This is a genomic window from Mycolicibacterium baixiangningiae, from assembly GCF_016313185.1.
GTDB classification, from domain to species: Bacteria; Actinomycetota; Actinomycetes; order Mycobacteriales; family Mycobacteriaceae; genus Mycobacterium; species Mycobacterium baixiangningiae.
Map to the genome: position 1 here is coordinate 744,729 of NZ_CP066218.1, position 56,749 is coordinate 801,477.

At 67.9% G+C, this 56,749-nt stretch carries 58 protein-coding genes (2 of these 58 only partly in view); 36 read left to right on the plus strand and 22 right to left on the minus strand.

The window, feature by feature from the left end; genetic code table 11:
- Positions 1–530, plus strand: the end of a protein-coding gene (locus tag I7X18_RS03490) for an FAD-dependent oxidoreductase (RefSeq protein ID WP_193044537.1). Its footprint begins 853 nt before the window's first position; only the last 530 of its 1,383 coding nucleotides appear in the window; its start codon lies off the left edge, out of view; it ends in the stop codon at positions 528–530.
- Here the strand turns inward: I7X18_RS03490 and I7X18_RS03495 are convergent.
- Complete coding sequence (locus I7X18_RS03495) at positions 511–1,611, minus strand: helix-turn-helix transcriptional regulator (protein WP_193044536.1); 1,101 nt, start codon at positions 1,609–1,611, stop codon at positions 511–513. The genes I7X18_RS03490 and I7X18_RS03495 overlap by 20 nt on opposite strands.
- A gap of 133 nt (positions 1,612–1,744) precedes the next feature.
- A complete protein-coding gene (locus tag I7X18_RS03500; RefSeq protein WP_193044535.1) occupies positions 1,745–3,427 on the minus strand; it encodes a DEAD/DEAH box helicase in 1,683 nt (560 codons plus the stop codon).
- 218 nt (positions 3,428–3,645) lie between these two features.
- On the opposite strand from I7X18_RS03500, the gene I7X18_RS03505 reads away from it, so the two are divergent.
- Entirely contained in the window at positions 3,646–6,183 is a 2,538-nt protein-coding gene (locus I7X18_RS03505; RefSeq protein ID WP_193044534.1) for an excinuclease ABC subunit UvrA, read from the plus strand.
- 3 nt (positions 6,184–6,186) lie between these two features.
- On the opposite strand, the gene I7X18_RS03510 is transcribed toward I7X18_RS03505, so the two are convergent.
- Both I7X18_RS03510 and I7X18_RS03515 read right to left on the minus strand, forming a co-directional pair.
- Positions 6,187–6,684, minus strand: a complete 498-nt coding sequence (locus I7X18_RS03510; protein WP_193044533.1) for a cupin domain-containing protein — start codon at positions 6,682–6,684, stop codon at positions 6,187–6,189.
- Between the two features lie 11 nt (positions 6,685–6,695).
- Positions 6,696–7,592, minus strand: a complete 897-nt coding sequence (locus tag I7X18_RS03515) for an SDR family NAD(P)-dependent oxidoreductase (RefSeq protein WP_193044532.1) — start codon at positions 7,590–7,592, stop codon at positions 6,696–6,698.
- Between the two features lie 14 nt (positions 7,593–7,606).
- Here I7X18_RS03515 and I7X18_RS03520 point away from each other — a divergent pair, with 14 nt between their 5' ends.
- The 9 genes from I7X18_RS03520 to I7X18_RS03560 all read left to right on the plus strand — a co-directional run bounded on the left by I7X18_RS03520 (position 7,607) and on the right by I7X18_RS03560 (position 16,523).
- Positions 7,607–8,089 carry a TetR/AcrR family transcriptional regulator gene (locus tag I7X18_RS03520; RefSeq protein WP_193044531.1) on the plus strand — a complete coding sequence of 161 codons (483 nt, stop codon included), beginning with the start codon at positions 7,607–7,609 and terminating at the stop codon, positions 8,087–8,089.
- Positions 8,090–8,279: 190 nt separating this feature from the next.
- Positions 8,280–9,905 carry a chaperonin GroEL gene (groL, locus tag I7X18_RS03525; RefSeq protein WP_193044530.1) on the plus strand — a complete coding sequence of 542 codons (1,626 nt, stop codon included), beginning with the start codon at positions 8,280–8,282 and terminating at the stop codon, positions 9,903–9,905.
- Positions 9,906–10,169: 264 nt separating this feature from the next.
- Positions 10,170–10,991, plus strand: coding sequence for a hypothetical protein (locus I7X18_RS03530; RefSeq protein ID WP_404822734.1), 822 nt, complete (start codon positions 10,170–10,172; stop codon positions 10,989–10,991).
- A 197-nt stretch (positions 10,992–11,188) separates the two neighbouring features.
- Positions 11,189–11,578: a VOC family protein gene (locus I7X18_RS03535; protein WP_193044529.1), complete on the plus strand. Its 390-nt coding sequence runs from the start codon at positions 11,189–11,191 to the stop codon at positions 11,576–11,578.
- Between the two features lie 23 nt (positions 11,579–11,601).
- A complete protein-coding gene (locus I7X18_RS03540) occupies positions 11,602–12,120 on the plus strand; it encodes a mycothiol transferase (protein ID WP_193044528.1) in 519 nt (172 codons plus the stop codon).
- Between the two features lie 37 nt (positions 12,121–12,157).
- Complete coding sequence (locus I7X18_RS03545) at positions 12,158–12,658, plus strand: phosphatase PAP2 family protein (RefSeq protein WP_232375402.1); 501 nt, start codon at positions 12,158–12,160, stop codon at positions 12,656–12,658.
- Positions 12,659–12,711: 53 nt separating this feature from the next.
- Positions 12,712–14,220, plus strand: coding sequence for an aldehyde dehydrogenase family protein (locus I7X18_RS03550; protein ID WP_193044526.1), 1,509 nt, complete (start codon positions 12,712–12,714; stop codon positions 14,218–14,220).
- Positions 14,221–14,236: 16 nt separating this feature from the next.
- Positions 14,237–15,106 (plus strand): hypothetical protein, encoded by an 870-nt coding sequence (locus tag I7X18_RS03555; RefSeq protein WP_193044525.1) that lies wholly within the window; start codon positions 14,237–14,239, stop codon positions 15,104–15,106.
- 64 nt (positions 15,107–15,170) lie between these two features.
- The gene (locus tag I7X18_RS03560; protein WP_193044524.1) at positions 15,171–16,523 is read left to right on the plus strand and encodes a cytochrome P450; all 1,353 of its coding nucleotides are present in this window, start codon (positions 15,171–15,173) and stop codon (positions 16,521–16,523) included.
- On the opposite strand, the gene I7X18_RS29805 is transcribed toward I7X18_RS03560, so the two are convergent.
- The 6 genes from I7X18_RS29805 to I7X18_RS03585 all read right to left on the minus strand — a co-directional run bounded on the left by I7X18_RS29805 (position 16,487) and on the right by I7X18_RS03585 (position 23,734).
- Positions 16,487–16,621, minus strand: a complete 135-nt coding sequence (locus I7X18_RS29805; RefSeq protein WP_269751291.1) for a hypothetical protein — start codon at positions 16,619–16,621, stop codon at positions 16,487–16,489. The genes I7X18_RS03560 and I7X18_RS29805 overlap by 37 nt on opposite strands.
- Before the next feature lie 623 nt (positions 16,622–17,244).
- Positions 17,245–17,934 (minus strand): hypothetical protein, encoded by a 690-nt coding sequence (locus I7X18_RS03565; RefSeq protein WP_198730521.1) that lies wholly within the window; start codon positions 17,932–17,934, stop codon positions 17,245–17,247.
- Positions 17,935–18,333: 399 nt separating this feature from the next.
- Complete coding sequence (locus tag I7X18_RS30050) at positions 18,334–18,723, minus strand: DUF2563 family protein (protein WP_408632902.1); 390 nt, start codon at positions 18,721–18,723, stop codon at positions 18,334–18,336.
- A 386-nt stretch (positions 18,724–19,109) separates the two neighbouring features.
- On the minus strand, positions 19,110–19,706 hold the full coding sequence (locus tag I7X18_RS03575) for a sensor domain-containing protein (RefSeq protein WP_193044520.1): 597 nt from the start codon (positions 19,704–19,706) through the stop codon (positions 19,110–19,112).
- 175 nt (positions 19,707–19,881) lie between these two features.
- Positions 19,882–21,882 carry a prolyl oligopeptidase family serine peptidase gene (locus I7X18_RS03580; protein ID WP_193044519.1) on the minus strand — a complete coding sequence of 667 codons (2,001 nt, stop codon included), beginning with the start codon at positions 21,880–21,882 and terminating at the stop codon, positions 19,882–19,884.
- 22 nt (positions 21,883–21,904) lie between these two features.
- Positions 21,905–23,734, minus strand: coding sequence for an NAD(P)/FAD-dependent oxidoreductase (locus I7X18_RS03585; protein ID WP_193044518.1), 1,830 nt, complete (start codon positions 23,732–23,734; stop codon positions 21,905–21,907).
- 167 nt (positions 23,735–23,901) lie between these two features.
- Between I7X18_RS03585 and I7X18_RS03590 the strand changes: the two genes are divergently transcribed.
- From I7X18_RS03590 to I7X18_RS03620, 7 genes are read left to right on the plus strand one after another with little or no spacing between them, the layout of a single operon-like run.
- Entirely contained in the window at positions 23,902–25,221 is a 1,320-nt protein-coding gene (locus tag I7X18_RS03590) for a GAF domain-containing protein (protein WP_193044517.1), read from the plus strand.
- A complete protein-coding gene (gene adh / locus I7X18_RS03595; RefSeq protein WP_193044516.1) occupies positions 25,218–26,741 on the plus strand; it encodes an aldehyde dehydrogenase in 1,524 nt (507 codons plus the stop codon). The genes I7X18_RS03590 and adh overlap by 4 nt, the downstream gene beginning before the upstream one ends.
- On the plus strand, positions 26,741–27,295 hold the full coding sequence (locus I7X18_RS03600; RefSeq protein ID WP_226862940.1) for a DUF779 domain-containing protein: 555 nt from the start codon (positions 26,741–26,743) through the stop codon (positions 27,293–27,295). The genes adh and I7X18_RS03600 overlap by 1 nt, the downstream gene beginning before the upstream one ends.
- A 28-nt stretch (positions 27,296–27,323) precedes the next feature.
- A complete protein-coding gene (locus I7X18_RS03605) occupies positions 27,324–27,602 on the plus strand; it encodes a putative holin (protein WP_193044515.1) in 279 nt (92 codons plus the stop codon).
- A complete protein-coding gene (locus I7X18_RS03610) occupies positions 27,595–28,194 on the plus strand; it encodes a hypothetical protein (protein ID WP_232375403.1) in 600 nt (199 codons plus the stop codon). Before I7X18_RS03605 ends, I7X18_RS03610 begins: the two co-directional genes overlap by 8 nt.
- Before the next feature lie 31 nt (positions 28,195–28,225).
- Positions 28,226–29,626 (plus strand): dihydrolipoyl dehydrogenase, encoded by a 1,401-nt coding sequence (gene lpdA, locus I7X18_RS03615; protein WP_193044514.1) that lies wholly within the window; start codon positions 28,226–28,228, stop codon positions 29,624–29,626.
- A complete protein-coding gene (locus I7X18_RS03620) occupies positions 29,623–29,892 on the plus strand; it encodes a hypothetical protein (protein WP_193044513.1) in 270 nt (89 codons plus the stop codon). Before lpdA ends, I7X18_RS03620 begins: the two co-directional genes overlap by 4 nt.
- 3 nt (positions 29,893–29,895) lie before the next feature.
- On the opposite strand, the gene I7X18_RS03625 is transcribed toward I7X18_RS03620, so the two are convergent.
- Both I7X18_RS03625 and ramB read right to left on the minus strand, forming a co-directional pair.
- Entirely contained in the window at positions 29,896–30,432 is a 537-nt protein-coding gene (locus tag I7X18_RS03625; protein WP_193044512.1) for a carboxymuconolactone decarboxylase family protein, read from the minus strand.
- On the minus strand, positions 30,429–31,856 hold the full coding sequence (gene ramB, locus I7X18_RS03630; RefSeq protein ID WP_193044511.1) for an acetate metabolism transcriptional regulator RamB: 1,428 nt from the start codon (positions 31,854–31,856) through the stop codon (positions 30,429–30,431). The genes I7X18_RS03625 and ramB overlap by 4 nt, the downstream gene beginning before the upstream one ends.
- A 132-nt stretch (positions 31,857–31,988) precedes the next feature.
- Between ramB and I7X18_RS03635 the strand changes: the two genes are divergently transcribed.
- From I7X18_RS03635 to I7X18_RS03645, 3 genes are all read left to right on the plus strand, one after another.
- A complete protein-coding gene (locus I7X18_RS03635) occupies positions 31,989–32,795 on the plus strand; it encodes an acyl-[acyl-carrier-protein] thioesterase (RefSeq protein WP_193044994.1) in 807 nt (268 codons plus the stop codon).
- Positions 32,796–33,060: 265 nt separating this feature from the next.
- A complete protein-coding gene (gene aceA, locus I7X18_RS03640; protein WP_193044510.1) occupies positions 33,061–34,347 on the plus strand; it encodes an isocitrate lyase in 1,287 nt (428 codons plus the stop codon).
- A 91-nt stretch (positions 34,348–34,438) separates the two neighbouring features.
- Entirely contained in the window at positions 34,439–35,299 is an 861-nt protein-coding gene (locus I7X18_RS03645; protein ID WP_193044509.1) for a 3-hydroxybutyryl-CoA dehydrogenase, read from the plus strand.
- Positions 35,300–35,348: 49 nt separating this feature from the next.
- Here I7X18_RS03645 and I7X18_RS03650 read toward each other — a convergent pair whose 3' ends face one another.
- The 3 genes from I7X18_RS03650 to I7X18_RS03660 form a co-directional block, all read right to left on the minus strand.
- Complete coding sequence (locus tag I7X18_RS03650; RefSeq protein WP_232375404.1) at positions 35,349–36,203, minus strand: endonuclease domain-containing protein; 855 nt, start codon at positions 36,201–36,203, stop codon at positions 35,349–35,351.
- Positions 36,204–36,345: 142 nt separating this feature from the next.
- Positions 36,346–37,206: a polyphosphate kinase 2 family protein gene (locus I7X18_RS03655; protein ID WP_193044507.1), complete on the minus strand. Its 861-nt coding sequence runs from the start codon at positions 37,204–37,206 to the stop codon at positions 36,346–36,348.
- Positions 37,207–37,222: 16 nt separating this feature from the next.
- Positions 37,223–37,915: a TetR/AcrR family transcriptional regulator gene (locus I7X18_RS03660; protein WP_193044506.1), complete on the minus strand. Its 693-nt coding sequence runs from the start codon at positions 37,913–37,915 to the stop codon at positions 37,223–37,225.
- Positions 37,916–38,007: 92 nt separating this feature from the next.
- Between I7X18_RS03660 and I7X18_RS03665 the strand changes: the two genes are divergently transcribed.
- From I7X18_RS03665 to deoC, 6 genes are all read left to right on the plus strand, one after another.
- On the plus strand, positions 38,008–39,342 hold the full coding sequence (locus I7X18_RS03665) for a DUF445 domain-containing protein (protein WP_193044505.1): 1,335 nt from the start codon (positions 38,008–38,010) through the stop codon (positions 39,340–39,342).
- Between the two features lie 92 nt (positions 39,343–39,434).
- Positions 39,435–39,920, plus strand: coding sequence for a helix-turn-helix domain-containing protein (locus I7X18_RS03670; RefSeq protein ID WP_193044504.1), 486 nt, complete (start codon positions 39,435–39,437; stop codon positions 39,918–39,920).
- Positions 39,913–40,542, plus strand: coding sequence for a heparin-binding hemagglutinin (locus tag I7X18_RS03675; protein WP_193044503.1), 630 nt, complete (start codon positions 39,913–39,915; stop codon positions 40,540–40,542). Before I7X18_RS03670 ends, I7X18_RS03675 begins: the two co-directional genes overlap by 8 nt.
- Positions 40,543–40,584: 42 nt before the next feature.
- Complete coding sequence (locus I7X18_RS03680) at positions 40,585–40,869, plus strand: DUF2516 family protein (RefSeq protein WP_193044502.1); 285 nt, start codon at positions 40,585–40,587, stop codon at positions 40,867–40,869.
- 4 nt (positions 40,870–40,873) lie between these two features.
- Entirely contained in the window at positions 40,874–41,314 is a 441-nt protein-coding gene (locus I7X18_RS03685) for a DUF2599 domain-containing protein (RefSeq protein WP_193044501.1), read from the plus strand.
- A complete protein-coding gene (gene deoC, locus I7X18_RS03690) occupies positions 41,314–41,994 on the plus strand; it encodes a deoxyribose-phosphate aldolase (RefSeq protein WP_193044500.1) in 681 nt (226 codons plus the stop codon). The genes I7X18_RS03685 and deoC overlap by 1 nt, the downstream gene beginning before the upstream one ends.
- Positions 41,995–41,997: 3 nt before the next feature.
- Here deoC and I7X18_RS03695 read toward each other — a convergent pair whose 3' ends face one another.
- Complete coding sequence (locus tag I7X18_RS03695) at positions 41,998–42,870, minus strand: LmeA family phospholipid-binding protein (protein WP_193044499.1); 873 nt, start codon at positions 42,868–42,870, stop codon at positions 41,998–42,000.
- Positions 42,867–43,682, minus strand: a complete 816-nt coding sequence (locus I7X18_RS03700) for a carbon-nitrogen hydrolase family protein (protein WP_193044993.1) — start codon at positions 43,680–43,682, stop codon at positions 42,867–42,869. Before I7X18_RS03700 ends, I7X18_RS03695 begins: the two co-directional genes overlap by 4 nt.
- Positions 43,683–43,809: 127 nt before the next feature.
- Here I7X18_RS03700 and I7X18_RS03705 point away from each other — a divergent pair, with 127 nt between their 5' ends.
- A complete protein-coding gene (locus I7X18_RS03705; RefSeq protein WP_193044498.1) occupies positions 43,810–45,321 on the plus strand; it encodes a high affinity choline transporter 1 in 1,512 nt (503 codons plus the stop codon).
- Here I7X18_RS03705 and I7X18_RS03710 read toward each other — a convergent pair.
- From I7X18_RS03710 to I7X18_RS03720, 3 genes are read right to left on the minus strand one after another with little or no spacing between them, the layout of a single operon-like run.
- Positions 45,313–46,110 (minus strand): class I SAM-dependent methyltransferase, encoded by a 798-nt coding sequence (locus I7X18_RS03710; RefSeq protein ID WP_193044497.1) that lies wholly within the window; start codon positions 46,108–46,110, stop codon positions 45,313–45,315. The two genes, I7X18_RS03705 and I7X18_RS03710, sit on opposite strands and share 9 nt — an antisense overlap.
- Before the next feature lie 5 nt (positions 46,111–46,115).
- Positions 46,116–46,631, minus strand: coding sequence for a DUF2505 domain-containing protein (locus I7X18_RS03715; protein ID WP_226862937.1), 516 nt, complete (start codon positions 46,629–46,631; stop codon positions 46,116–46,118).
- 23 nt (positions 46,632–46,654) lie between these two features.
- Positions 46,655–47,164 (minus strand): DUF2505 domain-containing protein, encoded by a 510-nt coding sequence (locus I7X18_RS03720; RefSeq protein ID WP_193044496.1) that lies wholly within the window; start codon positions 47,162–47,164, stop codon positions 46,655–46,657.
- Between the two features lie 92 nt (positions 47,165–47,256).
- Between I7X18_RS03720 and I7X18_RS03725 the strand changes: the two genes are divergently transcribed.
- Both I7X18_RS03725 and I7X18_RS03730 read left to right on the plus strand, forming a co-directional pair.
- On the plus strand, positions 47,257–48,282 hold the full coding sequence (locus I7X18_RS03725) for a UDP-N-acetylmuramate dehydrogenase (RefSeq protein WP_232375478.1): 1,026 nt from the start codon (positions 47,257–47,259) through the stop codon (positions 48,280–48,282).
- A 15-nt stretch (positions 48,283–48,297) separates the two neighbouring features.
- Positions 48,298–49,590 (plus strand): L,D-transpeptidase, encoded by a 1,293-nt coding sequence (locus tag I7X18_RS03730; protein WP_269751292.1) that lies wholly within the window; start codon positions 48,298–48,300, stop codon positions 49,588–49,590.
- A gap of 27 nt (positions 49,591–49,617) precedes the next feature.
- Here I7X18_RS03730 and I7X18_RS03735 read toward each other — a convergent pair whose 3' ends face one another.
- On the minus strand, positions 49,618–50,373 hold the full coding sequence (locus tag I7X18_RS03735; RefSeq protein ID WP_193044494.1) for an SDR family oxidoreductase: 756 nt from the start codon (positions 50,371–50,373) through the stop codon (positions 49,618–49,620).
- 183 nt (positions 50,374–50,556) lie between these two features.
- Between I7X18_RS03735 and I7X18_RS03740 the strand changes: the two genes are divergently transcribed.
- The 6 genes from I7X18_RS03740 (at position 50,557) to regX (ending at position 56,553) form a co-directional block, all read left to right on the plus strand.
- Complete coding sequence (locus tag I7X18_RS03740) at positions 50,557–51,870, plus strand: ROK family protein (protein WP_193044493.1); 1,314 nt, start codon at positions 50,557–50,559, stop codon at positions 51,868–51,870.
- Between the two features lie 49 nt (positions 51,871–51,919).
- Positions 51,920–53,239: a D-inositol-3-phosphate glycosyltransferase gene (mshA, locus tag I7X18_RS03745; protein ID WP_193044492.1), complete on the plus strand. Its 1,320-nt coding sequence runs from the start codon at positions 51,920–51,922 to the stop codon at positions 53,237–53,239.
- The gene (locus I7X18_RS03750; RefSeq protein WP_193044491.1) at positions 53,236–53,766 is read left to right on the plus strand and encodes a type III secretion system chaperone family protein; all 531 of its coding nucleotides are present in this window, start codon (positions 53,236–53,238) and stop codon (positions 53,764–53,766) included. Before mshA ends, I7X18_RS03750 begins: the two co-directional genes overlap by 4 nt.
- Before the next feature lie 42 nt (positions 53,767–53,808).
- Positions 53,809–54,555 carry a phosphoglyceromutase gene (locus I7X18_RS03755; protein ID WP_193044490.1) on the plus strand — a complete coding sequence of 249 codons (747 nt, stop codon included), beginning with the start codon at positions 53,809–53,811 and terminating at the stop codon, positions 54,553–54,555.
- A gap of 117 nt (positions 54,556–54,672) precedes the next feature.
- Positions 54,673–55,851, plus strand: a complete 1,179-nt coding sequence (locus tag I7X18_RS03760; protein WP_198730522.1) for a sensor histidine kinase — start codon at positions 54,673–54,675, stop codon at positions 55,849–55,851.
- 15 nt (positions 55,852–55,866) lie between these two features.
- Positions 55,867–56,553, plus strand: coding sequence for a two-component sensory transduction protein RegX (gene regX, locus I7X18_RS03765; protein WP_193044489.1), 687 nt, complete (start codon positions 55,867–55,869; stop codon positions 56,551–56,553).
- Here regX and I7X18_RS03770 read toward each other — a convergent pair.
- Positions 56,516–56,749 carry the end of an HNH endonuclease signature motif containing protein gene (locus tag I7X18_RS03770; RefSeq protein ID WP_193044488.1) on the minus strand. 1,167 nt of this gene lie beyond the right edge of the window, so only the last 234 of its 1,401 coding nucleotides appear in the window; its start codon lies off the right edge, out of view — the gene reads right to left on this strand; its stop codon occupies positions 56,516–56,518. The genes regX and I7X18_RS03770 overlap by 38 nt on opposite strands.

Consider the following 56,749-nt stretch of genomic DNA (forward strand, 5'->3'; position numbering starts at 1 on the left):
CCGCAGAACCGCTGGCCGGTGTCAGCGTGCACCAGTATCCGAGCAACCGCTGGCGGCGCTACGACAAGATGAGGCGCCTGCCGGAGGGTTTCATCGTCCTCGGGGACGCGCTCTGTAGCTTCAACCCCGTCTACGGGCAGGGTATGACGGTCGCCGCGATCGAGGCGACGATCCTGCGGGACTGCTTGCGTGGCGGCGACGCCGACTTGCCGCGTCGCTTCCACCGCGCCGCCGCCAGACCCGTCCGGGTGGCGTGGCAGACCGCGGTCGGATCCGACCTCGCGCTGCCGGAAGTGCACGGCCGGCCGTCACCGTCGATGCGGTTGACCAACGCCTACACCGAACACGTGCTGCGGGCCGCCGAGGTCGATCCCCTTGTCGTCCAGGAGTTCCTGCGCGTGGTGGGGATGGTCGCGCCTCCCGCGAGCCTGCTGCACCCGGCGTTCATGATGCGGGTGGCGCGGGCAGGGCGGCGGCGCGCAGGGGCGCCGGGGGCGGGTGCTTCGGTCCTCACGGCAGCAGGGCAGTGAGGAGACGGACCAGTTCGGCCTGCCGGTGCGTGTCCGTTTTGTCGAAGACGTGCTGCAGGTGGGTCTTGACCGTCGCGACGGACACCGACAGCTCCTCCGAGATCGGCGCCAGCCCCTGACCGCTCGTGACTCGTAGCGCGACGTCGGATTCACCGTTGGTGAGGCCGAACAGGTTGCGCAGCATGTCCTTCGGCGGCTGCGGCCGGTCGTCGGGATCGACGATCACGAGCAGCGCTCTGGGATCTTCGCCGTCGTGGTCCGCACCTGCGGGGAACGGGAACGTGTGTACGACGTAGGTCCGCCCGCCCGAGGGCCTCGGGCACAGCACCGACGCACCACTTCGGGCGCCGCCGACGTCCATCCCGAGCGCGGCGGCTACCGCCCGCTGGAGCGCGCCGTCCACGTCGGATCGGGCCGCACGAAGCCGGCCTGATCGCACCGTGAGGCCGTCGGCCCGGTGCAGTAGGTCCGAAGCTGCGGAATTACAATGCAGGACAACGTTGTTCGCGCAGAGCACCAGAACGGCCTGCCGCATGCTGTCGATGGCTCCGGCGAGGTCCGCGGCGTCACGCCTCAGGTCGTCGAGGTGTTTCTCGGTGCGCAGCGTCTGTTGCAGGTGGGGGACCAGCGCGCGAACCAACTCCACCCGGTCGGGACCGGCGAACGGTTCGTCGAGCAGCGGCGCCGCGACGAGGAAACTGGTCAGCGACGGGGCGTCGGACAACCGCACGAAGACGCCGTCCTGCACGTCGAACCTGCGTATCCAGTCGAGGTTGAACTCCGAGCGGGCATCGATCGCGATCAGCGACTGGCCGTCACGGATGGTGCCGACGGGCGAGCGTTCGACGGCTTCCAGGACGTAGTCGATGCTTCGGTAGTAGGCGTTGTACGAGCTCTGCGCCTCCGGCACGATGCTGGCGTACTTCGCCAGGCGACTCGATCCGTCCGCGGTGATCATCGCGGCGGTGGTGGCGCCCAGCATGCCCCGCACCGCGTCCATGGCGTCCACCCACTGCTCGGGTGTGACAGCGGCGTCGTAGATCGCCGAGACTAGGCGCGAGAACTCGTCGAGTGTGACCATCTCCGGCACCCCTTGCGGACAACCGTTCTCATCGCAAAACCCCCGTTTGTGCGTACACCGACTGTAGTTCGTACCGGGCACGCTGACAGTGCTCGCGAAGAGGCTGCTTCCATCGTCAAAAGCAGAAGCGGGACTACGCCTTGAGCGTGCGCACCGCCTGGATGCGAGCCTGCAACTGATCTGACGTCGCTGCGGCCACCGGCGGCCCGCCACAGATACGGCGCAGCTCGTTGTGGATCCACCCGTGCGGCTTCCCGAGACGGTGATGCGCCAGCGACACCAGGGTGTTGAGTTCCGACCGCAGCTCACGGAGCTGGCCGTAGGGGGTCACCGGCGGTGGCTCGCCGGAGGCGGTGCGCCTGGTGAGCTGCTCTTCCTGCCTACGACGCAACAGGTCTCGCATCTGAGCGGAATCGAGCAGCCCCGGTATCCCGAGGTAGTCGGCCTCCTCGTCACTGCCGGCCGGGGTGGCGGTGCCGAACGACGACCCGTCGAAGATCACCTGATCCAGTTCCGCGCTGGCTCCCAGGGATTCGAACCCGCGGTCCTCGTCGGTGGGCTCGCTGCGCCGGCGCTCGACGAGCTCCTCGTCGCCCATCGACTCCCGGTGGGGTTTGCCGAGCACATGGTCGCGTTGCGCTTCCATCTGGCTGGCCAGATCCAGCAGGGTCGGCACCGACGGCACGAAAATGCTCGCCGTCTCACCGGTGCGCCGCGACCGCACGAAGCGTCCGATCGCCTGAGCGAAGAACAGCGGCGTCGACGCACTGGTGGCGTAGACGCCGACCGCCAGTCGCGGCACGTCGACACCCTCGGACACCATCCGGACCGCCACCAGCCACGGGCTGTCCCCGGCCGCGTACTCCGCGATCCGCGCCGACGACCCGGGGTCGTCGGAGAGCACCACCGTAGGAGCCTCGCCGGTCATCTTCGTCAGCAGCGCCGCGTACTGGCGGGCAGCGGTCTGATCGGTGGCGATGATCATCGCGCCGGCGTCGGGCATACCGCCGGCACGCAACTGTCGCAGCCGGGTGTCGGCGGCCTTGAGCACCGCCGGGATCCACTCGCCGTTGGCGTCGAGCACGGTGCGCCACGCCCGCGCGGTCTGTTCGGCGGACAGGGGTTCGCCGAGACGGGCGGCGTGCTCCTCGCCCGCGCTGCTGCGCCAGCGGGCCTCCCCGGAGTAGGCGAGGAAGATGACCGGCCGCACGACGCCGTCGGCCAAAGCGTCGGCATAGCCGTAGGTGTGGTCGGACTCCGAGCGCAGCAAACCCTCGGAGTCGGGGACGTACGAGACGAACGGGATGGGGCTGTCGTCACTGCGGAACGGTGTCCCGGTCAGCGACAGACGGCGGGTGGCGTCGTTGAACGCCTCACGCATCGCCTCACCCCACGTCTTGGCGTCACCGCCGTGGTGGATCTCGTCGAAGATGACGAGCGTCCGATAGTTCTCCGTGCGCACCCGGTGCCGCGTGGGGTGGCTGGCGACCTGGGCGTAGGTGATCACGACCCCGTGGTACTCCGACGACGTCTGCGCCGAGGAGTTGCTGAACTTCGGGTCGAGCGCGATGCCCACCCGGGCGGCGGCCGTTGCCCACTGGATCTTGAGGTGTTCGGTGGGCACCACGACGGTGACGCGCTCGACGGTGCCGTCGGCCAGCAGTTCACCCGCGATGCGCAGGGCAAACGTGGTCTTCCCTGCGCCAGGGGTCGCGACCGCCAGGAAGTCGCGTGGTTTGGCGCCAAGATACCGCACCAATGCCCGACGCTGCCAGCCACGCAAAGCCTGGGTGTCGGGCGCTGCATATGCCCGCACCCAGAGACTCCTCACTGATCGGACAGAGCCTAGCGCAACGGATTCCGGCCGCGCACTTCCGCATGGCGCGTCGCCGGACAGACGGTGTGTCGCCGTCACTCGCGATCGGGGCTCGGCAATTCGCTGCCCGGCGAGTCGTGCCGGCGCCCGCCGTGGCGTGCAGGGTGCAGCAAACGCCATGCGTGCCAGGGGACAACGTGGGTACTCTTCTGCGCACGATGACGACCACCTCTGATCCGCCCAGCGACGAGCACGATCCGTGCGTGCGTGTCTATGGCACGCGGGTGCACAACCTCAAAGGCGTCGACGTCGCCGCTCCGCGTGACGCGCTCGTCGCGTTCACCGGCATCTCCGGGTCGGGCAAATCGTCGCTGGCGTTCGGCACCATCTACGCCGAGGCGCAACGCCGATACTTCGAGTCGGTCGCCCCGTACGCGCGGCGGTTACTGCTGCCGACCGGCGCCCCGAAGGTGGACGACATCACCGGGTTGCCGCCCGCGGTCGCGCTGCAGCAGCGGAGGGGGACGGCCACGTCGCGGTCGACGGTGGGCACCGTCACAACACTGTCCAACCTGCTGCGGATGCTGTTCTCGCGTGCAGGCACCTACCCGCACGGTGCTACCGAACGCCTGGACTCTGACGCGTTCTCACCGAACACCGCTGTCGGGGCATGCCCGGAGTGTCACGGCCTGGGCCGGATCCATCAGGTGACGGAGGAGACGCTGGTTCCCGATCCGTCGCTGACCATCCGGGAAGGCGCCGTCGCCGCGTGGCCGGGGGCGTGGCAGGGCCAGAACCTGCGCGACATCCTCATCACCCTCGGCTACGACATCGACAAGCCGTGGCGGAAACTGCCGAAGCGGCACCGTGATTGGATTCTCTTCACCGACGAGCAACCGACCGTCGAAATCGATCCGGGGCAGCACCCCGTCACCGCCGACTACCACTACAACGGGACGTTCTCGAGTGCGGAACGTCACGTCCGGCACACCCTGGCCAACTCGCAGAGCGCGACGATGCGCCGCCGGGTGCTGCAGTACGTCAACAGCGTCGCGTGCGGGTTGTGTCACGGGTCGGGACTGCGCCCGGAAGCGTTGAGGGTCACCTTCGCGGGCCGCACGATCGCCGACTACGTGGCGATGCCGCTGGCCGAACTCGCCGACACGCTACAACCGATCGCCGCGCGCACCGATGCGGCGGCGGCGTTCGAGTCGACGGCGTCCGGTGAGCTGACCGAGGTCGCCACGATGATCGCCACCGACCTCGTCGCCCGCATCCAGGTGCTCATCGACCTGGGCCTGGGTTATCTGACACTCAACCGCCGCACCCCGACCGTCTCGCCGGGGGAACTGCAACGGCTCCGGTTGGCCACTCAGCTGCGCGCCGGGCTGTTCGGGGTGCTCTACGTCCTCGACGAACCGTCCGCGGGTCTGCACCCCGCCGACGCCGAGCCCCTGCTGGACGTGCTGGATCGCCTTCGGCGAGCTGGCAATTCGGTGTTCTTGGTCGAACACGACATGGACGTGGTGCGCCGCGCCGACTGGATCGTCGACGTCGGTCCCGGCGCAGGCGAACTCGGCGGGCAGATCCTCTACAGCGGTCCGGTGCCGGGTCTCGCCGACATCAGTGAATCGGTCACCGGCAGATACCTCTTCGACACCGCACCGACGAGGGCCCGGTCGCCGCGCGCACCGTCGGAATGGCTACGGCTGCGGGGGATTTCGTCGCACAACCTGCGCGACGTCGACGTCGACCTGCCTCTCGGCGTCTTCACCGCGGTCACCGGTGTGTCGGGATCGGGTAAGTCGACGCTCGTGGGGAAAGTGCTCGGCGACGTGGTGAACCGCCATCTGGGCCGCGCGGTGTACCAGCTGGATTCCGACGCCGACGGCGAGGACTCAGACGCCGAGGTCGTCGACCTCGAGCACGATGCGTCCATCGGTGTGAGCGCCGAAGGAGTGGAGGCGATCACCCGGTTGGTGGCGGTCGACCAGCGGCCGATCGGGCGGACCCCCCGCTCGACGCTGGCCACCTACACCGGACTCTTCGACGCCGTCCGGCGCGAGTTCGCGGCGACGCCCGCGGCTCGTCGGAAAGGCTGGACAGCGGGCCGGTTCTCGTTCAACGTCGCCGAGGGCCGCTGCCCGACCTGTCAGGGCGAAGGCTTCGTATCGGTCGAATTGCTTTTCCTGCCAGGCACATACGGCACCTGCCCGACGTGTCAGGGAGCTCGCTACAACGAGGCCACCCTGGGGGTGCGATACCGCGACCGCACGATCGCCGATGTGCTCGCGATGACCGTCGACGAGGCGTCGGAGTTCTTCGCCGACAACGCGGGCGCCTCGCGCAGCCTGACGACGCTGCGCGAGGTGGGGCTCGGCTATCTGCGGCTCGGGCAACCCGCGACTGAACTGTCCGGCGGTGAGGCGCAGCGCATCAAACTGGCGTCGGAGCTTCAACGGCCCCGGCGCGGTCACACGCTCTACGTGCTGGACGAACCCACCACCGGGCTGCACCCGGCCGATGTGGACCTGCTCGATGCACAGCTGCACCGCCTCGTCGATGCGGGCAACACGGTCGTGGTGGCCGAACACGAGATGCGGATGGTCGCGGGGTCGGACTGGGTCGTCGACCTCGGACCCGGCGCGGGCACCGACGGCGGGCAGGTGGTCGCGACGGGAACGCCGCAGGAGGTAAGTAGGTCCGAGCGCAGCCGTACCGCTCCGTACCTGGCCGCGCGCCTGGTCACCCGGTGACGCTCACTCGACGAAGAAGTTGTCGTTCTTGACGAACCACTCTCGGCGCTCGTCGTCGGTCAGCTCGCCGAGCTGGGCCAGGCCTTCGAAGTAGTGCTCACGCGGGGCGCCCGGAGCGAACAGCATCAGGAGCGACGCGGCCTCGTCGGCCTCGTTGCGGAAGCCGTGGATGCCACCGGGCGGCACGTAGAGGAAGTCGTTCTTCGTGCCGTCCTTCCAGTCGGTGCCGTCGTAGAGCCTGATGCTGCCCGACAGCACGAAGAACGCCTCGGACATGGCGCGGTGGAAATGCGGCCCCGGTCCGCCGCCGCGCGGGGCGATCTCCACGCGGTAGAGGCCGTAATCCCCGCCGGTCGCGTCCTGGTCGGCGAGATAGTGGTACTGGACCAGACCGAAGGAGTCGTAGTCCGGCGGCTCGTCTCCGCGCTTGAGCCACGCGCTGACCTCCGGTTCGTCCTTGGTGTAGCGCGGCGGGGGATAGGGCGGCACGACCAGGGACACAGGAGGAGAGCCTAGAGCGGAAACGTCACTCCGGTGAGCTGTTCGGAGACCGCCCACAGCCGGCGCGCCAGCGCTTCGTCGCGTGACTGGCTGCTGGAACCGACGAGCTTCGGGTACCCGCGCGTTTCGCCGATGCCGCTCGGCCCGTAGTACTGCCCGCCGCGCACCTCGGGGTCGGTCGCGGCCCGCAGCGTGGGCAGGGCGCCCATCGCCGGGCTCTGGGCGACGAGGGGAACCAGCGGGTTGAAGACGGACGGGAGGTGTCGCATCAGCTCGGTGTTGGACAGACCCGGGTGGGCGGCCACGGCGATGGTGCCGGTCTCGCCGAGGCGGCGCTGCAGCTCGTAGGTGAACAGCAGGTTCGCCAGCTTCGACTGTCCGTAGGCGCCGACCCGGCTGTAGCTGCGTTCCCACTGCAGGTCGTCGAAGTGGATGGCGGCCTGGATGCGGTGCCCGACGCTGCTGACCGTCACCACCCGCGAATCCGGTACCGCCAGCAGGTTTTCCAGCAGCAGCCCGGTGAGTGCGAAGTGGCCGAGGTGGTTGGTGCCGAACTGCAGCTCGAAACCGTCCTCGGTGGTCTGCTTCGGCGGGTACATCACCCCGGCGTTGTTGATCAGCAGGTCGATGCGCGGGAACGCGGTGTTGAGTTCGTCGGCCGCGGCGCGGACCGACCGGAGCGAACCGAGGTCGAGGCTCTGGAGCGTGACTGTTGCGCCCGGCTGGGCGGCGGCGATCTCGTCGGCGGCCTTCTTGCCCTTCTCGGTGTCGCGCACCGCGAGCACGACGTGTGCGCCGTGGGCGGCCAGCGCTTTGGCGGTGGCCAGGCCGAGGCCGGTGTTGGCGCCGGTGATGACCGCGGTGCGGCCTGACTGGGCGGGGATGTCGGCTGCGGTCCACTTCGGCATGGGGTCCTCCTACAATGAAAGCGGGACTTGCGGTCCCGGTCGACAAGATCGCCCGGCGCGCCGGCGTCGGCGCCGGCACGATCTACCGTCACTTTCCCACCAAAGAGGCGTTGTACGCGGCCGTCGTCGAACACCGTCTCCACGAGATGGCCGACCGGGGCAGGCAGCTGCTGACATCCGGCGACCCCGGCGAGGCGCTGTTCGCGTTCCTGCGGGCGATGACGCTGGAGTGGGCTGCCTCCGACCACGTGCTGATCGATGCGCTGGCCGGGTGGGGTATCGACGTCCACACCGTCACCCCCGAAGCGGACCGCGCCGCCCGCGCGCTGCTCGCCGAGCTGCTGGCCGCCGGGCAGGAGGCGGGTACCGTTCGAAGTGACGTCGATGTGCCCGAACTCAAGGCGATCCTGGTCGGGTGCCAGGCCATCGGCGCGTACGACGGCGATGTCGCCGAACGGGCGACCACCGTGGTGATGGACGGTTTGCGCCCGCGCTGAACGGTATGGCCGTGCCTTGCACTCTCCCTGGTCGAGTGCTAAGAATGCATTGGCACTCGCGACCGGTGAGTGCTAGGTCGGGACGGTGAGGCGAGGGCCGCACCTGCGGGAGCACACCCAAGCCGTCCGTCGCGGGCACTGGACCCGACCGACAAGAACGTGCATCCGTTATCGGAGGAAACACTTCGCAATGGCCAAGACAATTGCGTACGACGAAGAGGCCCGCCGCGGCCTCGAGCGGGGTCTCAACGCCCTCGCCGACGCCGTAAAGGTGACGTTGGGCCCCAAGGGTCGCAACGTCGTGCTGGAGAAGAAGTGGGGCGCCCCCACGATCACCAACGATGGTGTGTCCATCGCCAAGGAGATCGAGCTGGAGGACCCGTACGAGAAGATCGGCGCTGAGCTGGTCAAAGAGGTCGCCAAGAAGACCGACGACGTCGCAGGCGACGGCACCACCACAGCCACCGTGCTCGCCCAGGCGCTCGTGCGCGAGGGTCTGCGCAACGTGGCCGCCGGAGCGAACCCGCTCGGCCTCAAGCGCGGCATCGAGAAGGCCGTCGAGAAGATCACCGAGACGCTGCTGGCCTCTGCCAAGGAGATCGACACCAAGGAGCAGATCGCTGCCACCGCCGGGATCTCCGCCGGTGACCAGTCCATCGGTGACCTGATCGCCGAGGCCATGGACAAGGTCGGCAACGAGGGTGTCATCACCGTCGAGGAGTCGAACACCTTCGGCCTGCAGCTCGAGCTCACCGAGGGTATGCGCTTCGACAAGGGCTACATCTCGGGTTACTTCGTCACCGACGCCGAGCGTCAGGAAGCGGTCCTCGAGGATCCGTACATCCTGCTCGTGTCGTCCAAGGTGTCGACCGTCAAGGACCTGCTGCCGCTGCTGGAGAAGGTCATCCAGTCCGGCAAGCCGCTGCTGATCATCGCCGAGGACGTCGAGGGCGAAGCCCTGTCGACCCTGGTGGTCAACAAGATCCGCGGCACCTTCAAGTCCGTCGCCGTCAAGGCTCCGGGCTTCGGTGACCGCCGCAAGGCGATGCTGCAGGACATGGCGATCCTCACCGGTGGCCAGGTCGTCAGCGAAGAGGTCGGCCTGTCCCTGGAGACCGCCGACGTCTCGCTGCTGGGCAAGGCCCGCAAGATCGTGGTGACCAAGGACGAGACCACCATCGTGGAGGGTTCCGGCGACGCCGAGGCCATCCAGGGCCGCGTGGCGCAGATCCGTGCCGAGATCGAGAACAGCGATTCCGACTACGACCGCGAGAAGCTGCAGGAGCGCCTGGCCAAGCTGGCCGGCGGTGTTGCGGTGATCAAGGCCGGAGCTGCCACCGAGGTGGAGCTCAAGGAGCGCAAGCACCGCATCGAAGATGCCGTGCGTAACGCCAAGGCTGCCGTCGAAGAGGGCATCGTCGCCGGTGGCGGCGTCGCGCTGCTGCAGGCGGCTCCGTCGCTGGATGAGCTCAACCTCACCGGTGACGAGGCGACCGGTGCCAACATCGTCCGCGTGGCGCTGTCGGCTCCGCTGAAGCAGATCGCCTTCAACGGTGGGCTCGAGCCCGGCGTTGTCGCCGAGAAGGTCACCAACTCGCCCGCCGGGACCGGCCTCAACGCCGCGACCGGTGAGTACGAGGACCTGCTCAAGGCCGGCGTCGCCGACCCGGTGAAGGTCACCCGCTCGGCGCTGCAGAACGCAGCCTCGATCGCGGCGCTGTTCCTCACCACCGAGGCCGTCGTCGCCGACAAGCCGGAGAAGTCGGCCGCACCTGCGGGCGACCCGACCGGTGGCATGGGCGGTATGGACTTCTAAGTCCCTTTTGCGAGAGGCCCGGCTTGCTTCGGCGAGCCGGGCCTTTTCGTATCCGCCTGCGGCCCGCCGCCTGCGCCGAGTGTGCGGTTTCATCCGCGACTCGCAGCGGCGGGAGTATCGATCCGCACACTCGAGGCCTGTGGATGATGCGAGGCCTGTGGATGACCCAGCGCTGAGGAACGCATACCGTCGGATGCCGCTGAGACCGTCGGCCCATGCAGATGATCAACGGCCCGTTTCTGGCCCGAGGCGCTCGACGACGGCGTGCTCACCTTCCGCGAGTTGCGACGGTTCCATCGCGCTGACTTTCCCGGCGTGTGGACGGTTCGCGGTAGCGACCCGCCGACGGATCAACGTGCCGGCGCGGCGTGGCTCTGGTCGGGCCGCAGAGCCGTGGTCGCGGGACTCTCCGCCTCGGCGTTGCACGGCGCCAAGTGGATCGGGTCCGACATCCCGATAGAACTGATCCACACCAATCGGCGTCCCCCGGCCGGCGTCATCGTCCGCACTGAAAGGCTTGCTGCGGAAGAGGTTCAGACCATCGGACAGCTGCCGGTCACGTCCGCCGCTCGCACCGTCTTCGATCTCGGCCGGCGAATGTCGCTGCGCGACGGTGTGCAACGCATCGACGCGCTCCTGAATGCGACCGATGTCAAGATCCCCGAGGTCGAGACGGTCATCGCTCGACATCCGGGGGTTCGGGGGCTGCGGCAGCTGCGCGCGACACTCGGCCTCGTCGACGGCGGCGCGGAGTCGCCCTACGAATCCCTCACGCGCCTTGTCCTCGTGCAGGCCGGCTTTCCGCCCCCGCAGACTCAGATCGAAGTGTTCGACGACTACGGATGGGCCTTCGCACGCATCGACATGGGCTGGCCGGAGTACCTCGTCGGCGTGGACTTCGAGGGGGCGCACCACTGGACGGACCCCGGACAGCGGTCGGGGGACGTCGTGCGATACGCCCGCCTGTCGGAGCTCGGATGGATCGACGTCCGGTTGACCAGCGGCATCCTGCACACTCGCACGCAGTGGTTTCTCGACCGTGTCGGGGCAGCGCTCGAGTCCCGTGGGTGCCCGAAGACGTGGTGACTGTGCGGATCGATACGCCGGCGGTGGCGAGTCGCGTATGAAACCGCACAGTCGCGCGGGGAGCGGAGCTGAGCCGGCGCAGGCTGCCGTCCGCGGACCAGCCTGGCGGGCCGCGCCTCGGTCAGACCAGATGGCCGACGATGGTGCCGTTGCGAATGACGAGATCGGATGTCATACCCGGAATGTACGGTGACGGAGTGATCGATCACTTCGGAATCAACTGCGCCGATTTCGACAGGTCAAAAGAGTTCTACGACAAGGTGCTCGGCGTACTCGGCTTCACGCGACAGATGGATTTCGGGGTGGCCATCGGCTACGGCACCGAAGGCCATGCTGCTTTCTGGATCGGCGATATGAACGCCGGCAACGTCCCCGGGCCGAACCGCGAGATGCACGTCGCGTTCATGGCCAAGGACCCCGAGAGCGTGCAGGCGTTCTTCCGCACCGCCCTCGCGCTGGGCGCCGAGCCGCTGCACGAGCCGCGACTGTGGCCTGAGTATCACGAGAACTACTACGGCGCGTTCGTCCGCGATCCGGACGGAAACAACGTCGAGGCCGTCTTCCACGGCGGCGGTCCGCAGACCTGACCTGCGGTGGGTAGGTTGACCGTATGCCTGACTCGGATGCGCCCGCCGCCCGCGAACTGTTGCGTGACTCGTTCACCCGCCTGATCGAGCACGTCGAGGAGCTGACCGACGATCTGACCGATGAGGTGGCGCTCTACCGTCCGACGGCGACAGCGAACAGCATCGCGTGGTTGCTGTGGCACAGTGCCCGCGTCCAGGACGTCCAACTCTGCGAGATCGCCGGGATCGAACAGGTGTGGACGCGGGAGGGGTGGGTCGACCAGTTCGGGCTCGATCTGCCGCGCGACGACACCGGCTACGGCCACAGCCCCGAGGACGTCGGCAAGGTGCGGGTCGCCGCCGACCTGCTGGCCGGTTACTACTCCGCCGTGCACAAGGCCACGCTGGCCTACGTCGCGTCAGTGACGCCCGAAGACCTCGCCCAGATCGTCGACCGCCGCTGGGATCCGCCGGTCACCGCCAGCGCCCGCCTGGTCAGCATCATCGACGACTGTACCCAGCACCTCGGTCAGGCCGCCTACATCCAGGGCATCTCGCGCTGAGATGAGGACAGCGTTGCATTGGTGGCCGGTGGTCGCCGTGGCCGGATTGTTCGCGCTGGGCTGGCTGGTCGGTAAGGGTTCGACCCCGCTCGACGACGATCTCCTGGCGTTCGACGTCCCGAACTGGCTGCTGGTGTACGTCAAGGCACCCGCCCTGGTGGCAGTGCTCGCCGTCGCGGTCGGCTACGCGCTGTGGCGCGGGCGGTGGCGGCTGGCGGTGGTGGCGGCCCTGTGCCCGCCGGTGGCCGTCGTCTCTGCGCAGCTGCTCAAGCGGGTGTTCGGCCGTGGCCGCGACGGGGAACTCGCCTACCCCAGTGGGCACGTCACTGCGCTGGTCGTGGTCGCCGGAATGGTCGTCCTCGTCGCCGGCGGTCGATTGTGGGCGGTGGTGCTGGCGACAGTGGCCGTCGTGGTCGGAATGATCTTGGTCGGGATGTCCTTCCACTACTTCACCGACACCGTGGGGGCGCTGCTACTCGGTAGCGCCTATGTGGCGGTGGCGGCTCGCCTGGTGACCGGGCCGCGTTGCGTCACTTGACACGTGTCAACCCCGATGCGATCTGCGTCACAAAGGGTGGTTAACATAGCCCTATGACCGCGACGCCTGAGCTCGACCACAGCACCATCCGCAATCCCGCGACGGGTGCCGTCGCCGGGCAGGTGCGCTGGACCGACCCGGCCGACGTACCGCGAATCGCTGCCGGTCTACACGCGGCGCAGAAAGAGTGGGAGGCGCGGGGCGCCAAAGGGCGCGCCAAGGTGCTGGCCCGCTACGCCGTCTGGATGGGCGATCACCGCGCCGAGATCGAAGATCTGCTGATCAAGGAGACGGGCAAGTCCGCCGTCGACGCGGCGCAGGAAGTGCCACTGATCCTGATGATCACGTCGTACTACATCCGCACGATGGAGAAGGCGCTGGCGCCCGATCCACGTCGGGCGGCGCTGCCGTTCCTGTCGATCAAGAAGATCGACGTGCACTACCGGCCGCGCCCGGTCGTCGGGATCATCGCGCCGTGGAACTATCCGGTCGCCAATGCGCTGATGGACGCCATCAGCGCGCTGGCCGCCGGTTGCGCGGTGCTGCTCAAACCGTCGGAGCGCACGCCGTTGACCGCAGAGCTGCTGCTGCGCGGCTGGCAGGACTCCGGCGCCCCCGAGGTGCTCGCGCTGGCCCAAGGTGCCCGCGAGGTGTCCGAGGCCGTCATCGACAACTCGGACTTCATCCAGTTCACCGGGTCGAGCGCCACGGGCGCGAAGGTGATGGAACGCGCCGCGCGCCGGCTCACCCCCGTCAGCCTCGAACTCGGCGGCAAGGATCCGATGATCGTGCTCGAGGACGCCGACGTGGAACTCGCCGCGCACGCCGCGGTGTGGGGTGCGATGTTCAACGCCGGCCAGACATGCGTGTCGGTGGAACGGGTGTACGTCCTGGACTCCGTCTACGAGAAGTTCGTCGACACCGTCGTGCGTGACGTCAAGAATCTCAAGGTGGGTGCGGGCGAGGGGAACGATGTCGGGGCGCTCATCGACGACGGTCAGGTGGCCGTCATCGAGCGGCACGTCGAGGACGCGGTCGCCAAGGGCGCCAAGGCACTCACCGGCGGCAAACGGCGCAGCGGCCCGGGGAGCTTCTACGAGCCCACAGTGCTCGTCGACGTCGACCACTCGATGGCGTGTATGACCGAGGAAACCTTCGGTCCGACGCTGCCGATCATGAAGGTGTCCTCGGCTGACGAAGCGGTCCGCCTGGCCAACGACAGCCCGTACGGACTGTCGGCCGCCGTCTTCTCCAAGGACATCGAGCGGGCGAAAGCCGTTGCGCTGCAACTGGACTGCGGCGGTGTGAACGTCAACGACGTCATCTCCAACCTGATGTGCACCACCGCCCCGATGGGCGGCTGGAAGACCTCGGGTATCGGTGCGCGGTTCGGCGGACCGGAGGGCCTGCGCAAGTACTGCCGCATCGAGACGGTGGTCGCCCCGCGGACGAATGTCGGTGCCGGCGGCAACTACTACAACAACTCGCCCAGAGCGCTCAAGCGGATGAACACGATGATGACCAAGCTCGCGCTGATCCGTCCGCGCCGTATGGCCAAGTAAGGCGGCGGCGCACGGCGTGCGGTTTGTCCTGACAGCCCTGCTGTGGCTGCTGACGACGGTGATGTTGGCCGTCGCCGTGCCCGCAGTGTGGGCGCAGCAGAACGTGGTCAGTGAGCAGGGCTACGCCGACCTCGCCGCGTCGGCGGCCACCGATACGCGGCTGCAGGACGCGATGGCCGACGAGCTCACCACGCAGATCACCGCGCTCGTCGCCGATCGCGGGTACGGGCTGAATGAGATGCTGGTGCACCAGGTCGCCGCGGCCTACACCGGTAACGCCGGCTTCCCGGGTCAGTTCGGGCAGGCCAACCGCATCGCGCATCGGTGGATGTTCACCGACGACATCCCGCACGCCAACACCGACGATCAGTGGTTGATCGATATCGCCCCGATGCTCTCGGATCCGTCGCTGGCGGCCACACTCGGCAACCTCGACCTGGACGTACCCGACACGCTGATGGTCCCGGTCACCGTGCCCTCACCCGAACTGCGGCCGGGCCGTCTCCAGACGATCGCGACGTGGGGCCCATGGGTCAGCATCGGCACGGCGGTGCTCACCGGGGTGCTCGCGCTGCTCACCCTCGCGAGTTCCCGACGCCGCGGTAAAGGACTTGCGGCGCTGGGTGTTTCGGCTCTGCTGGTCGGTGCGGCAGGCTGGGCCGGCCTCGAGGTGGCCAACCGCTACGTCGACGATGCGCTCAACCGCACCGAGGGGAACTTCCGCCGGATCGCCGAGGAGATGGTCATCCACGCCGAGGACAGCCTGCACCACTGGCTGAACCTGACACTGATCGGCGGTGTGGCATTGGTGGTGATCGGTGTGGTGGCGTCGATGCTCGGTGGGCTGCGGCGCCAACCGGAGTTAACAGGCGGGGTCGAGCGGTAGCGCAGGTCCCGAACTCCAGCGCCTCTGCAGTTTGGCAGGGTGCCGCCCGGGGAAACGCAAGATCATGGGAGCGAGTGGGCATCGACTGACCGGGGTGCGGGCGGCCACGGCGCTGGCCGATCTTGGTTCGGCATCGATCGCCGCCGGCGTGATCGCCCGGCGCCGGCCCGCTGTGCGGGCGCTGGAGACCGTGCAGGCCGACGCCAGGGCGGTCCGTCGGATGCAGTTGCTCCGAGAGGAATTCGGCGCCGGACCCGTTGAGCTGGTACTCCCCGGCCGGCGCATGGTGGTCGTGCTCGACCCGACAGACGTGGGCCGGGTGCTCGCCGAAGCGCCCGACCCGTTCCACCCCGCCAACCGTGAGAAGCGCAAGGCGCTCGAATGGTTCCAGCCGCACGGTGTGCTGATCTCCCAGGGACCCATTCGTCAGCAGCGGCGCGTCCTCAATGACTCGGCGCTGGACTCCGGCGCCGAGATGCACCGGCTCGCCGGCGCCTTCGCCGACGTGATCACCAGCGAGGCGCGCGAGCTGGTGGACACGGTGACGGTCCGCGGCAGCATGGACGCCAACCAGTTCATGGCCGCGTGGTGGCGGATCGTGCGCAGAGTGGCCCTCGGCGATCGCGCCCGGGACGACGAGGAGATCACCGATGCGCTCCTGCGACTGCGCAGGGCCGGTAACTGGTCGTTCCTGTCGCTGCCGCACTACCGCAAACGCGCTAAGTTCCTGGAGCGGCTCTACGACTATGTGGAGGATCCGCAGATCGGAACGCTGGCCGCCGCGGTGGCAGACGTGCCCACCCGCGGCGCCGTCGACCCGGTGGGCCAGCTGCCGCAGTGGCTGTTCGCGTTCGACGCGGCGGGGATGGCGCAGCTGCGGGCGCTGGCCGCGCTGGCCACCCACCCCAACGCGATGGTCAGGGCCATCGAGGATTCGGCTCAGCCCGATCAGCTGCGGTTGCGGCCGTTCCTGCGGTCATCGATCCTCGAATCGGTGCGGTTGTGGCCGACGACGCCGACGATCCTGCGGGATACGACCGCGGACACGACATGGCGCGACGGTGCGGTCACCATCGAGAAGGGCGCCGGAGTGATGATCGTGACGCCGGCCTTCCACCGCGACCCGCAGTTGCTGCCGTTCGCGCACGACTTCGTGCCGGACATCTGGCTCGACGGACGTGCCCGGTCCTATCCGCAGCTGGTGCCGTTCTCGGCGGGTCCGGCCGAATGCCCCGGGCGCAACCTGGTGCTGTTCGCGACGAGCACGCTGCTGGCGAACCTGTTGAACGCGTTGGACTTCCGCTTGTCGTCGACGCCGCAGCTGTCACCGGAGGAGCCGCTGCCGGTGACCTTCAACCAGTACGGCGTGGAATTCACGGTTCAGCCGGTGACGTCGTCGGCAGGGTCGCTGTCGTGATCGGTGGCGCCAGCGAGCCAGTAGTAGGTGACTCCGTAGGCCAGCACGGGTGCCAGAAACAGCGGGAGTGATGCGACGGCGACCACCGCAAACGGCACGTTTTTGCTTGCGGGCCACCGGAAACCCGTCGCGCACATCGAGATGGCCCGTCACCAACAGCATCGTGGCGAGGACTGCACCTATCCCGACGGTCGTGCCGCTGAGGCCAGCCCGGAGAGCTGAGGCGGCCGCGGCGATGCTGAAGATGGCCAGTGTCCACCACACCTTCCGGGCGGTGACGAGACCGGCATACGCGTCCGGCGGCGGGGGAGGCGCCTGAGCCGGTGGGTCGGGACGACTGTCCACCAGCGTGTAGGCGTGAATGGTGTTACCGATCTTGAGGAACGGAGTGCGCATGTAGGCCACACATACGGCTGCAATCAAACCGACGGCCACGGCGGCGGCTGCCATTCGCCACCCGCGATCTGCGAACGCACAGGAAATAACGGATATGCCGATGAACCAACTCCACCAGTAGAGATGACGCGCGACACGGCGGCTTCCGACAATTGCGGCGGCGAGGCAGCCAGCGACGACGACGACGCCACCGACCAGGATGAGGTGGTCAGGCGCCATCAACGAGAACTGCACCTACCCGTCATAGTCGTCGCCCATATTCCCGCCGAGTCCTTACCGCCCGCGCCAAACGCGAGGGCTCCGGTGATGGCGCCGATGATAGACCTCACGACGGAAATTTCTTGCGCAAGTGTGGATGAGCGCGATACTCCATCGACCGCTTGGGTCGCAGCGGCCATCGCCTGCCTAGCGCATAGCCCCCGCCGTACAGCGCGGCGAAAGTGCCCAATGTCGCCACGGCGATGAGCGTGAACGGCACCCATTGCCCCCGGGCGACTCGGTACTCCCACGACGAATCCTGGTGTCCCGCAATCAGAGGAACAAGCACCATCACTGCGCCTGCACCGAGCGCGTACAGCGGGCCTTCGCGCTGTGTCACGAACACCACGATCACGAACGCGCAGGCGATCATGATCACCGCGAACAACCACCAAGTTTTTGTGGCAGTGGCGAACCCACCGTAGGAGTCGGGAGCCGGGTCGTGGCCAGGTTGCCCATTGGGGCGCGAATCACCTCCGGCGTCGACGTTGTCCCAGACGCTGAAGGCGTACGTGCGCCCCCGGATCCTGATATGCGACGTGCTCATGTAGGCCCTGATTGACATCCCGACGGCTAGCGCGACCGCAAGACCGAATCCGCCACCCAGCTGTGGGGGATACAGCACGAAGAACGCAGACACCGAGGCGATGACGGTTCCCGTCCAGTAGAGGCGTCGCTCAGTGCGTTCATTGTTTGAGGGCAGAAGCGGTAGAAGCACGCCGAGGACCGCTAGAACCGCGAAGACTGGGTTGACCATGGGCTTACTTCGCCACTGTCGCGGTCCTGAGCGGTCTGCAGAGCCAGGCGTCGGAATGATCACCGCTCATCGGCTTGGGCGATCGCGGGCGGCGGGTCCGGCTTTCTGTCGCGCTCATAGAACGCATACGTCGTTCCGCGAAGCTGATGTGAGAAGTGTAGGCAAATGCGATGAGGGCGATGACAACGACGGCTGCCACTCCAATGAATACGGCAGATCGCCAGTCCGGCAACCGGGAAGCGGATACAAGCCCGATGCCGGATAGGCACCCGAACCAGTACACGCGACGCTCAATCGAAGCGGGAGAAAGTGTTCGCGACCTCCACAGCGGGAACATGCCGCCAACTACTCCCAGCGCTATGAGACCTACTCCAACCTTTCCTACGAGGTCGTCATCTATCATCGGCTGAATCTCCAAGCCTTACTTGGCAACTGGCACAGGGATCGCCGCCGGCGGACCCAGTGAGCTGACCGACGTCCAAATATTGAGCCCGAGGGCCATCCGCAGGCGAGCTCTCTGCGCACGGAGCTGACATGTGACGCGCTCGTCTCATCCTGTGCGAGGAAGGCTGCGGCACCTGCACTCGCCTTTTCAGACAGGTCGCTCAATCTCGCGTGGTGCTCTTGCATGGTGGTCGTTTGTGCTTCGTCTGCGCGGCGCAATGCGGCTTCGAACTCGTTTGCGGTATCGAAATCGCCGAAGATGCCATTTGTCATCTGTGTTGCTGCAAACCGCCCCGCGCCTCGGCGGACGATCTCGCCCGCGCTTCTCGAGAAGCCAGCACCCATGCGTAGCAAATCGGCATCAACGAACAAGTGGCCCTCCCATGCTTTGCTGAAACCATACCGTCCGTCGTCCGTCCGGCATGTCGGTAATTAAGGCCGCAAACACCATGAACGCGCAGCAGAAGTTCGCGACAACGCGCGGCTCTCGTCAAGGCCACCGTCTCCGGCACATGCTGAACATTGACATCCGCGAGCTCTAAGCGAGAGCCGCTTTGTCGACGTCTCGCGCGGACATCGCTGGGCCATCGAGAGGGCTCCGAGCTGCCCGCGCTGTTATGGGTTGTTCCTCGCGATGATGAGTTGTGTGCGTTGTGCCCATCGATCGCTGCCAAAGGTGGCACGCAGACTTAGCCGGCGAGTTGGAAGTGGCGATCCCGGTCGAGGCCGGTTTACCGTCGAGCTGTTCGGAAGTTCTCGAGCATCGCATTGGCGAGGTCGATTGCCCGATTCTGTTCCCGCGGCGTATCAGGGGAAGGGTCTGTGATCGGCAGCGATATATCGACGATGCCGTTCTCGGTCACTCCCAAAGCGCGCTCATCTCGAACCGGCACACCCGTCGGGGAGGTCGAGTTCACAGTCACGACGGCCGACAGGACGTTGCCCGTCACCTCGACGTCGGCGATGGTGTCAGTGAACGTGCCATAGGCATCGGAATCCATGACCGTCTTACCGTCACACTGCTTCCATTGCTCCACGAACTCGGCGAACAGCGAGCCGGCGTCCGCTGCGCTAGCCAGAACTACCGCGCCGTAGGTCATCGGACCGTCGGTCACGAAAGTCGTCGCTTCGACGGAGGCTGCGTTGTAGGTCTGCACCTCGAGGGGGGCGGTCACCGCAAAGCACTGAGGCTCGGTGATCTCACCCTTCACCGCGGCCGTGTTGCGAAGATCAGTGACGCCACGTACGGGCGGGTGCTCGCCGTCAGTGGTGATTTGGTAGCCAACTGCCCGGGACAGATCGTCGTCGCTCGGGAGTGCGTTGGTCAACCAGCCATACTCATGTGCCAGCGAAGTGCTGCGCTCAGGCAGTACTTCTCCCGGCGCCGGCTTTCCGTTGACGGAGTCGGTACAGCCCAGTGTCAACAGGCCTGCGCATACCACTGTGCACATCCGCGCCGAAGTTCGGGACATGATCACCGGGTAATCGTCATAGATCGCGGCGTCACGCCCCCAGCGTCCGCAACAGGAACTCGTAGATCAGCGCCGCTCGGAACGCCGCCTGCGAATTGTCCGCGGCGCCGCCGTGTCCGCCCTCGATGTTCTCGTAGTACTGCACCGGCTGACCCGCGTCTTCCAGCGCCGCGGTCATCTTGCGGGCATGGCCGGGGTGCACCCGGTCGTCGCGCGTCGAGGTGGTGATGAGCACCGGCGGATACCTGCGCTCGGACGAGATGTTCTGGTAGGGCGAGTATTCCGAGATGAACTCCCAGTCACCCGGATCGTCGGGGTTGCCGTACTCGGCCACCCACGACGCTCCGGCCAGCAGCAGGTGGAACCGACGCATGTCGAGTAGCGGCACGCTGCACACCAGCGCTCCGAACAACTCCGGATACTGCGTGAGCATGATGCCCATGAGCAGCCCACCGTTGCTGCCGCCCTGGGCGCCCAGCTGGTCGACCGTGGTGATTCCGCGCTCGACGAGATCGGCTGCCACAGCGGCGAAGTCCTCGCCGACGAGGTGCCGGCCCTCGCGCATCGCCTGGGTGTGCCACGTCGGCCCGTACTCGCCGCCGCCGCGGATGTTCGCCAGCACGTAGGTCCCGCCCCGCGACAACCACAGCCGGCCCAGCACACCGTCGTAGCCGGGCGTCCGCGCCACCTCGAAACCGCCGTAGCCGCCCAGCAGCGTCGGCCCCGGTGCCTGCTTGTGCCGGTGTCCGACCACGAAGTACGGGATCTTCGTGCCGTCCGCTGACGTGGCGAAATGCTGGTCGACCTTCAGGTCGGCGGCGTCGAAAAATGAAGGCGCACGCTTGATCTCGGTCAGCTCGCCGCCAGCCATCCCGTGCAGCAGCCGCGAGGGGGTGTCGAAACCGCTGGAGTCCAGGAAGATCTCGTCACCGAGGTCGTCGGCGGCCACGATCACGGTGTTGGTGTTGTCCGGCAACCCGGGCACGGGCTGCGCCGTCCACGCACCGGGGGTGTACACGTCGACCCGGCTCGCGACATCGGCGAGGGTGACGACGACCAGCCGGTCGCGGGTCCACGCGTAGTGGTGCAGGCACGTGTGCTCGTCGGGCTCGAACACCACCTGCAGCTGCTGTGTCCCGCTGCGGTATTCGTCGTAGTTCGCGGCGAGCAGCGACCCCGCGCGGTACTGCTCGGTGCCGGTGTCCCAGTCGGTGCGCAGCTCGATGAGCAGCCACTCCCGGTGCGCCGACACCGTGGCGTCGGTCGGCGCGTCGATGCGGATGAGCTCACCGCCGCGCAACTCGTAGACCTCGTCGTTGAAGAAGTCGACGGCGCGACGCACCATCGTGCGCTCGAAACCCGGGGTGAGGTCTACCGACGCGGTGACGATGACGTCGGTCGCGTCGCCGGAGAAGACCGTCTCCGCCTCGGCCAACGGCGTGCCGCGGCGCCACCGCTTGACCAGCCGCGGGTAGCCGGATTCGGTCAGCGCGCCCTCCCCGAAATCCGTGCCCACCAGCACGGTGTCCTCGTCCTCCCAGCTGATCGCCGTCTTGGCTTCGGGGAGTTCGAACCCGTCATCGACGAATTGCCGTGCGGCGATGTCGAATTCCCGCACTATCGCGGCGTCCGCACCGCCGCGTGAAAGGCTCACCAGTGCGCGGGTGTGGTCGGGTTCGAGGACGTCGGAGCCCGCCCACACCCAGTTCTCGTCGTCGGCCCGCGCCAGCGCGTCGACGTCGATGACGACGTCCCACTCCGGTTCCTCGGTGCGGTAACTCTCCAGCGTGGTCCGCCGCCACAACCCCCGCGGGTTGGCCGCATCGCGCCAGAAGTTGTAGAGGTATTCGCCGCGGCGGCGGACGTAGGGGATGCGCGCATCGGTGTCGAGCACCTCGAGCGCTTCGGTGCGCATCTGCTCGAACCGCTCACCGCCGAGGTCGGCAAGGGTCGGTTCGTTGTGCCGTCGCACCCAGTCCAGGGCGTCGTCGCCGGTGATGTCCTCGAGCCACAGGTACGCGTCGTCAGTCACGCACCCATTGTGCGCGACCGCCTCAGCTCAGGTGGTGCACCTCCTGCAGCCCGTACACCGGTGTCGGGACTCCTTCGAAGCGGGCCTTGAGTTGCAGTGCCAGATACAGCGAGTAATGCCGCGACTGGTGCAGGTTGCCGCCGTGGAACCACAGGTTCTCCTGCTGCGTCGGCTTCCACATGTTGCGCTGCTCACCCTCCCACGGCCCGGGGTCCTTGGTGGTCGACGAGCCCAGACCCCACACCTTGCCCACCTTGTCGGCCACGTCCTGGCCGATCAGGTCGGCGGCCCAGCCGTTCATCGAGCCGTAGCCCGTCGCGTAGACCACCACGTCGGCCGGCAGTTCGGTGCCGTCGTCCAGCACCACCGAGTTCTCGGTCAGATGCGACACCTGACCGTGGGCGAGCCTGATCGTCCCGTCGGCCACCAGATCGCACGCCCCGACGTCGATGTAGTAGCCCGAACCGCGGCGCAGATACTTCATGAACAGGCCGGAACCGTCGTCGCCCCAATCCAATTCGAACCCCGCGGCCGTCAGCCGTTCGTAGAAGTCCTTGTCCCGGTCCCGGATCGCGTCGTAGATCGGCTTCTGGAACTCGTGCATGATCCGGTACGGCAGCGACGCGAACGTCAGGTCGGCCTTCTCCGTCGTCATCCCCGCTGCGAGGGCGCGCTCCGAATACAGGTCCCCGAGGCCGAGATCCATCAGCGAATCCGATTTCACGATGTGCGTCGACGAGCGCTGCACCATCGTCGTGTCGACGCCGTTCTCGACCAGCGCCTTGCAGATGTCGTGGGCGGAGTTGTTCGACCCGATCACGACGGCGTGCATCCCGACGTAGCGATCCGGTCCGGGATGGGCGCTGGAGTGGTGCTGCTCGCCGCGGAACACGTCCTGGCCCGGCAACGTCGGGACGTTGGGTTTGCCGGACATGCCGGTGGCCAGGATCAGCTGTGTCGGGCGCAGCGTGAGGCGCTCCCCGTCGCGGTCCACCTCGACCGTCCACGTCTTCGTCTCCTCGTCGAACGAGGCCGACAGGCAGGACGTCTTCGACCAGTACGGCACCTCCATCACCCGGGTGTAGAACTCCAGCCAGTCGCCGATCTTGTCCTTCGGCGCGAACACCGGCCAGTTCTGCGGGAACGGCAGGTAGGGCAGGTGGTCGTACCACACCGGATCGTGCAAACACAGCGACTTGTAGCGCTTGCGCCACTGGTCGCCCGGCCGCTCGTGGCGGTCGACGACGATCGCGGGCACCCCGAGCTGGCGCAGCCGCGCGCCGAGCGCGATACCGCCCTGCCCACCGCCGATCACCAGCGCATAAGGCTGCACCGTCCGCCCGAGCGCCGCTTCCTCTTCGGCGCGCTTCTCCGCCCAGGACCGCGGATCGGGATCGGACCCGTGGACCGCGCCGAGCACCCGCGACGGCCCCTTCGGCTCCTCGTGGTCCTTGAGCTCCTGCATGGCGGTCAGCAGCGTCCAGGCCACATCATTTCCCGCGGAGTCGCCCCGCAGCCGCAGGTGCCCGACGCCGCGGCCGACGGCGGTCTCGAACTCGATGAACGCCGTCGTGACGTCGCCGTCGGCCGTGGGGGCCTCCCGGGTCCGGAAGTGCGCGGGATCTGTCTCGGCGAGCCGGGTGATGAGCATGTCGGCGATACCGTCGCGACCTTCGAGGGTCTTGAGGTTCCAGGTGAACGCGACCAGGTCGCGCCAGAAGCTGTCGGTCGCGAACTTCGCCACCACGCGCTCGATGTCACGCACCGCCAGGGCGGCTTCGAAGTCGGCGAGCCAGGCGTCGACGCGCTGCTGCGGGGTCAGGTCCGTGGTGGGTTCCAGGGTCTGTGTCATGTGACACAGGGCACACCGCGGGACGGGGTGTGCACAAGGGTTGCACGCCGTTGCACCGCCGCGTGCAACCCGATGCAGCTCTTTCGAGATGTGGCCGCGGTCACATAGAACAGCGGGATGGCAACCGCATTGGCGCGCAGCTGTGACGGGGAGCACAATCGGCTGTGATGCCTCGTCCGCCTGTTCCCGAGCCCGCTGTCGCAGCGGGTGAGGACCCGCGTCAGTACGCCCGGCTGATGTCGGCGGTCTACGACGCCACCATGGCGGGTGACCGCGCCCCGGCGCGACCCCGCAGGGTCATCGAGGAATCCTGGCACCGGCTGATGGCGCGTGGCATCGAGCCCGACGCGCTGCCCGAACCCGAGGTGGAGGGCACCACGCTGGAGGAGTTGCGCCAGTCGTCGGGCCTGATGTCGGTGCTCGAGGATCTCTCGCGTGGGCTGGAATCGCTGATCGTCGAAGGCGCCAACATCCTGGTGGTCGCCGATGCGCGCGGGCGGGTGCTGTGGCGGGCGGGTTCCCGTGCGGTTCTCGGATCCGCGGATCGGCTGGGCTTCATCGAGGGTGCGCACTGGGGCGAGAACGCGGTCGGCACCAACGCCATCGGCACTGCGCTGATGTCGAACACCGCGGTGCAGGTGTTCTCCGCCGAGCACTACTCGCGCAGCCACCACCCGTGGACGTGCGCCGGCGCCCCCATCAAGGACCCCCGCACCGGCCACGTCATCGGCGTGGTCGACGTGTCCGGTCCCGCAGCCACCGTGCATCCGACGACGGTGGCGCTGGTCGACGCCGTCGCGCGCCTCGCCGAATCCCGTCTGCGCGAACAACACAACCGCACACTGAACAGCCTGCGGATGGTCGCCGCGCCCATCCTCGCCCGCATCGGCAGCCCCGCCCTTGCGGTCGACCCCGACGGCTGGGTAGCCGCGGTCGACTCGCTTCCGCCGCACCACCGGATCGCGCTGCCCCGCGAGGTCGCGCCCGGCCGCCTGCTCGTCCCGGCCCTGGGACTGTGCGACGTCGATCCGCTGCCCGGCGGATGGCTGGTCAGGTTGGCCGACGACCACGAAGCCGCCGCCGGGGTCGGGGCGCAGGTCGCGCTGGACCTGCGCAACCCTGACGCGCCGGCACTGCAGATGGTCGGCCAGGTCGGCGGCTGGCGCCGTTCCCTGAGACTGCGGCACGCGGAAATCCTTCTCGCACTGTCGATTCGATGCGAAGGACGGTCGGCGCCCGAGTTGGCCGTCGACCTGTACGGCGATGCGTCGCGGGTGGTGACGGTGCGCGCCGAGGTGTCGCGGATGCGCAAGCAGTTCGGCGGACTGCTCGCCGCACAGCCGTACCGCATCGCCCACTCCGTACGTCTCGACGTGCAGTACCCCGCCGACATGATGCGGCTCCTGCCCACGTCGACCGCTCCCGTCGTCCACGCCGCCCGTCTCGAACGCCCGAATTCCCAACCCCTTCAAGGAGGAAACGCATGACTGTTTACGCCCGTCCGGGTGCCGCTGATGCATTGATGGCTTACGAGTCGCGGTACGGCAACTTCATCGGGGGTGAGTGGGTGGCGCCGGTCGGCGGCGAGTACTTCGAGAACCTGACACCCGTGACGGGGCAGGCGTTCTGCGAGGTCGCCCGCTCGACGGAGTCCGACATCGACAAGGCGCTCGACGCCGCGCACGCCGCGGCCCCGGCTTGGGGGAAGACCTCACCGGCCGAGCGGGCAGGGGTCCTGCTCAAGATCGCCGACCGGATGGAGGCGAACCTCGAATCGCTCGCGCTCGCCGAGTCGTGGGACAACGGCAAACCGATCCGCGAGACACTCAACGCCGATATTCCGTTGGCAATCGACCACTTTCGCTACTTCGCCGGGGCGGTCCGCGCCCAGGAGGGCGCGCTGTCCCAGATCGACGAGGACACCGTGGCCTATCACTTCCACGAACCCCTCGGCGTCGTCGGCCAGATCATCCCGTGGAACTTCCCGATCCTGATGGCGGTGTGGAAGCTGGCCCCCGCCCTGGCCGCGGGCAACGCGGTCGTCCTCAAACCCGCCGAGCAGACCCCCGCCTCGATCTTGTACCTGATGTCGTTGATCGGCGACCTGTTGCCCGCCGGTGTCCTCAACGTGGTCAACGGATTCGGTTTCGAAGCGGGTAAGCCACTGGCGTCGTCGAACCGGATCGGGAAGATCGCGTTCACCGGCGAGACCACCACGGGCCGGCTCATCATGCAATACGCGTCGCAGAACCTGATTCCCGTCACGCTGGAACTCGGTGGCAAGAGCCCGAACATCTTCTTCTCCGACGTGATGGCCGCCGGCGACGATTTCCAGGACAAGGCGCTCGAGGGATTCACGATGTTCGCCCTCAACCAGGGCGAGGTGTGCACCTGCCCGTCGCGCAGCCTGATCCAGGCCGACATCTACGACGAGTTCCTCGAACTGGCGGCGATCCGCACCAAGGCGGTCCGCCAGGGCGATCCACTCGACACCGAGACCATGATCGGCAGCCAGGCGTCCAACGACCAGCTCGAAAAGGTGCTGTCCTACATCGAGATCGGCAAAGATGAGGGCGCACGCGTGGTCACCGGCGGTGAACGCGCCGAGCTGGGTGGCGACCTCAACGGCGGCTTCTACGTACAGCCGACGATCTTCGAGGGCACCAACAAGATGCGCATCTTCCAGGAGGAGATCTTCGGACCCGTCGTGGCGGTGACGTCGTTCAAGGACTACGACGACGCGATGGGCATGGCCAACGACACGCTCTACGGTCTGGGTGCCGGGGTGTGGAGCCGCGACGGCAACACCGCCTACCGCGCCGGGCGGGACATCAAGGCCGGCCGGGTGTGGACGAACTGCTATCACATGTACCCCGCACACGCGGCGTTCGGCGGCTACAAGCAGTCCGGCATCGGGCGCGAGACCCACAAGATGATGCTCGACCACTACCAGCAGACGAAGAACCTGCTGGTGAGCTACAGCAACAAAGCGCAGGGCTTCTTCTGATGGATGCCGAACGTGAGCTCGTGCGCGACGATTCGCCCGGATCTCGTGCACAAGCTCACGTTCGCCCGCCCCGGGCGCTCGTCACCCAGGCCGCGGCGGACCTCCTCACCGGACTGCAGGGGCGTCACGGCGCGTTGATGTTCCACCAGTCCGGCGGCTGCTGCGACGGGTCGTCGCCGATGTGCTACCCCGACGGGGAGTTCATCGTCGGCGATCGCGACGTCCTGCTGGCGGTGCTCGACGTCGGAGTCGACGGCGTGCCGGTCTGGATCTCCGGCCCGCAGTTCGACACGTGGAAACACACCCAGCTCGTCATCGACGTGGTTCCCGGCCGCGGCGGCGGGTTCAGCCTCGAGGCGCCCGAAGGGATGCGGTTCCTCAGCCGAGGGCGCGCCTTCACCGATGGGGAGAACACCGCCCTCGACCAGGAACCGCCGCTGACGGGCGCCCGGTACGCCGACGGAGACCGCCCGCCGAAGCGTGCTCCGGTCGTCGCGGTGGCCGAAGACGCGTGCCCGATACCCGGGAGGCGCGCCGCGCGCGTGCAGGGTTGACGGCGCCGGCGGCGTTATCGTCGAATGCGTGATACCGCTGCCGCGCCCCTGGCTGCTGACCAGTGCGATGTTGGTCGGCGCCGCGGTCGGGTTGGTGGCCGCCGTCACGTCGACACTGCTGATCACGGCCACCGTCCGCCCTGACGTCGTCATCGCGCTGGCCGTCGGCGTGCCCAGCGTGCTCGGCGTACTCATGGTCCTGATCGCGGGCAAGCGCTGGGTCACCACAGTGGGGGCGTTCGTGCTGGCCGTCGCGCCGGGCTGGCTGGGCGCACTGGCGCTGATCGAGGTGGTCAACGGTGGCTGACAAGAAGAAGGACACCACTGTGGCTGAACACGTGGGGGCCGAACACGCGGGGGCCGAACACGCGGGGGGCGAGCACACGTCGCCGTACCTGCCGACATTCGACACCGGCGGATTCAGCCGACCCGACCCGGTGGGGCCGCTGGCCGCGAAGCCCGAACACACGCTCACCCTCGACCGGGATCCCGACCCCGACCCCGACCCGATCGCGTACCAGGCGCTCGAGTTCGACCCCGAGTCGGAGCCGTTGGTCGTCCCGCCCGCGCAGCCGCTGTCCCTGCCGGGTTCCTACCAGTTCCTCAAACGCTGGGTGTTCGCGCTGGTGCTCGCGGCGGTGTGGGTGGTCGCCGCACCCGTCGGAGCAGGTTTCTACTACTGGTGGGTCGGCGACCTGGATCCCGACAAGACGTGGCCGGTCTACGGCGTCCTGGTCTACCTCGTCTGCTGCACGGTCGCCGGTCTGGTCGTCGCCATGGTGGCGAGGAAGCCGGTGATCTCGGCGCTGGCGATCGCGCTGATGTCGGCGCCGCTCGCGTCCACCGCCGGTGCGGCCGCGCTCTACGGCGGCTACGTATTCGGTTGGATCGCACGCTGACATAGCCGCCCCGACCATTAGGGTGGTGAACGTGACCCACTATGACGTCGTCGTTCTCGGAGCCGGTCCCGGCGGATACGTCTCGGCTATTCGCGCCGCCCAACTCGGGCTGAACACCGCCATCATCGAACCCAAGTACTGGGGCGGCGTGTGTCTGAACGTGGGGTGCATTCCCTCGAAGGCGCTGCTGCGCAACGCCGAACTGGTGCACATCTTCACCAAGGAGGCCAAGACCTTCGGTATCAGCGGTGAGGCGAGCTTCGACTACGGCGCCGCCTACGACCGCAGCCGCAAGGTCGCCGAAGGCCGCGTCGCCGGCGTGCACTTCCTGATGAAGAAGAACAAGATCACCGAGATCGGTGGGTACGGGAAGTTCACCGACGACCACACCATCGAGGTCGACCTCAACGACGGCGGCACCGAGACGGTCACCTTCGACAACGCGATCATCTCGACCGGCGCCAGCACCCGACTGGTTCCCAACACGTCGCTGTCGGAGAACGTCGTCACCTACGAAGAGCAGATCATGGAGCGGGAACTGCCCGGCTCGATCGTCATCGCCGGTGCCGGCGCCATCGGCATGGAGTTCGGATACGTTCTGAAGAACTACGGGGTCGACGTCACGATCGTCGAGTTCCTCCCGCGCGCGCTGCCCAACGAGGATGCCGAGGTCTCCAAGGAGATCGAAAAGCAGTTCAAGAAGCTGGGCGTCAAGATCCTCACCGGCACCAAGGTCGAGTCCATCAAGGACGAAGGCGGCGACGGCTCCGTCATCGTCACCGTCAGCAAGGACGGCAAGTCCCAGGAGCTCAAGGCCGACAAGGTGATGCAGGCCATCGGCTTCTCGCCCAACGTCGAGGGCTACGGCCTGGACAAGGCCGGTGTCGAGTTGACCGATCGCAAGGCCATCGGCATCGACGACTACATGCGCACCAACAAGCCGCACATCTACGCGATCGGTGACGTCACCGGCAAGCTGCAACTCGCTCACGTCGCCGAGGCGATGGGTGTGGTGGCGGCCGAGACCATCGCCGGCGCGGAGACGCTGCCGCTGGGCGACTACCGGATGATGCCGCGCGCCACGTTCTGCCAGCCACAGGTCGCCAGCTTCGGGCTCACCGAGGAGCAGGCCCGCGAGGAGGGCTACGACGTCAAGGTCGCGAAATTCCCCTTCACCGCCAACGGCAAGGCACACGGGATGGGCGCCCCGGCCGGTTTCGTCAAGCTCATCGCCGACGCCAAATACGGTGAGCTGATCGGCGGCCATCTCATCGGCCACGACGTCTCCGAACTGCTGCCCGAACTCACCCTCGCGCAGAAATGGGATCTGACCGCCAACGAACTGGCTCGCAACGTGCACACCCACCCGACGATGTCGGAGGCGCTGCAGGAAGCCTTCCACGGCCTCGTCGGCCACATGATCAACTTTTGAGAAACGAGATCGTCGCCGGTGTCGGCGGATTCGTGGTCGGCCACATCCTGTGGCTGATCGCGATCTCACTGGCCACCAACGCCACCGACGTCAGCACGTGGGTGCTGGTGGTGGCCGGTCTGTCGTTCGTGCTGGGCGCCGTCGCGGGCTATCTCGGGTGGCGCAAGTTCCAGCGCACGTCCTATGTATGGTCGACGTTCCTGTGGGGCCTGGCGGTCTCGCCGGTGCTGTTCTCGATCATCGTCCTGGGCGTGACGTACCTGTAGCGGTCAGTCCGGGAAGTCCAGCGGCACCTGCAGCGTCGCGATCGTCGCCGCCAGACCGTCGTAATGTGCTGCGAGCAAGCAGAATTCGATGAGCTGCGGTTTCGTCAGATGCCGGGCCAGTATCGCCCACGTCTGTGGCGACACCCCACGGGTGACCACGAACTCGTCGGTCGCGGTGACGAGCACCCGCTGCCGGTCGGTGAGGCCCGCGGCGTCGGGGCCCTCGAAGATCCTGGCCTGCAGCTCGGCGTTCAGGCCGCGACTGCGGGCCAGCCGACGATGCTGCTGCAGCTCGTATTCACACTCCCGCAGATGGCCCACCCGCAGGATCACGATCTCGGCGTCCTGGCGGGACAACTTGCCCAGCGGGCCGAGCAGCACACCGCTGTAGGGCAGGAACGCCAGGAACAGCAGACGGTGCTGGCCCAGCACGGTGAACAGGCTGAACCGTGGCGCGCGGATGGCCCGTGCGCCGGCCTTCGCGATCACCCAGTTGAGCGGTCCGAGTTCCCGGAACCCCCCGGGCGCGATACGGGTCACGACTGCTTCACCAGATACGGCGAGACCGTGGACCGGTGCTCGTCGAGGTCGAGGGCCCGGCCGAGAGCGGGGAACGCCCGCTGCGGACAGTTGTCCCGCTCGCAGACGCGGCAGCCGGCCCCGATGGGTGTCGCATTGTCACCAGAAAGATCCAATCCCTCCGAGTAGACCAGCCGATGCGCGTGGCGCAATTCGCAACCGAGGCCGATCGCGAACGTCTTACCCGGCTGACCATAGCGCGAGGCGCGGCGCTCCACCGTCCGCGCCACCCACAGGTAATTGCGGCCGTCAGGCATCTGGGCGATCTGGACGAGGATCTTGCCCGGGTTGGCGAAGGTCTCGTAGACGTTCCACAGCGGGCACGTACCGCCGCTGGACGAGAAGTGAAAGCCCGTCGCGGACTGGCGCTTCGACATGTTGCCGGCACGGTCGACCCGGACGAAGGAGAACGGCACTCCCCGCATCGACGGCCGTTGCAGCGTGGAGAGCCGGTGCCCGATCGTCTCGTAGCTGACCGAGTAGAACGCCGAGAGCCGTTCGACGTCGTAACGGAAGTTCTCCGCGACGTCGTGGAACTGCCGGTAGGGGAGCACCGTCGCGGCGGCGAAGTAGTTGGCCAGGCCGAGGCGGGCCAGGGTGCGCGACTCGTCGCTGGTGAACATGCCCTCGTCGACCATCTTGTCGATGAGGGCGCCGAATTCGAGGTAGGCCAGTTCGGCGGCCATCTTGAACACCTGCTGTCCGACCGACAGGTGGGTGCTCATCTCGAGGGTCTTGGTGCCGGGTTCGAACCGGTGCAGCACCGTGTCTCCCAGGTCGATGCGGCGCACGATGTGCACACCGTGGACCGTCGACAGCCGGTTGGAGAGTTCGCCGGCGAGGTCGCCGCGGTGCATGCGCATGCGGACCGTCAGGTCCTCGGCGGCGCTGTCGAGCTCGTGCAGGTAGTTCTGGCGTTGGTAGAAGTAGTCGCGGACTTCCTCGTGGGGCATCGTGATCGACCCGGAGCCGCTGCCTCCCATACTGGCACCGCTGTAGCGGTCCTCGGTCGCCGCGGCCAGCTGCGTCGTGGTCAGCCGGTAGCGGCGGTGCAGGTTGACCATCGCGCGGGCCAGCGTCGGATGCGCCATCACCATGTCGGCGATCTCGGATACGTCGACGTCGACGCCCAGGTCGCGGTCCATGGCCACCTCGCGGAGTTCGGCGACCAGCCGGGTGTCGTCCTGGGAGGCGAAGAAGGTCGCGTCGACACCGAACACCTCGGTGATGCGCAGGAGTACCGCGACCGTCAGAGGACGGACGTCGTGCTCGATCTGATTGAGGTAGCTCGGTGAGATCTCGAGCATCTGCGCCAGCGCGGCCTGGCTGTATCCCCGTTCGCTACGCAGTTGCCGAACCCGCGACCCCACGAACGTTTTTGGCACGTCAACCAGCGTAACAACGTTGCGAATCAGTTGCTTCGCAGTCTTGGCACGGGGCAGGCTGTGGCAGTATCGGGGCGCCTGGTATCAACACGCCGGGCAGTGAGCCAGGGAGGACCGCAGGTGGCCGGCACGATGTCCGCAGGCACGGGGCTGAGCAAGACCATGATGCCGGTGCCCGATCCCCACCCCGACGTCTTCGACACCGGCTGGCCGCTGCGGGTCGCCGACGTCGACCGCACCGGACGGCTGAAGTTCGACGCCGCGACCCGCCACATTCAGGACATCGGGTCCGACCACCTTCGCGAACTCGGCTACGAGGCGACGCACCCGCTGTGGATCGTGCGGCGCACGATGATCGACCTGATCCGCCCCATCGAGTTCCAGGACATGCTGCGGCTGCGGCGCTGGTGCTCGGGCACGTCGAACCGGTGGTGCGAGATGCGGGTCCGCATAGACGGCCGCAAGGGCGGGCTGATGGAGTCCGAGGCGTTCTGGATCAACATCAACCGCGAGACCCAGGGGCCCGCGCGTATCTCCGACGACTTCATCGCCGGGTTGCAGCGCACCACCGACGTCAACCGGTTGCGCTGGAAGGCATACCTGAGCGCGGGCAGTCGCGACGACGCCCGGGAGATCCGTGAGTATCCGGTGCGGGTCAGCGACATCGACATCTTCGACCATATGAACAACTCGGTGCACTGGTCGGTGGTCGAGGACTACCTGTACCACCATCCCGAGTTGCTGCGGGCGCCGCTTCGGGTGACGATCGAACACGACCTTCCCGTGGCTCTCGGCGACAAGCTCGAGATCATCTCTCACGTCCATCCGGCCGGATCGACCGACAAGTTCGGTGTGGATCTGGTGGATCGGACTGTTACAACGCTCACATATGCGGTCGGCGACGAGACAAAAGCCATCGCATGCCTGTTCGCGCTCTGACGTTCCCGGTTTAACAGTACGAGCGTACTGACCAGCGGAAACCGGTTACTCGCGAGTAGCTACTGAACCGGTCAAGCAACGTGCGTCTTCGCAACCTTCGCAACTTCCCGAACGCGCTTGGCAAAAGTTGGCGACTGAAACGGGTGGACCTGCGGTTATGCGGTAGTGCATCCTCGGATTAGCACAGCAGTGAAGTCGTGCTGGTGTTAACAAGCCGGGAACTCCGGCAGCACCGGTAGCGATGCAAGTAAACGAAGGAGCTCCCATGTCGAGCGTTGGCACGCCGAAATCACCGGACCAGATCAAGCAGGACTGGGACACCAACCCCCGGTGGAAGGGCATCACCCGCGAGTACTCCGCCGAAGACGTCGTCGCCCTGCAGGGTTCGGTCGTCGAGGAGAACACCCTGGCCCGTCGCGGCGCGGAGGTGCTCTGGAACCAGCTGCACGACCTCGAGTACGTCAACGCGCTCGGTGCGCTCACCGGCAACATGGCCGTCCAGCAGGTCCGCGCCGGACTGAAGGCCATCTACCTGTCCGGCTGGCAGGTCGCCGGTGACGCGAACCTGTCCGGCCACACCTACCCCGACCAGAGCCTCTACCCGGCCAACTCGGTGCCGCAGGTGGTTCGCCGCATCAACAATGCGCTGTTGCGTGCTGACCAGATCGCCAAGGTCGAGGGTGACACGTCGGTCGAGAACTGGCTCGCCCCGATCGTCGCCGACGGGGAGGCCGGCTTCGGCGGCGCGCTCAACGTGTACGAGCTGCAGAAGGCCATGATCGCCGCCGGTGTCGCCGGTTCGCACTGGGAGGACCAGCTGGCCTCGGAGAAGAAGTGCGGCCACCTCGGTGGCAAGGTGCTGATCCCCACCCAGCAGCACATCCGCACGTTGACGTCTGCCCGGCTCGCGGCTGACGTGGCTGACGTGCCGACCCTCGTCATCGCCCGTACCGACGCCGAGGCCGCCACGCTGATCACCTCCGACGTCGACGAGCGCGACCAGCCGTTCATCACCGGTGAGCGGACGAAGGAAGGCTTCTACCGGGTGAAGAACGGCCTCGAGCCGTGCATCGCCCGCGCCAAGGCCTACGCGCCGTACTCGGACCTCATCTGGATGGAGACCGGCACGCCGGACCTGGAACTGGCCCGCAAGTTCGCCGAGGGCGTCAAGTCGGAGTTCCCCGACCAGATGCTGTCCTACAACTGCTCGCCGTCGTTCAACTGGCGCAAGCACCTCGACGACGCGACCATCGCGAAGTTCCAGAAGGAGCTCGGCGCGATGGGCTTCAAGTTCCAGTTCATCACGCTGGCGGGCTTCCACGCCCTGAACTACTCGATGTTCGATCTGGCCTACGGCTACGCCCGCAACCAGATGACCGCCTACGTCGAGCTGCAGGAGCGCGAGTTCGCCGCCGAGGAGCGGGGTTACACCGCGACGAAGCACCAGCGCGAGGTCGGCGCCGGTTACTTCGACCGGATCGCGACCACCGTGGACCCGACGTCGTCGACCACGGCGCTCACCGGCTCGACCGAAGAGGGCCAGTTCCACTAAGAGCATCCATCGCCGAGCGCACGGTTGTTGCACGCAAACGTCGAGTAGACGTGACAACAACCGTGCGCTCGTCGTCTGTTAGGAAGTAGCAGTGAGCAATCCCATTGAACGAGTAGGCGTGATCGGTGCCGGGCAGATGGGCGCGGGTATCGCCGAGGTGTCCGCCCGCGCGGGTGTCGACGTGCTGGCGTTCGAGACCACCGATGCACTCGTCACCGCGGGCCGCAACCGCATCACCAAATCGCTCGAGCGCGGCGTGAGCGTCGGCAAGGTCACCGACCGCGAGAAGTCCGCGGCGCTGGGGAAGCTGCGCTTCACCACCTCGCTGGCGGATTTCGCGGACCGCCAGCTGGTGATCGAGGCGATCATCGAAGACGTGGCGATCAAGGCCAAGGTCTTCGCCGAGCTCGACAGGGTCATCACCGACCCCGACGCCGTGCTGGCGTCGAACACCTCGAGCATCCCGATCATGAAACTGGGTGCGGCCACGCAGAATCCGGCCCGCGTGCTGGGCCTGCACTTCTTCAACCCGGTGCCGGTGCTGCCGCTGGTCGAGCTGGTCGGCACGCTGACCACCTCTGAGGCGGCGATCGCCCGGACGGAGCAGTTCGCCAGTGACGTGCTCGGGAAGCAGGTGGTGCGCTGCAGTGACCGGTCGGGTTTCGTGGTGAACGCGCTGCTGGTGCCGTATCTGCTGTCGGCGATCCGGATGGTCGAGGCGGGCTTCGCCACCATCGAGGACGTCGACAAGGCCGTCGTCGCGGGCCTGTCGCATCCGATGGGGCCGCTGCGGTTGAGCGATCTGATCGGCCTGGACACCATGAAGCTGATCGCCGACGCGATGTTCGACGAGCTCAAGGACGCCCACTACGCCCCGCCGCCGCTGCTGCTGCGCATGGTCGAGGCGGGTCAGCTGGGCAAGAAGAGCGGCCAGGGCTTCTACAAGTATTAGCTATTGCGCCGAGCGCACGGTTGTTGTACGCAAACGTCGAGTAGAGCCGTCAACAACCGTGCACTCGGCGAGCCTTCATCACCCGGTCGATGATCTCGGCCCTGCGGTAGCGGAGCTGGGTAGCACTCACACGAACGATCAGCCAACCTCGCGCCGCGAGGAACTCGAGGCGTTCGATGTCCCCGGCGTAGTCGTCGGGATTGGTGAAGTGCTGTTCGCCGTCGTACTCGACACCGACCCGGATGTCCGGCCAACCCAAGTCGATGCGGCGAACGACTCGTCCGCGGTCGTCGTGCACCGGTATCTGTGTCACTGGTCGCGGCAACCCTGACCGCACGAGCAGTAGACGCAGTCGGGTTTCCTGCGGGGACTCGGCGCCGGCGTCGACCAGTGTCATCGTCCTGCGCAGCCGGCGAATGCCCCTGGCCCCGGAATGACGTGCGGCGACCGCGTCGACGGCCGGGGGTGCCACGCCGGTCGCGTTGAGCAGTGCGTCGAGGCGGATGACGCCCATCTGTTCGGTGAGTCGGCGCCCGAGGTCGTAAGCCGTTCTGGCGACGGTCGTGCAGCGCATGGCGTCGACCACGCACACCTCGTCGTCACGAAAGTTGTTGCAGCGCGCGATCATTCCTCTGGCTGCCGGGCGGCGGGAATGGGCGATCTCCACGGGTGCATCCGGCGCAATCCAACGACTGCCGAGCACAGCCGCCGCGCAGTGCCCGGTGAGCGTGGCCCGCCTTCCCGACCAGAGCCAGGCCGCCCGTGCCCGGTCCGCAGCAGTCAGTTCGGCGCCGTTGGGCACGTAAACATTGCGATAGACCATCGTGTAGCGCCGCCGGATGTCCCGGCGCGTCAGTTCGCCCGACTCGAGCGCTTCCGTGGCGACGACGAGTGTGGCTCCCACGCCTCTCATCGTCAGGCCGCCGGGGCGCCCGACCCGACGGCAATTGCTCAACCTGTGGACAACTGCGGCGACTGCACGGTTGTTGTACGCAAACGTCGAGAGGGGGTGTCAACAACCGTGCAGTCGGCGCAAGCTAGGAACGCTAGGCGTCGGCGAGGCGCTTCTTCTCCGCCTCGACGTCGAAATCCGCTGGCGGCCACGAAAGATCGAGACGTTCGAGCGCCTCGATCAGCAGCTCGGTCACGGCCAGGCGCGCGTACCACTTACGGTCGCAGGGGATGACGTGCCACGGCGCGTATTCGGACGATGTGCGCTCGAGCATCGCTTGATAGGCCTCTTGGTAGCGCGGCCACAGCATCCGCTCGTCGACGTCGGCGGGGTTGTACTTCCAGTACTTGTCTGGCCGGGAGAGGCGCTCGGCCAACCGCTTCTTCTGCTCGTCGAGTGACACGAACATCGTGACCTTGACGATCGTCGTGCCGTCGAGGACGAGCCGCTTCTCGAAGTCGTTGATGGTGTCGTAACGGGTGCTCCAGACCTCGGGTGCCACGAGGTCGTGCACCCGCACGATCAGCACGTCCTCGTAGTGTGAACGGTCGAACACCCCGATATGTCCCGGCGTCGGCAGCTTCCGCTCGATGCGCCAGAGGAAATCGTGGGCCAGCTCCTCATCGGTCGGCTTGCCGAAGTTGGCGTACTGAATTCCCTGCGGATTGCCAGCTCCCACAACGTGTTTGACGATGCCGCCCTTGCCTGCGGTGTCCATTCCCTGCAGCACCAGCAACACCTTGCGATTGTCGCCGGCAAGGCTGTTGGCGTAGAGCATCTCCTGCAGTTCGGCGAACCGTTCGGTCCGCTTCGCCAGTAGGTCGACCGCGTCGCTCTTGTTTCCCTTGAACCCCGGCGTCGCATTGGTCTCGATGGTGGCGACGGAGTCGCCCGGTCTGAACGCCAGATGGATGTGCGGCTCGTGCGTCCACAGCTCGGGCAGGTCTTCGGTCACGACGCCAGTCAAGCAGCTATGGCGGCAGAATCGGGGACGGATGCGGTTCGGACCGGAACTTGTCCAGCGAGCCACCCACTTCGACGATGCCGCACAACGCACTCCACGACAGCATCGTGAGGTAGTCGATGAGTTCGTCGGCGGTCATCCGCGGATGCGACATCCACGAGTGCGTGGCCAACTGCACCCCGCCGACGATGTGATAGGCCCACGGTTCGACACCGCCGGTGTCCATCCCGGCCCCGGCCATGCGGCGGCGCAACATCACCGCGAGCATGCGCGCGATGATCTGCTCGGAGTTGGCGACGGCCTTGCTCTTGCTGGCCGAGTTGTTCGCCATGACGAAGCGGTAGGGCTCGGGCTCGTTGGCGACGGTCTGCACGTAGACCTTGATGATCTCGCGGGTCAGGTCGTAGCCGTCGAGGTTCGAGGTCAGCGCGGCGGCCATGTTCGGGATCAGAGTGATCTGGGCGAAGCGCATCATCACTGCGGTGGTGAGGTCGTTCTTGTCTACGAAGTAGCGGTACAGGACGGTCTTGGAAACCCCGATCTCGGCGGCGATCTCGTCCATGCTGACGTTGCTGCCCAGCCGACGGATCGCTTCGAGGGTGCCGTCGACCAATTCGTTGCGGCGTTCGACCTTGTGCTGATGCCAGCGCCGCTTCCGACCATCGGTCTTGACCGCCAAAGGCGGGGTCTGTTGTGCCACTATCCCCGGAGTCCCATTCACTAGTCCTTCTCGATACTACGGCCGATGGGCTCCGGCAGCCGCGTTTGACCGAGGGGCTCGCGCGATAGCGGATGATGGACAACGTGTCATCCACACAGCACGCCGACCCGGCCGCACCGCGGTCCAGCTTCGCCGAGGCGATCGCGGGCGCGGACTCGGCGGCCGACGCCGAACGCCGCCGCGGTCTGCGGCGCATGAAGTCCGTCGCGCTGGGCTTCCTGCTCGGTGCCACGGCGATCTTCCTGCTCTGCACCTGGGTCCAATCGCAGGGCACCGCCGCGCCGTGGGTCGGTTATGTGCGCGCCGCCGCCGAGGCCGGAATGGTCGGTGCGCTCGCCGACTGGTTCGCGGTCACCGCGCTGTTCAAGCATCCGCTGGGCATCCCGATCCCGCACACCGCGATCATCAAGCGCAAGAAGGATCAGCTCGGCGAGGGGCTGGGCGAGTTCATCCGCGAGAACTTCCTGTCCGCCGAGAACGTGGAGACCAAGCTGCGCGACGCCGACGTGGCGGGCCGGCTCGGCAAGTGGCTGTCCGACCGCTCGCACGCCGAACGGGTGGCCAAGGAGACGGCCACCGTGCTGCGGGTGCTGGTGGAGATGCTGCGCGACGAGGACGTGCAGGACCTGCTCGACCGAATGATCGTCAAGCGGATCGCCGAACCGCAGTGGGGCCCGCCGGTGGGGCGGGTGCTGTCCGAACTGCTGCAGGCGGGCCGCCAGGAGGCGCTCATCCAGCTGCTCGCCGACCGGGCGTTCGAGTGGTCGCTGAACGCGGGTGAGGTCATCGAGCGGGTCATCGAGCGCGATTCACCGCAGTGGTCGCCGCGCTGGGTCGACCATCTCGTGGGGGACCGGATCCACCGTGAGCTGATGGACTTCACCGACAAGGTGCGGCGCAACCCCGACCACGAGCTGCGCCGGTCGGCCACCAAGTTCCTGTTCGAGTTCGCCGACGATCTGCAGAACGACGACGCGACCATTCGGCGCGCGGAGAACGTCAAGGAACAGATCATGGCGCGCGACGAGGTGGCGCGGGCGGCGGAGACGGCGTGGACTGCGGCCAAGCGCATCATCCTCGAGTCCGTCGACGATCCCTCGTCGACGTTGCGCGCCCGCATCGCCGATTCGGTCATGCGGATCGGGGAGAGTTTGCGCGACGACGTCGACATGCGGGACAAGGTGGACGGCTGGATCATCCGCGCGGCCCAGCACGTGGTGGGCGAATACGGCGCCGAGATCACCACGATCGTCACCGACACCGTCCAGCGCTGGGACGCCGACGAGGCCAGCCGGCGCATCGAGTCGCACGTCGGCCGCGACCTGCAGTTCATCCGGATCAACGGCACCGTGGTCGGGTCGCTCGCCGGCCTCGCGATCTATTCGATAGCTCAGCTACTGTTCTGACCTGCGCTAGCTAGTGCTTGCAATTGTTAGCACCCCCGCGTACGGTGGGTTTGTCGTCGATCGGATACCCGCGTTTCGAGGGGGTGACCACCATGCCGCAGGACGAGAATCTTGCCGCCGTGGTGACCAACGCCGCGCAGGACATCGGGAGCTTCATCCGGAGTCAGCGCGAGGCGGCGCAGGTGTCCGTACGGCAGTTGGCCGAGAAGGCAGGGGTCAGCAATCCCTACCTCAGCCAGATCGAGCGGGGATTGCGGAAACCGTCCGCTGACGTGCTCAACCAGATCGCCAAGGCGTTGCGGGTCTCGGCCGAAGTGCTCTACGTCCAAGCCGGGATCCTCGAACCCAGCGAACCCGGACAGGTCCGCGACGCCATCGTGAACGACACGGCGATCACCGAGCGGCAGAAGCAGGTGCTGCTCGACATCTACACCTCGTTCTGCCAACAGAACGAGGCAGCCGTAGGCGACGTGGATGAGGAGCCGACGAGTGACCACCCACCGGTCGACGTCGACCTGATCGAACGCGCACTAGGAACCACCCCCCAAGATCCCGGAAAGGACATCCACCATGGCTGAGAAGAACACCCAGGTCGAGATCGAAGACCTCAAGGCCCCGCTGCTCGCCGCGGTCGGCGCTGCCGATCTGGCCCTGGCCACCGTGAACGAGATCGTCGCGAGCCTGCTCGAGCGCGCCGAAGAGGCCCGCGGCGACGCCAACAGCCGCGTCGAGGAGAGCCGCGCCCGCATCAACAAGCTTCAGGGAGAACTCCCGACCCAGGTCGTGGAGCTGCGCGAGCGGCTGACCGCCGACGAGCTGCGTCGTGCCGCCGAGGGCTACGCCGAGGCCGCGCAGAGCACCTACGCCAAGCTCGTCGAGCGTGGCGAGGCCGCACTCGAGCGCCTGCGCAGCCAGCCCGGCTTCACCGACGCCGCCAACCGCGTCGAGAACTACACCGATCAGGCCGTCGACTTGACCGAGCAGGCCCTGGGCAACGTGGCGTCACAGACCCGCGCCGTCGGTGAGCGCGCCGCCAAACTCGTCGGTGTCGAGCTGCCGAAGAAGACCGAGGAGGCTGCCGCGCCGGTCAAGCAGGCCGCCAAGAAGGCGCCCGCCGCCGAGAAGACCCCCGCCAAGAAGGCTCCCGCCAAGAAGGCGCCGGCCAAGAAGGCTCCGGCCAAGAAGGTCACGCAGAAGTAACTCGAATTCGACCGCGCGATGACGCCCGCATAGGCTGGTGAGGTGATACTTGCCGACCTTGCGGGCGTCATCGTCCTGGGTCTCGTCCTGATCGTGTTGGTCGTGGGTGTTTACTCCTTCGTCCACGCCGCGATACAGCGCACCGACGCCTACACCGCGGCCGGGAAACTCACCAAGCCGGTATGGCTGGCGATCCTCGGCGGCGGTGTTCTCGTCTGCCTGCTCTTCCGCGATGCGTTCGGCGCCGCGGTCTGCGCGTGCGCGGCCGGTGTCTACCTGGTCGATGTCCGGCCGAAGATCCTCGAGATCCAGGGAAAGTCGCGGTAGGTCGGTGCGTTTCTCCCTCGCTGCCGTGACGGCGGCCCTGGTCCTGCCGCTCTCGGCGTCTCTTTCGATGTCTCTTTCAACGGTCGTCGCGCCGTCCGCTTCCGCGCAACCCGCCCCGCCGCCGCCCTACATCGACCACGTCACGTGGGCCAAATGGGGCGACCTGTCCAGCCTGCGCGTCTATCCGACGGCCGCGGGCAGACGGGCCGCGGGTCAGGTCGGCACCGTCACGGAAGCCGAGCACGCCTGGGCCGAGGTGCTGGCCGCCTCACCCGACGCCGCCATCCCCGGCATGCGTGAACAGTTCGACTGCCACTGGCAGTTCGCGGAGTTCGCCCAGCCCGGAAAGACCAGCTGGAACCTGGAGCCGTGGCGGCCTGAGGTCCCCGTCGAGCAGATGGTGGCCGCCGGCTGCAATCCCGGCGGTACCGAAGAGCCGTTCTGATGGGCAGGTGGAGCCGCGAACGCGTGGCCGGACTCGTCGACCACACGCTGCTCAAGCCCGAAGCGACCGAGGGCGACGTCGACACGCTCGTCCACGAGGCCGCGGAACTCGACGTCTACGCGGTCTGTGTGTCGCCGTCGATGGTGCCCGCCGCCATGCGCGCGCGTCCGTTCATGACGAAGGTCGCCGCCGTCGTCGGGTTCCCGTCCGGTAAACACCTGCCCGGCGTCAAGGCCCACGAAGCCGCGCTCGCCGTCGCCGCGGGCGCCGACGAGATCGACATGGTGATCGACGTCGGCGCCATGCTCAGCGGTGACGTGGCCGCGGTGCACGCCGACATCGCCGCCGTCCGCGCCGGCATCGGGGAGCGCGCCCTGCTCAAGGTGATCGTGGAATCCGCCGCGCTGCTTCAATACGGCGGCGAGCAGGTGCTGATCGACGCGTGTCTGGCGGCGAAGTCGGCCGGCGCCGAATACGTCAAGACCTCGACGGGCTTTCACCCCTGCGGCGGCGCCTCGGTGACCGCGGTGGAGATCATGGCCGCGACCGTCGGCCCCATGATCGAGGTCAAAGCCAGCGGCGGTATCCGCACCGCCGCGGACGCGGTCGCCATGCTCGACGCGGGCGCGACCCGGTTGGGACTGTCCGGTACCCGCGCCGTGCTCGACGGGCTGGACTGAGCGTCACAGCCCGTTGAAGCAGGGGTCCTCGCCGCTCTTGGGGATCTCCGCGTTCTGCGTCGCCAACAGCGCCGTGATTCCGGTGTCGGTGACCTCGATGCTCTGCGCCTTGATGTCCATCGGATAGTTCTCCGTCAGCCCGGCGGTGAACGCGTTCAACGCGGGCTGCACGGCTTCGCGGGGGAGCGTGAACCCCAGCCCGGTCAGCTGCTGCACCTGCAGCGTGATCCCGCCGTTGGCGACCTCGGGCTTGGCCGTGATGCTGCCCAGCGCACCCTCCAGCTCGATGGTGCCATCTGACGGGTTGGTGCTCACCCCGGTCAGGAAGCTGCCGAACAGCGGAATCGCGTCCTGGACCGTCTGGGTGATGCCCTCCGACGCCCAGGTGACGTTCACGGCCATCGAGCCGATGCTGCCGCTGGAGTTCGCGGAGTCCTCCAGGCGGACGTCCTTGATGTCGATGCCGACCTTCATACCCTTGGCGTTACGGATCTGATTGCCGGCGGTCTCGATGTCGATGTTCGTGTAGTGGCCGGTCATGTGCTGCAGCAGGAACGGCGGCATCGCCCCGAACGACGCGGTGGCCTGGTCCTCGACGATGCAGGACACCACGCGCGAGACCACGTCGTCGGCGCGGTTGCGGGCGTACAACTCCCCGCCGAGCAGACCGGCCGCGATCAGCGCCACCACGATGACGACGGCCAGCACGATCGACAGCGGATCGCTGAACACGTCCTTGAGCTTCGCCAGGACGGAGCCGCGTTCCTTCGGCGGTTCCCCGCCCGGGCCGGGCGCCGACGGCGGTCCACCCTGCGAAAACGGCGGGGGAGGCGGGACTGGCGGCTGGCTGGCCGGACGGGCCCAGGGATCGGTCACGCCCGCGATTCTGCCCTACCCGGTGAGTCGACCTCCGCGCGGTTGTCCAGCACGGCGATGGTCTCGCGCACCGTGCGCGCGGCGTCCAGATCGAGGTCGGCGACCAGCAGTTGAGGGTCGGGACCCGCCGCGGCCACCACATCTCCGGTCGCCGAGGCGACCAGGCTGCCGCCGATCCCGGTCGGTCCGGACGCCGCCACCTCGTCACCCGGATAGGCCTGGTCGACGGCCGCGAGGTAGCCGGTGGTGTCGAGCGCGCGGGCCCGCGCCAGCAGCGTCCACTGGTCGAGCTTGCCCGGACCCGCACCCCACGAGGCGTGCACGGTGATCAGCTCCGCACCACGACGGGCCAACTCGACGTAGAGCTCGGGAAAGCGGATGTCGTAACAGGTCGTCAAGCCGACCTCGACGCCCGCGACGGTGATCGTGACGGGCTCCGAACCTGGTGCGACAGTGCGGGATTCGCGGAATCCGAACGCGTCGTAGAGGTGGATCTTGTGGTAGTGGGCGTCCACTCCGCGGCCCGCGGCGATCAAGGTGTTGAGGACCCGGCCGTCGCCACTCGGGGTGAACATCCCGGCGACGACAGTGACGCCGGCGCGGTCGGCGATGGACCGCACCGCACCGGCCCACGGTCCGTCGAGCGGTTCGGCGACCGGAGCCAGCGGGACACCGAACCGGCACATCGTCGCCTCGGGGAACAGCACCAGTTGCGCGCCGGCGTCGACGGCGCGACGGGTGAAGTCCTCGACCACCTCGAGGTTGGCCGCGGGGTCGGTGCCGGCGGCGATCTGCGCACACGCGATCCGCATGGCTCTGGACATGGCGTCAGCCTACGGGCGCGATCCGGTTGCAACACGTCGTTAACGCCGGTCGCGAACCGCTGTAACGACGCGGGGTTTGTCTGTCGGGCGAATCGCAGGGCAAGGAGGCTTTCCGATGGTGCTTCTCGGAGTGGGGATCAGCATCGCCGTCGTGGTTTTCGTCGGTTTCCTCGTCTCCCGGCGGATCGCGGGCGACAGCGCCAACTTCCTCGTCGGCGGCCGGACACTGCCGCTCGTGCTGGTCGGCGGCGCGCTGATGGGTTCGGCTGTCGACACCAACGCCACCCTGGGCAACACCGACCTGGCTTCGCAGTTCGGCTTCTGGGCCGGTGCCTGCCTGCCGCTGGGCCTGGCCCTGTGCCTGTTCTTCACCGGCCTGTTCTTCGCCAAGCCGATGAACCGGATGGGGCTGACGTCGTTCCCCGACTACTACCGGCTGCGGTTCGGCCGTGGCGTGGAAGTGGCCGCCTCGGTCATGCTGATCCTCGGCTTCTGCATCCTCGTGGCGGGCAATCTCGTGGCGGGTGGATTTCTGTTCAACTACTTCCTCGGCATCCCGTACTGGCTCGGCACGGTCATCATCGCGGTGCTGGCCGTGGCCTACGCCGGGACCGGCGGGCTGCTGGCCGACGCGTACACCGCGATCATCCAGATGACGATGATCCTGGTCGGCGCGGTCGGCCTGCTGATCTGGATGGCCACCACCCACGGTCTGTCGATCGAGGAGGGGATGGGTCCGCTGGACCTCGGCCAGATGACCGATCCCGCGCAGGGCGCCACGGTCAACTGGGCGACGCTGATCGCGCTGGGCATCGGCGACATCGTGGCGATCGATTTCATGCAGCGGGTCTTCGCCGCGAAGTCGCCGGAGACGGCGCGGCGGGCCTGCTTCGGGGCGGCGGCCGGCGTGGTCGCGATCTGCGTGCCGTTCGGACTCGTCGTGCTCTCGGCGAAGGCGTTCCTGCCCGAAGAACTCGACGGGCCGATCCTGCTGGTACTGCTCGACGGGTACGCACCGCTGGCGCTGACGGTCCTGGTGCTGTGCGGGCTCGTCGGCGCGTCCATGAGCACCGCCAACGGCGCGATCCTGGCCATCTCCAACGTCTCCGTGCGCAACCTCGGCGGCGTCCGACGCATGCGGGTGCCGGATCAGGTCGACCCGCTGCTGCGGGCCACCCGCATCGCGATGGTCCCGGTGACCCTGCTGGCCATCGCGATCGCGATCTACGTCAAACAGACGGGAATCCTGCTGACCCTCGCCTTCGACCTGCTGCTGGCCTGTCTGGTGGTCCCGTTCGTCCTCGGCCTCATCTGGCGCAGGGGGACGACCGCCGCTGCCCTGGTGTCCATCGTCGTCGGCCTGACGGTGCGCCTGGTGCTGTTCGTGATGACGCCGACGATGTACGGCCTGGACAACACGATCCTCTACGTCCCCAACGGCGTCTTCGACGCGTCGTTCGACGGCTGGCCGACGTTCATCGCGTTCGCCGCGTCGCTGGCCACCTACGTCGTGATCGCGCTCGTCAGCCCGCCCGCGCCGATCCGTGGACTCGACATCCAGGTCGCCGAGGATCTCGACGATGCGCTGGCCGGTGCGCCCGGCCGGGAGCCGGTCGCCTCACGGTGACGGAGACACGGTTTCCCACGGCACCGTGAGCACCCCGTCCCGCATCCTGCGCCGCGGCTGTTCGACCGGGATGCCCTCGTCGGCCAGCAGCTCCAGCATCGCGCGCCAGCGGATCCGCGGTCCGAAGACGCCGTGACCCGCCGCGCTGGCCCACGCCCGGTCCGCCGCGGTGAACAGCCGGTGGATCGGCTGACCGGGCACGTTGTGGTGGATCAGCACTTTCGGGAGGCGTTCGGCGAGATCGGACGGACGCTCGATGGCGAACGGATCGCACGCCAGCGTGAGGCTGACCGGGCCCGCGGCGTCCAGCAGCACCCACGCGCACCGACGGCCCAACTCGTCGCAGGTGCCGTCGACGATGAGACCGCCGGGCGCCAACCGGCTCCGCATCACGTCCCACGCCCCGCGGACCGCCTCCACCGGGTACTGCCGCAGCACGTTGAACGCCCGCACCAGCACCGGCTGCAACCCCGCCAGCTCGAAGCCGCCGAGCGCGAACTCGACCTCCGTCGCCGCGACGGCGCGGGCGGCCGCGACACGCTCCGGGTGGATCTCCAGGCCGACGACGCGCGCATCGGGACGCACCGAGCGCAGCCGGGCCGCCAGCTCCAGCGTGGTGACCGGGAGCGCGCCGTAGCCCAGGTCGACGACCAGCGGATCGGCCGCCGACAGCAGCGCCGTCCGCACGCGCGGGGAGTGCACCAGCCAGCGGTCACTGCGGCGCAGCCGGTTGTGCCCCGTCGTGCCGCGGGTGAGAACGCCGATCGGGGTGTTCGGACGCTGCATCATCGGCTTCAGCGGCGGCCGCTGACCCGTTCGGCGGTGAACCGCTGTTCACCGTCGAACAGGTGGCGCATGTTGGTCAGAATGAGGTCTTCGAGGGTGCCGCCGACCAGCGGGATGGAGACCTTGCAGGAGCTGCGCACCCGCAACTGGCTGCCGGTCGCGGTGTCGGCCAGTTCGTAGCGGCCGTCGAGCCGCCCCGGCGCACGGGGCATCGTGGCGGCGAAGGTGCCCTCGGCGCGCGCGGCGGCGGCGTCGAACGGAGCGAAGTGCTGTTCGCGGGTGATCACCAGGTCGACCGGCATCACCTTGCGGGCGATCGGCGGCAGATCGTCGCGCGGCATCACCTGCCGCAGCGCGATGTCGGTGCCGCGCGCATCGGACCGGAACAGGGTCAGCTCGGTGCGCGGATTGAGCTCCCGGTAGACCTCGGCCAGCGTGCGCCAGTACTCCTCGGAGGTGAACTGCGCGTGGATGTGTGCGGCGGGCGCGTCGAACGTGACGGTGTGTTCCATCCGCCGACTCATGGGAGCTCAGGCTACGCGCCCGCTCAGACGTTCTCCGTGATCCACACCGTGGTGAACCGCTGCTCGGCGATGATCAGGTCGACCAGCCCGTTGCCGATGAAGTTCTCGATCTTGCCGCCGACGAGCGGCACCCGCACCTCGACCGTCGCATTGAGTTCGAGCCGGGACCCGCCGGCGGCGCCGGGGACGAGCTGCGCCGTGCCGGTCAGCGTGACCGGCGCGCCGGGGATGGAGCCGGTGACCGTCGCGGTGGCCCTGCCGTCCTGCACGGCGGTCCAGGTCTCCTCGCGCTGGATTGACAGGTCACCGCGGTGGAACTGCGCGACCACACCGGGCAGCCGGTCGGCGCGCAGCGTCTGCGTGGTGGTGACCTTGACGGTGCCGTCGTCACCGACGGTCATCCCGTCGAGCGTGGCGTCGTCGGCGCCGGAATCCGCGAGCCGCGCCAGCCAGTACCGTTCGTCGCTGAGCGCTCGGTGCACCTGGTCGACGGTGCCCTCGTAGTCGGCGGCCAAGTCGAATGAGCGCGGCATAGCTGGCCAGGCTACCGTTACCGGCCGTGGGTAGCGGCGGGCAGGAGCGAAGTGACCCGGGGAGGAACTTCGGTCAGGAACTCGCGGGCGCGGTGGTCGAGGCCGACGTCGCACTGGCCCCGCTGACCACGTTGCGGGTCGGGCCCGTCGCGCGCCGGCTGGTCACCGCCGCCAGCAGCGAACAGCTCATCGCGGCCCTGCGTGCACCGGCTTTCCGGGACGGGCTGATCCTGGCCGGCGGGTCGAACGTGGTGCTGGCCGACGACCTCGACGAGCTCACCGTGATCCGCGTCGCCAACACCGAGATCACCGTGCGAGACGGCCTCGTGCTGGCGGAGGCCGGCGCGAACTGGGACGACGTCGTGGTCACCGCACTGGCGCACGGCCTCGGCGGGCTGGAGTGCCTTTCGGGCATCCCCGGATCGGCCGGTGCCACCCCGGTACAGAACGTCGGCGCCTACGGGGCCGAGGTCGCCGACACCATCCGGCGCGTCCGGCTGTTCGACCGGCGCACGGGACGCGACGTCTGGGTGGCGCCGCAGGAGATGGCGTTCGGATACCGCACCAGCGTGCTGAAGCACTCGCCACATGCCGTGGTGCTCGAGGTGGAGTTCTCCCTCGACGTCGAGGGGCGCAGCGCGCCGCTGCGCTACGGCGAACTCGCCAGGGCGCTGGACGTCGCACCCGGCGATCGTGCCGATCCGGTCCGGGTGCGCGAGGCGGTTCTGGCGCTGCGCCGCGGCAAGGGCATGGTGCTCGACGACGCCGACCCGGACACCTGGAGCGTCGGGTCCTTCTTCACCAACCCCGTGGTGACGGCGGCGGAGTACCAACGCCTCACCGCCCAGGTGGACGGCCCGGTGCCCAGCTACCCGGCCGCGGACGGGGTGAAGCTGGCGGCCGGCTGGCTGGTCGAACGCGCGGGGTTCGGCAAGGGCTACCCAGCCGACGGTGCCCCGGCCCGGCTGTCGACCAAACATGCGCTGGCTGTGACCAATCGGGGCCACGCCAGCACCGCCGACGTGATTGCGCTGGCCAGAACGGTGCGCGACGGTGTGCGCACGGCCTTCGGAATCGAACTCGCCCCCGAGCCGACACTGGTCGGCTGCTCGCTCTAGGTATCGTCGCTATACGTGAGTGCCGCCGACAAGTCGCCGCCGATGACCAGGCGGCGTGCCCTGACCGCGCTGGCGGTCGGACTCGTCGCGCCCGGTGCGCTCGCGGCCTGCAGCCGGTCGGCCAGCAACACCCCTGACCCGGCGGAAGCGCCGGCCTCGGCCTCGCTGTCGTTCGAACCGGCAACCTCGGCCACCGACGTCTTACCCACGGATCCGGTGCGGGTCGAGGTCGCCGGCGGCTGGTTCCAGCGGGTGGCCCTGACCAACGCCGAAGGCCGGCCCGTCGCGGGCGCGCTGAACCACGACCGCAACGTCTTCACCGTCGGCGAACCGCTCGGCTACGGCGTGACCTACAGCTGGTCCGGTTCGGCGGTCGGCGAGGACGGAAAAGCCGTACCCGTCCGGGGTGAGTTCACCACGCTCGATCCGTCGACCCAGGTCAACGGGCAGTTCCAGCTGTCCGACGGGCAGACCGTCGGCGTCGCCGCTCCCGTCATCCTGCAGTTCGACGCGTCGATCGACGACAAGGACAGGGCGACGGTCGAGAAGGCGCTGTCGGTCACCACGAACCCGCCCACCGAGGGCAGCTGGGCGTGGCTGCCCGACGAAGCCGCCGGGTCACGGGTGCACTGGCGCAGCAAGGAGTACTTCGCTCCCGGTACGACGGTGCGGGTGGACGCCAGGCTCTACGGGGTGAAATTCGGCGAGGACGCGTACGGCGCCGCCGACTCGTCGCTCGACTTCAGCATCGGCCGCCGGCAGGTGGTCAAGGCCGAGGCATCGAGCCACCGCATCCAGGTGATCGACCAGGCGGGCGCGGTGATCATGGACTTCCCGTGCAGCTACGGCGAGGGCGACCTGGACCGCAACGTCACCCGCAGCGGCATCCACGTGGTCACCGAGAAGTACGAGGACTTCTACATGACCAACCCCGCCGCCGGATACGCCAATGTCCGCGAGCGGTTCGCGGTGCGGATCTCCAACAACGGCGAGTTCATCCACTGCAACCCCAACAGCCTCGGTTCGCAGGGCAACAGCAACGTCACCAACGGATGCATCAACCTGAACCTGGAGAATTCGCAGCAGTACTTCAACTCCGCGATGTACGGCGATCCGGTCGAGGTGACGGGCACCCGCATCCAGCTGTCCTACGCCGACGGCGACATCTGGGACTGGGCCGTGTCGTGGGACGAATGGAAGTCGATGTCGGCGCTGTCGGAGGCGAACGCGCCGACGGGCATCCCCAGCACGGCACCTGTCACGCCGACGGGCGCCCCGCAGCCGGTCGACAGCCGTCCCGGCGGGTAGGTCTCTCGTCGGTTCGGCAGCGATGGGTCAGCGTCGGTTGAAGCGTGATCCGCTCGCGCCGCTGACTTGATCACGTGGCCGGACCACGATCAGGTCCAGGTCGACGTGGGACGGTCGGCTCGCGACGAACCCGATCACCTCGGCGATGTCCTCGGCCACCAGCGGGGTGACCCCCTCGTAGACCTTCGCCGCGCGTTCCTCGTCACCCTCGAACCGGTTCAGCGAGAACTCGGTCTGCACCATGCCGGGCGCGACTTCGGTGAGCCGCACCGGCTTTCCGAGTAGCTCACTGCGCAGCGTGCGGTGCAGGACGCCCTGGGCGTGTTTGGCCGAGGTGTAGCCGCCGCCGTTGTCGTAGATCTCCACGGCGGCGATCGAGGTGACGGTGACGATCAGTCCGTCGCCGGAGGCGATCAGCTTCGGCAGCAGCGCACGTGTCACCAGCAGCGTGCCGAGCACGTTGGCCTCCCACATCCATCGCCAGTGCTCGATGTCGGCGTCGGCGATCGGGTCCAGTCCGCGGGCGCCGCCGGCGTTGTTGACCAGCACATCCACGCGGTCCAGCGCCTCGGCCAACGCGGAGACCGCCTCGGCGGAAGTGACGTCGGCCACAATCGCCGTGCCGCCGATCTCCTCGGCGATAGCCGTGATGGGCTCTTCGCGACGGGCTACGCAGATCACGTGAAAGCCTTGTGCGGCAAGGGTTCTCGCAGTGGCGGCACCGATACCCGCACTGGCGCCGGTGACCACTGCGACGCGCTGGTCGCCTCCTGGAGTCGTCATCTGCCCAACTCTAGTCAGCGTGCTAAATTCGATTCGTGTTCTCCGGTGGTCAGGGCTTCGACGCACGGCACTGTTGTTGTCGTCGCGTACTTCGCCGCGCCTGACCGAACCCAGGGATCCGTTTCCCGTTGAGTCGTAGGTGTGGCCAGAACCCACCCGCCGACTCTCCCGAAGGACAATCCCGTGCGCGCCACCCTCACCCCCGCCCCCGTCGTTCCCGCCGCGGTGCGTCGTCGGCCCGCATCCAAGCGGCCGCTCGTCGCGGCGCCGCCACCGCGGATCCCCCATCAGCGCCACGTCGTCGCTCCGGCGCTGAAAGTCGCTGACGCAGCGGCTGCCTCGGTCTTCGCCGCCGCGCGTCTGCGCGGTCCGATCGCCCGCGATGCCATCGCCCGAGTCACCGGTCTGAGCATCGCCACCGTCAACCGTCAGGTCAGCGCGCTACTCGACGCCGCGATCCTGCGGGAGCGCGCCGACCTCGCCGTATCGGGCGCCATCGGTCGCCCGCGGGTGCCCGTCGAGGTCAACCACGAACCGTTCCTCACCCTGGGCATCCACATCGGCGCCAAGATCACGAGCATCGTCGCGACCGATCTGTTCGGCCGGACGCTCGACGTGGTGGAGACCCCGACGCCGAGAGGACCGCAGGAGGCGGCGCTCACGGTGCTGTCGGTCAGCGCCCGCAAATACCTGAGCCGGTGGCACCGGCGCCGTCCGCTGTGGGTCGGCGTTGCCGCCGGCGGTGTCGTCGACGGTGGCAGCGGCTATCTGGACCACCCGCGGCTGGGTTGGTCGCAGGCCCCCGTCGGGCCGGTGCTCGCCGAATCGCTGGGGTTGCCGGTATCGGTGGCCTCACACGTCGACGCGATGGCCGGGGCCGAGCTGCTGCTGGGCTCGCGCAGGCCCGCCGCCGCGTCCTCGTCGACGAGCCTGTACGTCTACGCCAGGGAGACGGTCGGCTTCGCGTTGTCGATCGACGGCCGGGTGCACTCGCCGACCAGCGGGCCCGGCACCATCGCGGCGCTGCCCGCCCAGTCTGAATTGCTCGGCGGCAGCGGGCAATTGGAGTCGACGGTCAGCGACGAGGCGGTGCTCACCGCCGCCCGCGGGCAGCGCATCATCGCTCCCGAAGGGCCGACGTCGACGATGGCGGCGGTGCTGCGCGCGGCGCGTCAGGGCAACGAGTCGGCGCAGGCGTTGTTGGGTGAGCGGGCACGGGTGCTCGGCGAGGCGGTGGCGTTGCTGCGCGACATGCTCAACCCCGACGACCTGGTGGTCGGCGGGCAGGCGTTCACCGAATACCCCGAGGCCATGCCGCTGGTCGAAGCGGCGTTCGCCGCGCGTTCGGTGCTGCCCTCGCGCGCCATCCGGCTGACCACTTTCGGCAACCGGGTGCAGGAGGCCGGCGCCGGGGTGGTGTCACTGGGTGGGCTCTACGCCGACCCGATCGCCGCGATGCGGCGGGTGTCGCCCCGCCGTCCCGAAGCGGCGTCGTGACAGCGCCGTCGTGACGGCGTGCCGATGACCGGGGTGTAGACATGAGTGCGTGCGCCTAGCAACGGACCAGCTCGGTAGGCCGCCCCAGCGAGTAGCCGTGTTGTCGGTGCACACGTCGCCGCTGGCGCAGCCCGGCACCGGCGATGCCGGCGGTATGAACGTCTACGTTCTGCAGAGCGCGCTGCACATGGCGCGCCGCGGTGTCGAGGTGGAGATCTTCACCCGCGCCACGTCGTCGGCCGATCCGTCGGTCGTGCGGGTGGCGCCGGGCGTCCTGGTGCGCAACGTCGTCGCAGGGCCGTTCGAGGGGCTCGACAAATACGATCTGCCGACCCAGCTGTGCGCGTTCACCGCCGGCGTGCTGCGCGCCGAGGCGACCCACGAACCCGGCTACTACGACATCGTGCACTCGCACTACTGGCTGTCCGGTCAGGTCGGCTGGCTGGCGCGGGACCGCTGGGCGGTGCCGCTGGTGCACACCGCGCACACGCTCGCCGCGGTGAAGAATGCCGCACTGGCCGAAGGGGACTCACCCGAACCGCCGCTGCGTGCCGTCGGCGAGCAGCAGGTGGTCGACGAGGCCGACCGGTTGATCGTCAACACCGAACTCGAAGCAGAGCAACTGGTTTCGCTACATCACGCCGATCGCTCGCGGATCGACGTGGTGCATCCCGGTGTCGACCTGGAGACATTCACACCCGGTGACCGGGGTGCGGCCCGCGCCGCGCTCGGACTGGACCAGCGCGAGACCGTCGTCGCGTTCGTCGGACGCATCCAGCCGCTGAAGGCCCCCGACATCCTGTTGCGCGCGGCGGCGAAACTACCCGACGTGCGGGTGGTCATCGCCGGCGGACCGTCGGGCAGCGGTCTGGCCGCCCCGGACACCCTGGTGGCGCTCGCCGACGAGCTGGGTATCTCGGCGCGCGTGACGTTCCTGCCGCCGCAGTCTCGGGAGGATCTGGTTCGGGTGTACCGCGCCGCGGATCTGGTTGCGGTGCCGAGTTACTCGGAGTCGTTCGGGCTGGTCGCGGTCGAAGCGCAGGCGTGCGGAACCCCGGTGGTTGCCGCGTCGGTCGGCGGGCTGCCGGTCGCGGTGCGTGACGGGGTGACCGGCGCGCTGGTCGACGGCCACGACGCCGGAGACTGGGCGCACACCATCGACTCGCTGCTGTCGCGCGGTCCGGACACCATGCGGCAGGCCGCGGTCGAGCATGCGGCCACCTTCTCGTGGGCCACCACCGTAGACGACCTGCTGGCCAGTTACGGCCGGGCCATCAGCGACTACCGCGACCGGCGTCCCCGCGACGAGGGAACGCTCTCGCGCCGCACCGCGCGGCGGTTCTCGCGGCGGCGGGGAGTGCGGGCATGAGCATCAGGCAGACGATCGTAAACACGTTGGAGGAACACGATCTGGCCTACACGTTCCACGACGGCGCGCACGGCGGACTGCCCGGCATCATCGTCGAACTGCCCGGCGAACGCCGCCTGAAGACCAACACGATCCTGTCGATCGGCGAGCATTCGGTCCGCATCGAGGCGTTCGTCTGCCGCAAACCCGACGAGAACCACGAAGGCGTGTACCGGTTCATGCTCAAGCGCAACCGGCGCCTCTACGGGGTGGCCTACACCCTCGACAACGTCGGCGACATCTATCTCGTCGGGCGGATGGCGTTGCACTCGGTCACTCCCGACGAGATCGACCGCATCCTCGGCCAGGTCCTCGAAGCCGTCGACGCCGATTTCAACACCCTCCTCGAACTCGGGTTCCGCACCTCCATCCAGAAGGAATGGGAGTGGCGGGTCTCGCGCGGTGAGTCGCTGAACAACCTCAAGGCGTTCCGCCACCTCATCGACGATCCCGACGGTGAGCAGGGCGCGGGCGGCGCAGCCCCCTGACGGTGAAGGTGCGCTTCGCGGTCCCCGTGAGAGGATTCAGCCATGGGAGATTCGACGCTGATCCTGCTCCGTCACGGCGAAAGTGAATGGAACGCGCTCAATCTGTTCACCGGGTGGGTCGACGTCGACCTGACCGAGAAGGGCAGGGCCGAGGCCGCGCGGGCGGGTGAGCTGATCGGCGACCTGGACCGGCTGCCCGACGTGCTCTACACCTCGCTGCTGCGCCGGGCCATCACCACCGCGAACATCGCGCTGGACAAGGCGGACCGGCACTGGATCCCGGTACACCGCGACTGGCGGCTCAACGAGCGGCACTACGGCGCGCTGCAGGGGCTGAACAAGGCCGAGACCAAAGAGAAGTACGGCGAGGACCAGTTCATGGCCTGGCGGCGCAGCTATGACACGCCGCCCCCGGCGATCGAGGCGGGCAGCGAGTACAGCCAGGACAGCGACCCCCGCTACGCCGACATCGGCGGCGGGCCGCTCACCGAATGCCTCGCCGACGTGGTCGCCCGCTTCGTCCCGTACTTCGAGGAGACGATCGTGCCGGACCTGCGCGCGGGCAAGACCGTGCTGATCGCCGCGCACGGTAACTCGCTGCGCGCGCTGGTCAAGTACCTCGACGGGATGTCCGACGACGACGTCGTCGGCCTCAACATCCCCACCGGCATCCCGCTGCGGTACGACCTGGACTCGGAGCTCAAGCCCACCGTGGCGGGCGGCACCTACCTCGATCCGGACGCCGCGGCGGCCGGCGCGGCGGCGGTCGCCTCGCAGGGTGCGAAGTAAGGCGTAATGCGAACACGCGGTGAACTGCGGCCGAACTCCTGCGTTTCAGACTGTGACTTGTCTTGATTTGGCCGCACGCTGCTGGGATGACGTTCACCGCATGCGTACGATTTTCGCGTGAGTGTGGTTTCCGCGCTGCTGATGACGGCAGTCGTGGCGCTACTCACGCTGCTGGTGGGCGTGGGGGTTGGCGTCGCGCTCACCCCACGGGTGGAGAAGCGGCGCCGGCGGCGGGCGGCCGAGGCGGCGGGTATCACGGTGTCGCAGATGCTGGCCCACATCGTGTCGTCGTCGCCGGTCGGGATCGTGGTCGTCGACAAATTCCGTGACGTGGTCTACAGCAATGCCCGGGCGGCCGAACTCGGCCTGGTCAGGGAGCGGTTGCTCGACGAACGGGCGTGGCAGGCCGCCCAGCGCACCCTGAGCGCCGGGGAGGACATCCAGGTCGACCTGTCCCCGCGCAAGGTCGCCCACCCCGGCCGGTCGGGTCTGTCGGTGCGCGGCACGGTGCGGCTGCTCACCGCGGCGGACCGCCGCTTCGCGGTCGTGTACGTCGACGACCAGTCCGAATACGCCCGCATGGAAGCCACTCGCAGGGACTTTGTTGCCAACGTGAGCCACGAACTCAAGACCCCGGTCGGCGCGATGGGGTTGCTCGCCGAAGCGCTGCTGGCCTCGGCCGACGACCCCGAGACCGTGCGGCACTTCGCCGACAAGATGGTCGCCGAAGCCCACCGCCTCGCCGACATGGTGGGCGAGCTGATCGAATTGTCCCGGCTGCAGGGCGCCGAGCGGCTGCCGGACCTCGGCGCCGTCGACGTGGACACCGTCGTCTCCGAGGCGCTGTCGCGACACAAGGTGGCGGCCGACAACGCCGACATCGCGATCACCACCGACACCCCGACCGGGTACAAGGTGCTGGGTGACCAGCCCCTGCTGGTCACCGCGCTGGCAAACCTCGTGTCGAACGCCATCGCCTACTCGCCGCGCGGCACGTCGGTGTCGGTGAGCCGGCGGCGCCGCGGCGACAACATCGAGATCTCGGTGACCGACCGCGGGATCGGCATCGACAAGGACGATCAGGAGCGGGTCTTCGAACGCTTCTTCCGGGTCGACAAGGCGCGGTCCAGGGCGACCGGCGGCACCGGGCTCGGCCTCGCGATCGTCAAACACGTCGCCGCCAATCACAACGGAGCCATCCGGCTGTGGAGTCAGCCGGGTACCGGATCGACGTTCACCTTGTCGATTCCGGCCCACCCCCACTCCGAAGATCCGGACGATGTAACGACCCAATAGGAGGACCAGAGACCTATGACCAGTGTGTTGATCGTGGAGGACGAGGAGTCCTTGGCCGATCCCCTGGCCTTCCTGCTGCGCAAAGAGGGGTTCGAAACCACCATCGTGGCTGACGGGCCCTCGGCGCTGGCGGAGTTCGACCGTGCCGGTGCCGACATCGTGCTGTTGGACCTGATGCTGCCCGGGATGAGCGGCACCGACGTCTGCAAGCAGCTGCGTGCCCGGTCCAGTGTGCCGGTGATCATGGTGACCGCCCGCGACAGCGAGATCGACAAGGTCGTCGGGCTGGAGCTCGGCGCCGACGACTACGTCACCAAACCGTATTCGGCCCGCGAGCTGATCGCGCGGATCCGGGCGGTGCTGCGTCGCGGCGTGGACGCGGACGACCCCGGCATTCCCGACGGGGTGCTCGAGGCCGGACCCGTCCGGATGGACGTCGAACGCCACGTGGTCAGCGTCAACGGTGAACCGATCACGTTGCCGCTCAAGGAGTTCGATCTTCTCGAATACCTGATGCGCAACAGTGGGCGGGTGTTGACCCGCGGTCAGCTCATCGACCGGGTGTGGGGTGCGGACTATGTCGGTGACACCAAAACCCTTGACGTTCACGTGAAGCGGCTGCGGTCGAAGATCGAGGCGGATCCCGCCAACCCGGTCCACCTGGTCACGGTGCGGGGCCTGGGGTACAAGCTCGAGGGCTGAGCCCACCGCTCTGCTCGACCGCCGCCGTCGGCCGGCACAGTGACGGGAAGAGGAGCGCACTGCCGGGGTGGGTGGTGTGGGCCCGGCCGCCCGGCGACCGCCACACCACCGTGCCGTCCGGCAGCTGCTCGTCGCGCCACTCTCCGGATCGCTTGAGCCGCTGGTGTTCCCGGCACAGCGCTTTCAGGTTGGCCGC

Bases quoted from the DNA above. Each gene is read 5' to 3' on its own strand.
- I7X18_RS03495 (WP_193044536.1), bottom strand. From the start codon at position 1,611: ATGGTCACACTCGACGAGTTCTCGCGCCTAGTCTCGGCGATCTACGAC.
- I7X18_RS03515 (WP_193044532.1), bottom strand. From the start codon at position 7,592: ATGCCGAAGTGGACCGCAGCCGACATCCCCGCCCAGTCAGGCCGCACC.
- I7X18_RS03665 (WP_193044505.1), top strand. From the start codon at position 38,008: ATGATGGACAACGTGTCATCCACACAGCACGCCGACCCGGCCGCACCG.
- I7X18_RS03590 (WP_193044517.1), top strand. From the start codon at position 23,902: ATGCCTCGTCCGCCTGTTCCCGAGCCCGCTGTCGCAGCGGGTGAGGAC.
- I7X18_RS03635 (WP_193044994.1), top strand. From the start codon at position 31,989: ATGTCCGCAGGCACGGGGCTGAGCAAGACCATGATGCCGGTGCCCGAT.
- I7X18_RS03540 (WP_193044528.1), top strand. From the start codon at position 11,602: ATGCCTGACTCGGATGCGCCCGCCGCCCGCGAACTGTTGCGTGACTCG.
- I7X18_RS03520 (WP_193044531.1), top strand. From the start codon at position 7,607: ATGAAAGCGGGACTTGCGGTCCCGGTCGACAAGATCGCCCGGCGCGCC.
- I7X18_RS03755 (WP_193044490.1), top strand. From the start codon at position 53,809: ATGGGAGATTCGACGCTGATCCTGCTCCGTCACGGCGAAAGTGAATGG.
- I7X18_RS03675 (WP_193044503.1), top strand. From the start codon at position 39,913: ATGGCTGAGAAGAACACCCAGGTCGAGATCGAAGACCTCAAGGCCCCG.
- I7X18_RS03550 (WP_193044526.1), top strand. From the start codon at position 12,712: ATGACCGCGACGCCTGAGCTCGACCACAGCACCATCCGCAATCCCGCG.
- groL (WP_193044530.1), top strand. From the start codon at position 8,280: ATGGCCAAGACAATTGCGTACGACGAAGAGGCCCGCCGCGGCCTCGAG.
- I7X18_RS03710 (WP_193044497.1), bottom strand. From the start codon at position 46,110: ATGATGCAGCGTCCGAACACCCCGATCGGCGTTCTCACCCGCGGCACG.
- I7X18_RS03720 (WP_193044496.1), bottom strand. From the start codon at position 47,164: ATGCCGCGCTCATTCGACTTGGCCGCCGACTACGAGGGCACCGTCGAC.
- I7X18_RS03560 (WP_193044524.1), top strand. From the start codon at position 15,171: ATGGGAGCGAGTGGGCATCGACTGACCGGGGTGCGGGCGGCCACGGCG.
- I7X18_RS30050 (WP_408632902.1), bottom strand. From the start codon at position 18,723: ATGGGTGCTGGCTTCTCGAGAAGCGCGGGCGAGATCGTCCGCCGAGGC.
- I7X18_RS03565 (WP_198730521.1), bottom strand. From the start codon at position 17,934: ATGGTCAACCCAGTCTTCGCGGTTCTAGCGGTCCTCGGCGTGCTTCTA.
- regX (WP_193044489.1), top strand. From the start codon at position 55,867: ATGACCAGTGTGTTGATCGTGGAGGACGAGGAGTCCTTGGCCGATCCC.
- deoC (WP_193044500.1), top strand. From the start codon at position 41,314: ATGGGCAGGTGGAGCCGCGAACGCGTGGCCGGACTCGTCGACCACACG.
- I7X18_RS03735 (WP_193044494.1), bottom strand. From the start codon at position 50,373: ATGACGACTCCAGGAGGCGACCAGCGCGTCGCAGTGGTCACCGGCGCC.
- I7X18_RS03585 (WP_193044518.1), bottom strand. From the start codon at position 23,734: ATGACACAGACCCTGGAACCCACCACGGACCTGACCCCGCAGCAGCGC.
- I7X18_RS03600 (WP_226862940.1), top strand. From the start codon at position 26,741: ATGGATGCCGAACGTGAGCTCGTGCGCGACGATTCGCCCGGATCTCGT.
- adh (WP_193044516.1), top strand. From the start codon at position 25,218: ATGACTGTTTACGCCCGTCCGGGTGCCGCTGATGCATTGATGGCTTAC.
- I7X18_RS03715 (WP_226862937.1), bottom strand. From the start codon at position 46,631: ATGAGTCGGCGGATGGAACACACCGTCACGTTCGACGCGCCCGCCGCA.
- I7X18_RS03705 (WP_193044498.1), top strand. From the start codon at position 43,810: ATGGTGCTTCTCGGAGTGGGGATCAGCATCGCCGTCGTGGTTTTCGTC.
- I7X18_RS03750 (WP_193044491.1), top strand. From the start codon at position 53,236: ATGAGCATCAGGCAGACGATCGTAAACACGTTGGAGGAACACGATCTG.
- I7X18_RS03505 (WP_193044534.1), top strand. From the start codon at position 3,646: ATGACGACCACCTCTGATCCGCCCAGCGACGAGCACGATCCGTGCGTG.
- I7X18_RS03670 (WP_193044504.1), top strand. From the start codon at position 39,435: ATGCCGCAGGACGAGAATCTTGCCGCCGTGGTGACCAACGCCGCGCAG.
- I7X18_RS03700 (WP_193044993.1), bottom strand. From the start codon at position 43,682: ATGCGGATCGCGTGTGCGCAGATCGCCGCCGGCACCGACCCCGCGGCC.
- aceA (WP_193044510.1), top strand. From the start codon at position 33,061: ATGTCGAGCGTTGGCACGCCGAAATCACCGGACCAGATCAAGCAGGAC.